Here is a 57,671-nt window from a genome sequence, read left to right on the forward strand (position 1 = left end):
TTATTCTTCTTTTTCAAAAAGATCCTTTGTAGCGCCACAGACTGGGCATACCCAATCATCAGGAAGTTTTTCAAAGGGGGTTCCCGGAGCTATACCTCCGTCGGGATCTCCTACTTTAGGATCATAAACATAACCGCACGGACCACAAACATATCTATCCATTTTATCACTCTCCTCATAAATTTGTCATAATGAGTTAAACATAATAAATAATACCCGCTTATTGCTTATTTTAAACCACTTTTGTTTATACAATATTGTAATGGTTTTGTAACCCATTTATGATATTTTAATTATATAATATTTTTAAGAAATTTGATATGGAAGGAGAGATATAGTTTTATAAATTAAGTAAAAAACATTAGGTTGAAGGACAAAAATATGGGTAACTATTAAATAGTTTAAATAAAATCATAAAACGTAAAATATATATTAGATGGATGTGATTTAGTTGTCCTTTATATTTAATGGTTATGTGTGCAGTGATTTGTATATTATTAAAGATTTTTTACAAAACGTATTGAATGAATTGAGCAGAATAATTTCGGATGAAACGGTAATGTTCGATGTTAAGCTGATATTAAATGAGCTTGTAACTAACGGAGCCATACACGGAAATGATTATGACAGAAATAAATGTGTTAAACTCCATCTGGAGGTGATGGAGAAAGTAATAAAGATTGAAGTATCAGATGAAGGAGAAGGTTTTATTTTTGACTGCAATAAATATAATCCTTTAGATTTAAAATGCAGTGGAAGAGGACTGATAATTGCCAATGGCTTAAGTGATGAGTTTTATGTTAATAAAAATAAGATTATAGCTATTAAATACTTGTAATACAAGGGGGGTTATTTATGAGAAAAAAAATATTAAAAGTAGTGTCTTTTATGCTGATGATTTCTCTGATGTTGCCTTTAGCAGTATTTGGAGAAGAACAATATGATAAAAAACTTCAAGATGCAATATTAAGATCTAAAGAGCTGTTTAATATTACAGATACTTATGATAAATTTGATTATAATGTAAGCTCTTCGGGAGAAAAAGTTACATTCTATCTAAATTGGACTAATTCCAAGGAGGACTCTAAGGGAGTAAATGTGACTATTGATGCTGAAGGAACGGTTCTTAATTACAATAAATATAACTCCGAGAATACATCAGATAACAAACTGCCTAAACTTTCAAAGGAAGACGGATTGAAAATTGCTCAGGAATTTTTGAAAAAAGTCAATCCTAAAGTAGTTGAGTCTGTAAAATATGACAATGAAAATACATCTTTGAATCCTGGATCAAATGAATATGATTATGAATTCATAAGGATTGTAAACGGAATTCCTTATAGTGATGATAATGCAACCATATATGTAGATAAAAATACAGGAGAAGTTACAAATTACAATTTCAATTGGGACAGTAGCTTGAAGTTTCCGGATAGCAAAAATATTATATCTTTAGATGAGGCAAAGAGCACATTTAAAGATAAAAAAGGAATAAATTTGGTGTACAAATATACCTATGAAAAGGATAAGCCAAACTATTATTTAGCATACTCTTATATAGGAGAATCTAAGGGAGTAGATGCACTGACGGGAGAATTGATGCCATACGATTATTACAGACTATATGGAGGAGCAGAGGAAAAAAGTATGGCAGATGCAGGCGGTAACGGAGAGAATTTATCTCCCGACGAGATTAAAGCCGTTGAAAGTATATCTTCAATTATAAATGGTGATGAAGCCGTAGATAAAGCAAGAAAAATGTTAAATATAGGTGAAGAATTTGAAGTTGTTGATAAGTCTTTAAATTCCTATTGGAAAAACGAAGGCGAATATGTATGGATGATTAGTTTTAATAAAAAATCCGAGAATAACAATTATGAAACTTATGAGGTGTCTGTTGATGCTAAAACGGGAGAACTGATAAGTTTTTATTACGGGGATCCAAATGCGAGTACAGGTTCCGTAAAATATTCGGATAAAGAACTGTTAAAGAACGCTCAGGATTTTATCCAAAAATTCAATCCTTCAAAGTATAAAGAAGTGGAATTGATGGAGCAGGGAAATGTACAAAAGAATGATATTTATAGATATTTTAATTTTGTAAGAAAATCAGGTGAAGCTTATGTCGACGGAGATGATATAAGTGTAGGAATTAATGGTGTGAACGGAAAGATAACATCGTATAATATTGATTGGTATAAAGGAGAATTTCCGTCTCAAGATAAGATAATATCTTCAGACAAAGCTTACGACGTTCTGTATAGTAATATAGGGATGGAACTTAGATATGTGACTGTATATGATTATACGACTCCTAAATATACTAAGTCCGTAAAATTATGCTATACGTTAAAGCAGGATAAACCTGTAAATATCAGTGCGACTACGGGACAGCTTTTGGATAGTAACGGGAACGTTTATAAAGAAAAGGTAGCCCCTGTTTATAAGGATATTGATGATAGCAATGCAAAGGTTCAGATTCAGACTTTAGCTGATTATGGCATATATTTTTCATCGGATGAGTTTAAACCGAAAGAAAATATTATCCAGAAGGATTTCCTATATTTAATTTGTAAAGCGGCTTATCCTTATTTTGAGCCGGACTCTAAGGATTTTGATAATTCTCTTTATAAATATTTAACGGTTCAAGGAATAGTAAAAGAAGGGGAAAGAGATCCGGAGAGAGTCGTTACAAAGGAAGAAGGAGTCAAATTTATTATAAGAGCTCTGGGATATAGCAAAGTCGCAGATCTGGAAGGAATATACAAAGAAATATTTAAGGATACAAAGGATATAGATCCAAAATTATTAGGATATGTAAATATTGCATATGGATTAAAAATCATTCAAGGTTCTGATGGTAAATTCAATCCTAAGAGCAATTTGACCAGAGAAAGTGCGGCCATAATGATTTACAATTATCTATTTAAATAGAATTTAAAATAAAAAGGATAAATTATGAACCTACCGATTATGGCAAACTGAATACGGAAAGGAAGCGCCTCATTCACAAGAAATTTTTTGTGGATGAGGCGCTTTCGCCTATTTTTCATATTTAGTCCAATTATTTAGCTTGCTCTAAAGGAAATGTAACCCTCCAATTTCCCTCCGTTAACATACCAGAAGTAACAAAATCTCCGTAAAGAGAATAGTTCCCAAGCTTTTCCTGCGGGATATCAAAAACACATTCGCAATAATCAATTCTATCCTCTTGATGTTCATATTGGTTTGTAAAGTAAATATTATAATTACACTCTACCTTCTTTTCATTGGTATCTTTTAAATAGAAAGAGCCGTGATTGTCACTTTTCAAACGGTCGTTAAGTGCCATTTGTACATGAAGCTTATCATCAATATAGCCTATCCCAGTTAGATCAATACCATCTACGGGGAAACCGGCCGTTGCTTGCGAGGGCGTGAGGACAATTGCCTTTCCTTCATCAACATACGTTTGGTAGTCTTTTCCGCCACCTCCTGTTGTATATACCTTTTGCGTATCTTTGGCAGTTGTAACCAATGAAAGGTCTAACGGAATTCCGACATCACTATAATTCTTTTTATGACTTAAAAACTCTTTTACAGAGAAAGTGATTTTATCACCCGTTATCTTTTGGTTTCCCCATTCAGTAATTGAAATCAAAAATGTTGCAGTTTTTGTTTTTTCATCATAACCGACACGCTGACAAGAAGCAGAGCTATCAAATGGACGGTTTATGGAGTAGCTATCATATAAATCGGTAGTGCCATCAATGCGGTCTCCTGTTAAATCCTGCATCGTTATATAGATTTCTGCTACATTGCCGTGGATATAAGCTGATACAACTTCCATTTTTATACCCTTGTTTTCATCAGATTTTTGTACAGGCATAAAAAATTGGGCTATACCCGGAGAAACCACATACATAAGTTGATAGATGGGTTCTAGCGTTGCTGCAAGTATCGGAATTGCCAGAAACATGCAAATACAAATTGCTATTATGGCCGTCACTGGCTTGCGAAAGGATGAAATTAAAACATTCTTCTTTTTATTTCTACTATGGGCTGATTTCAAAACATCGCATACCAATTCATCGCTTGGATGAACTTGATCGATCATATGTTTATATTTTTCCTTAAACATCATAATCCTCCTTTAACATATTTTTGAGCAATGCTCTTGCACGGGTGAGTTGTGTCCTAACTGTAGAATTTTTCCGGTTTAATGCTTGACTGATTTCATCAAGCGACATATCTTCGTAGTAAAACAAGTGAATAACCTCACGGTATTTTTTTGGCAATTGCTGCAATTCATTATTAAGGTCTATATCGTCTTTTGTTTCAAAGGGTATTGTTTCCGCCAAAGGTTCAATTTTTCTTTTCCATGGAGAATTCCATAACTTATTAGAACAGTTTATTGTAACTCTGATCAGCCATGCTTTACGATGCTCTTCATTTTCAAATACAGGATGCTTTTTTATATATCGCATGAATACTTCTTGAAATACTTCATCAGCATCACATTTTGTTCCTGTTCGAGCGAAAGCAAGGCGATACACCATATCGGAATAAAACTTTATAACATTTTCTGTGCAATCATCCACACGTAATGATTGTGGTTTCAACATTCAAATCCTCCTTTCACTACAAACACCCCTGAAGTAAGGAAAATGCTACATAAATATTTAAATAATCTAACGTGTTTTAAAGTATGCTAATCAATAATAATTAACATTTCTATAAATAATCAATTTTTTATGAAAACCGTCATCTGTGCTTCCCTATATATTCCAAATTCTGTCTGTACAATAATGATAACATAAGGGATTGATTGTTACAATTTCTGATTCATTACCATGCAGGTGATGAGTGAAATACATGGTATAAATAGTTTCCTTATTTTATGTTAAGGATAATTAAAGCAGAAAAACAATATGGACAAGAAGATATAAATTTAGTATTATAGATAAAAAGGAAAACAATTTCATAATAGCTTATGATAAGGTGAAAAAAATGAAAAAGTTTAAACATACGATTTTTATTGCAGTATGTATAGCGATAGGTGCTCTGTTTCATATAAACTATTATTCTCAAGGGTTCATTATAACTCTTTCGATTATAATACTTCCTGTCCTTTTATATTATTATGAGGATGTCAATCCTATAGGGGTAGGTTTTGCATCGGGGATAGTTTCTCCCGTTTTTAGAAGCATAGTTCTTTATATAACAATTAAGGATATACATCAAATATATATAATGGTAATGCCTGATGTATTTTTTTATTTTTCATATGGTATATTTTTTTATTTATTTTATTATAGAAAAACAGAAAAAAATCTTACAAGTTTTATAGCAGCTTCTTTTTCCTGTGACTTTCTTTCAAACGTGGTAGAAATGAGTATAAGGACCGGAATAGTTGATATGGATATAGAGATTATCAAGGGTCTTATATTAATAGCATTGTTAAGGTCCGCTGCTGTTCTGGGAATAGTAATAGGAATAAAGAGATACCAGTCATTTCTTATAAAAGATGAACATGAATTCAGATACAGAAGATTGATGATGCTTACTGCCAGTTTTAAAAGTGAAATTTACTTTATGAATAAAAATATGGCAGAGATTGAGGAGGTAATGAAAAAATCATATTTTGCTTATAAGACAATTTCGGAGAACAATTATCCTGAAGAACTTAAAAATTTATCTTTAGACATTGCTAAAAATGTCCACGAAATAAAAAAGGATTATATAAGAGTTATAAAAGGATTGGAAGAAATGTCTGAAGATAAATCAGATGTATCTTGTATGAACATTAAAGATATAATAAAAATTTTAGAGATCGATATGAAAGAATATATAGCAAGAAATAAATTGGATATAATTTTAAATTTTAATGTCAAAGTAAATTTTGATGTTAAGGATCATTTTTATCTTATGTCCGTATTCATGAATTTAATAAATAACGGAATCGAAGCCATGGAAAATAAAAAACGAGGCATATTGAAAGTGTTAATAGATGAATATACGAATGATTATGTATTTTATATTTCAGATAACGGTATGGGAATAAAGAAAGATAATTTGGATTATATATATAATCCGGGATTTTCCACGAAGTTTGATAAGGATACAGGCAATATAGAAAGAGGAATAGGTCTTGCATTGGTAAAAGATCTTGTGGAAAATAAATTTAAAGGAAAGATTTCTGTAAAATCTGAACTGAATAAGGGGACTGTTTTTACCATAAATATACCCAAAGAAGTTTTCGGGAGGGATTTGTTTTGAAATATTATATTGTAGATGATGATATAAATATTGTAAAAATACTTGCCAACATTATAGAAGAAAACAATTTGGGAGAGGTAGTCGGTTCTTCCAATGACGGAGATACGGCTTTAAAGGAAATTATCATTATAAATCCTGATATTGTTTTGGTCGATTTGCTTATGCCTAAATTAGATGGAAATAGTTTAGTAAAAGAAATAAAAAAAATTAAACCGGAAATAAATTTTATAATGATATCTCAAGTTTCAGATACGGACCTTATAACAGAAGCCTATAATTTAGGAATAGAATTCTTTATAAACAAACCTATAAATATAATTGAGGTTGAAAAAGTTGCAAATAAAGTAGCCCAAAAAATTGAGTTGGAAAGGATGTTGAAAAGAATAAAGAGGGTATTTAAGGATTCGGATTCTCATGAAGAAACTGAAAGAGAAAACAAAATCAACAAGATAAAAAATGCTCTTAGTATGGTCGGAATGCTGGGAGAAAAAGGGACAAGCGATATTATTAAAATTTGTATGTATATTATAGAGTCCGAAAAATCCTATGAAGATTTTAATTTAGATAATCTATGCTCATATATAAGCAAGGACAAACCCAAAACAGTAAAACAAAGGATAAGAAGAGCAATTAAAATAGGGTTGTCCAATATTGCCAGCGAAGGATTAGAAGATTATTCTAATGAAATTTTTCAAACATATTTCAATACGTTGTTTGATTTTGAAAATGTAAAGGCAGAAATGGATTTTTTACGAGGGAAAAGAAATATAGGGGGAAAGGTCAACATTGACAAATTTTTTGAAGGGTTACTTTTCTTATGTGAAAAGCCCTATTAGAAGTTCAGATAAATAATACAATAATGTTAAAATAGGAGGAATTTTTATTCCTTCTATTTTTTTATAACTTTCTTATAATTCAGCCGGATACAGCAAATGCAAGTAAAACTCTGTAGGGGTAAAGACAAAGGATTAATTATAAAATAGTATATGAAATTAAATTTTAAAAATATATATTGAAAATAAATTAAATTTCTGATATATTAATAATAAAGAATTATTTCACGATATTTAATTTTAAAAATTAAATGATCAAAATTTAAGGAGGGAGATAAGTTATGCCTATAGTTTTTAGCAGAGTGGAAGAAAGGTTGATACACGGACAAGTTAGCACCGCCTGGGCACAGGCTATAAATTTTGATACTTTTGTTGTAGTGGATAACGATTCGGCAAAAAATGAAATGCTTAAAGACTTATTGGAGATGGCTTGCCCGAGAGGTAAGAAACTATGCGTTTTTGATGAAAACGATGCCATCGAACAGATAAATAACATCTCGAGGAAAATGTTTATAATAGCTAAAAGTCCTATAACTTTTTTAAACCTAATAAAAAACGGAGTGAAAATTACCAATCTCAATATTGGAAGCATTCATTTCAAACCCGGCAAAAAAGAAATCTTTAAGACAGTGTATGTTTCTGACGAAGAGTTAGATGCTTTACGTGAAATAACTGATATGGGAATTGTATGTGAAATACAAAAACTGCCGACAGAGTCAAAAAAGAATATTTTAGATTTAATTTAAACAGTGTCAGAAGATATAAAAAACAAAAATTTAATTTTAAAGGGGGTTTTTTTATGTCATTAGCAACTTCAATCGTAATTGCATTAATTATGGCGCTTCTCTTAACGGAAAATTTGGGATATGGACATATCCAAATTAGCCGTCCGGTATTTGCGGGTCCAATAATTGGTCTTTTAATGGGTGATTTACGAACAGGATTAATAGTAGGAGGAACGGTAGAGCTAATGTTTATGGGTGTATTCCCGGTAGGTGGAAGTGTTCCTCCCAATGCACAATTTGCAGGAATGATGTCAACTGTTTTGGCCATAGCAAGCGGCGGAAATGCAGAGGTAGGTGTAACATTGGCGTTTCCCATAGGCGTATTTGCACAATTTATATTATTACTGGATTATAATATAAATCTGTTTATTGCACATAGAGCAGACAAAAAAATAATGGATGGCAATGTTGATGCTGTTAAAACACATCAAATGCTTTGCCTAATTTGTATGTTTGGTTGTTGGGCGCTTTCGTCTTTCTTAGGTATATATTTAGGAAGTGCATGGGTTGAAAGGCTATATAATATTTTACCGGAATTTATAAGAACAGGTCTCAGTGTAGCGGGAGGTATAATGCCGGCAATGGGTATGGCAATGCTTCTAAAAATGATGAATTTGAAGAGGTATTGGTGTTTTTTAGCAATAGGATATGTGATGACGGCTTATTTAGAGATGAACGTCATATCCATAGCTATATTCAGTATTGGTGTTGCAGTGGCCATCTATACTCTTGGCAAAGAAGAGGAATCCCAGGAAATCGGTGGAGAGATTAAAGAAGACAGTTCACAAAGGATTCTGACAAAGCAGGATTTAAAATCCATATACCGTCGTTCGTACTTTACCGGTGCATGTTTAAATTATGAAAGATATTTGGGATTAGGATATTGTTATGCAATTTTACCTGCTTTAAAGAAATTATATAAAGGTGAAGACCTTAAAGAGGCAACTATACGTAATACTGAATTTTATAATTCACATCCTTTTATGCATAATGTAATCATGGGCGTAACTATCGCATTAGAAGAGCAAAGAGCTTTGGGGGCACCTATCGAAGCACAGTCCATTTCAGCTACTAAAGCAGCCCTAATGGGACCTACAGCAGGGTTTGGCGATTCTTTCTTTAAGGGGGTTGTAGTCACTATCACCGGTGCTTTTGCCGCAGCTTTAGCAATTGAGGGAAATCCGATTGCTCCTTTAGTATTTATTATTCCCAATTTAATAGTTTGCATTTTAGTAAGATACTATGGTACCATGATGGGCTATAAATTTGGAACTAAATTCATACTTAAAATGAAAAATAGTAATATTATACAAAAATTTGTTGAGGGTTCTACTATTGTTGGTATGATGGTTACAGCCGGTTTAATTACAAACTATGTAAAGGTTAATCTATCACCGGTGTTTAAATTTGCAGAGAAAGAAATTGTGTTAAATGATGTAATTAACTCTGTAATACCAAAATTATTACCTTATTGTACAGTATTTCTATTTTATTATATTATAAAAAAATATCCCAAGAATGGTTTGTATATAACATTGGCTTTATCATTTGCCATGGGAATATTTGGAGTATTATTTAATATATTATAGTTCCAATTGACGGATATCCCAGAGCAAATTTTAATTGTAGATTTTATAAATCAGTGTTTATAGAAGATAACTGTAAATGCTAAAATTGGAGGTACAGAATATGAGTTTTATGTTTAAACCGCTAGCGTATGATGATATGAGTGCTGTAAATAAAATAGATTTACCGAGAGAAGTAAAAGAGTCTTTGGTAGTTGGTAATGATAAGGTTGGAATATCCATTGCAAAACATTGTATTGAAAATATGAAAAACAATGGATATTCTTTAGCCATCGATGGATATGTAAGTGCAGAATTTGATGTAGTATTAGAAGGAATTAGAGAATACTGCAAAAAGAGAAATATTAAATTAATCACTATTAATATAAAAGATTATTATAAATCAGAAACGGAAATTGACGAGTTAACAAAGGAAAGTTTACCACTAAATTATGATGATGATCCGGTTCTGTTATTTGGTAAACTTTTTAAAGGAAGCATGGATGATATAATGGATCAAGATAAATTAAATCCATTATATGGGGTATTAAAGAAAAAGAATGAAGGTATAACAGTAGTATACGGACTGGGAAGCGCTATAAAAAATATCCGCAATCTTTGTGATGCGGTAGCCTACATTGATGTCACGCCAAAAGTTGCAGCTATCCGTGCCAGAGAAAAGAGATTTGCCAATATAGGTGATAAAAACCCTCGTGAATTCAATTTACTTATGAGAAGGAATTATTTCGTAGATTTTGAAATTGTATTTAAATTGCGTGAAGAATTACTTAATGAATACGGTATTGATTTTTATATTCTTGGAAATGACGATAATAATTATATGTTAATGGATGGTTCAAGTTTAGAAACTGTTTTGGAAACTTTAGTGCATTATCCTTTCAGGGCAAAACCGGTTTATTTAGAGGGAATTTGGGGAGGTGAATATATACGTAAGATTAGGAATATTCCACAGAATATTTCTTCTAATATAGCTTGGATTTTTGAATTTATACCAATGGAAACAAGTATAGTTGTGGATATAGATGGTAATTATGTTGACATTCCTTTCTATACATTTGTACAGAAAAAGGGGCTGTCAATGATGGGACAAAAATGTTTTGATGAATTTGACGGATATTTTCCGATCAGATTTAATTATGACGATACGTGGCATAGCGATGGAAATATGTCTATTCAAGTTCACCCGGATGAAGATTTTGTTATGGATAATTATAATGAGTTGGGACGTCAAGATGAAGCGTATTATGTTATTGCTACGGGACATGGAGCTAAAACATATTCTGGATTTAAGGGAGACGGGAAGGAACTTTTAGAGCTTGCTAAAAAATCAGAAAGAGATCACCAAGACATAAACTATCAGAAATATGTAAATTCAGTTGAATCCGTTCCGGGAAAGCAAATTATGATACCGGCCGGTACCATTCATGCTTCCGGTAGGAATCAGTTTATTTTAGAATTAGGCAGCTTAACACTTGGATCATATACTTATAAAATTTATGATTATAATCGTAAGGACAAAGAAGGAAAATTTCGTCCTATTCATACCAAGAACGCAGAAAGGGTATTACATTTTGAACGGGATTCAGAATGGGTAAGGCAAAACATAGTTATAGAACCCATATTAATTTCAGAATCCCAAGACTATAAAGAATATATCGTCGGAAGAACAGATTTGATGTACTATCAGACTAATCGTATAGAGTTGAATACACATGGAAAGTATGAAGGTAATAATAACGGACAGTTTACTGTCATAACATTAGTGGATGGAGAAGAAATTGAGGTTTATTCAAAAAGTAATCCTAAATTCCGTTTTACACAAAAATATCTGGAAATTGTCACGATACCTGCGACAATTGATGATTATGTTATTGAAGCAAAAGGATACCAGCCTGTAGTTATCCACAAAACATTTTTACGTGATAACTATACTCGTTACAAAGATGAAAAATATAAAAACCGTTAGGAGAAGCAAAAATGAAACCATTAAAATTGAAACCCGTTTATATGAAGTGTATATGGGCGGGCAATAGATTGCAAAAAATAAGGAATTTGAATGAACATGGTTTTGGTATTTCCAGAGAAGTATGTGCATATAAGAATTCGGAAAATTCAATTGCCGAAGGCGAATTTGCAGGGAAGAATATTAAAGAGATTATTGAAAATCGTCATGAAGAAATAATGGGAGATGATCCAAATACACAATTAATACGCGTAGCGTATATTGACGCAGCGGAAGACCTTTCAATACAGGTGCATCCTAATGAAGAGTATGCTCAAAAAATAAATGATTATGAGAAGTCCGAATCATGGTACGTCTTGGAAGCAGATGAAGGAGCATACATTACAGCCGGCGTTAATATAGAAGATAAAGCCATATTGCGTAAAGCGGTTGAAGATGGAACTTTAGAGAATTATGTCAACCGAGTACCTGTAAAACAGGGAGATTTTGTATTAATTCCTGCCGGTCTTTTGCACGCTTGCGGTAAAAATATGTTAGTGGTTGAAATAGGAAGTTTTGGTGGCATTACTTACCGTATATACGATTATGGCCGCCCTCGCCCGTTAGATTTAGAGAAAGGTTTTGAATCATTAGATATTAATGCTAAATATGATATTAAGCATTTTCCTTTAACTCAAATTCAAAGTAATAATTGCTATGTAGGAGTTGAACATAAATTATTTCACGCAGATGTGATTGACATAGAAAATGAAATGGATATTTTGAGTAATGGACAATATTACATTCTTACATGTGTTAAAGGGAACTGCGTATTACAATGTGAAGACGAACTATATAATTTATCATATACAGAAACAATATTTGTGCCGGCTTCTTCAGGTAATATAAAAATAAAAGGAAGATGCCGTATTCTTAAAATTTACTATCCACAACGATGAATCCGTAACACATTATAATAAGCAATTACATTTGGAGGGGTATAAATGATAGGATTATTAGTGACTTCCCATGGAGATTTATGCCAAGGGATGATGAATAGTTTGGCAATGATTGCAGGAGAAAATCATAATGTTTTTGTTTTAAAATTTGATGACTATAACAATTATAAAGAGGAACTGACAAAGAAGCTGAATGAATTGACTTCTCACTATAATGGGGTATTAATATTTACCGATATTATGGGAGGAACACCTTTTAATGAAAGTTATAAATATATTCGGGAAAATAATAAAAGCAATATCAAGATTATAACCGGTGTAAATCTTCCCATGATTATAGAGGCAACATTAGCTTTAAGCCGTGAGGAGAATCTGAATAATCTTGTTAATATAGCAATAGAAGCAGGTAGGGACTCAATTAATTGTGTATGTTAGTATTATGGTATAATGAATATGGTAACCCTGTAAAATTTATCATAAAGCCAGACAATAAAATTAAGTGTGTGGATAATGATAGAATACTAATTAATTAGTAAAATGGAAGGAGATATACCGTTGCAAAGCCTAAGATTAATAGAAAGAAATTATGATATGATGACGGATACCGAAAAAGTTATCGCAAATTATATCTTGAAGGATACAGATAAATTTGTAAAGGCAAATATACATGCAATGGCAAAAACTTTAAATGTTTCATCGGCATCTATATCAAGATTTGTTCGTAAGTATTGTAAATTATCTTTTGGTGAATTAAAAATTGAGGTTGCTTCTGGTAATGACAACGATGCTTATGATAATGCTAATAAAATTTTTAATTGGGCGGATTCATTTAACGAAATGCCTAATAATATAATAAGCAGCATATCAAAAACATGTAAGGATGTCATAGGTGTTAACGGTATCAGGCCATTTAAACAGGCTATAGAGTGGATAAATGCTGCCAATACTGTATTCTTCTTTGGGGTAGGATCATCCGGTATCGTAGTAATGGATTTTATGCAAAAGTTGATACGCTTAGAAAAACGTTGTGTATATAGTATTGATAGTAATTTTGGAGTACTGAATTCAAGAATTGCAACTAAAGAAGATGTAATAATAGCAATATCTTTTAGCGGCAAAACTAAGGCGGTAAATTTAGCTGTCGAAGAAGCCAAGAAAAACGGGGCAAAATGTATAGCGATAACGAGAAATTTCAAGAGTGAGCTTGAAACTTTAGCAGATTTAAAGCTTTTAGTTCCAAGCACAGAACTTAATGCAACGAGATTAGCTCCGATTTTTTCCAGATATGGGCAACTGTTTATAGTAGATATTTTGTTTTTAGGATTAGCTAAGCAAAAGACCGATTCCGTAGATGAATTTATGGATCAGTATTATGATTTATTATCAAAGTTAAAGTAATGTTGAGTAAGTAATAACTGCCCCTATACAAGGACAATGTTCTTGTATAGGGGCAGTTATTATGAGAAATATAAAATTCATTTAAAAATTTCGAATATTCTTGAAGCATTATGAAGTTTTTTGAATATTGAATATTATAATAAAAAAAATTCCATTTTATTTTAATATTTAAGGAGGAATGAGTAAAATGAAAAAGAGAGCCTTATCATTATTGTTATTATTTGTAATGATTTTTTCTGTAATTACTACGGGATGTTCTAAGAACGAAAAAGAGAAGACGGAGAATGAAAACGTTATAAAAGTAGGCTGGATGGGATCCCTGACGGGAGATCAAGCAGTATGGGGACAATGTGAATTGAACGCGGTAAAGATGATATTTGATGATATTAATAAAAAGGGAGGAGTTCTGGGTAAGAAATTGGAAGTTATAGGATATGACACAAAAGGTGATGCTCAGGAAGCTGTAAACGTTGCCAAAAGGCTTACGGGACAGGACAAGGTGGTTGCAATATTAGGGCCTAATACAAGCGGTACTGCTATACCCATTTCTCCCGTACTTGAACAGGCAAAAGTTGCGGATATTGCTACAGTTGCAACGAATCCAAAGGTCACCGTTGTTGATGGAAAAGTTAAGCCCTATAATTTCAGAGTTTGTTTCATAGATCCATATCAGGGAGCGGTAGCGGCAGGGTTTGCAGCAGACGAGCTGAAAGCAAAAAATGCGGCTATACTTTATGACGTGTCCGATGACTATTCTCAAGGATTAAGTGAATTTTTTGAGGAAACCTTTGTTAAAAAGGGAGGAAAAATTGTTGCCAAGGAAGCCTTTAAAACCGGAGATGTTGATTTTAGACCTCAATTGAGCAAGATAAAATCTGCAAATCCTGACGTAATATTTATGCCATTTGTTTATAAAGAAGTTGCTCTATCTTCAAATCAGGCCAGAGAATTGGGAATAACAGCCACTCTTATGGGCGGAGACACTTGGCCTTCGGAACAACTTATAACTATGGCCAAGGATGCGGTAGAAGGTTCATATATAGTTAATCAGGTAAATTATGATGACCCTGACGTGCAGGATTTAAAAAATGAGTACAAGGAAAAATACAACAAAAATATGGAGATCAACGGATATTTGGTTCACGATGCTATAATGATGCTTGTTGACGCTATGGAAAGGGCAGGAGAAGCAGATTCCGAAAAAATTGCCAAAGCTCTTGAAACTACGGATATAGTCGGAATAACCGGTAAAATAAAGGTTGGTAAAGATACGCATAATCCGGAGGGAAAAGAAGCAGCAATAGTTAAGTTAGTCAATGGAGAATACGTATTCCAGAAAAAATATTCCGCTGCGCAATAAAAACTTAAATTTATTGGGAGAGAAGATAATTTTTAAAGGAGAGAAGATTTATGACTCAATTTTTGCAACAACTTATTAACGGATTATCCATCGGAAGTGTATATGCATTAATGGCTGTCGGATATTCTTTAGTCTATAGTATTATGAAATTCAGCAATTTTGCTCATGGCGGAGTTATAATGTTCGGAGCTTATTTTGGGTACTTTTTTTTAACAAAATACAATCTTCCTTTTGCTTTGGCATTTTTATTTGCAGCTCTGTGTACCGCAATAGTTGCGGTAATAATCGAAAGAACCGCATATAAACCGTTGAGAGACAGAAAAGCCCCGTTTCTGTATTTTATTATTTGTGCCATGGGGGCATCCATATTCATGGAAAATATTATAATAGCAATACCGTCCATAGGTCCTACTTTTAGGACCTATCCTCCTGTACTTGATAAAACGCCTTTTACTTTGGGAAGTATTTCTATCGGAAGGTTAGATGCTCTTATGTTTGTCATATCTGCCATATGCCTGCTACTTCTCGTTTACCTTATAGATCATACGAAGATCGGGAAAGCGATTCAAGCTACATCTTACAATATAAAAGCAAGTGCCCTTATGGGAATAAATACGGATTTCATCATAATTGCCATATTTGCATTAGGCGGTTTTTTCGCAGGGATAGCAGGAGTATTGTTTGGTATGAAATACACGGTTTATCCTCAGATAGGGGTTATTACAAACAAATCCTTTATAGCGGCAGTTTTCGGGGGACTGGGAAGCCTTCCCGGGGCCGTTATAGGTTCCGTTTTACTTGGAATAATCGAAACCTTTACATCCGGGTATATATCATCTCAATACAGAGATTTAATAGCATTTGTACTATTAATAGGGGTTTTGGTTGTAAAACCTTCTGGGCTTATGGGTAAAACTACTGAGGATAAAGCATAGAAAGGAGATTTTCTAATGGATATGTATTATATAGAAGGAATTTTGATATTATCGGGAATAAATCTGATGACTGTATTGGGATTATCTCTTTTGACAGGATTTACGGGGATGTTCTCCTTTGGACATGCTGGGTTTATGGCAATAGGAGGATATGCGACAGCCATGATGACCGTAAAATACGGCTGGCCTTTTATACCTGCCTTGCTGATTGGGGGATTGTCGGCCGCTGTAGTTAGTATTTTCATAGGGAGATTGACTCTTAATCTTAAAGGAGATTATTTTTGTATAGCGACATTGGGATTTGGAGAAGCCGTAAGACTGATTCTTGATAATGTTCAATATTTCGGCGGTGCAAGAGGCTGGCCCGGAATTCCTAATTATACGAACTTGACCAATGTTCTTGTTATAAATATAATCGGAATATTTCTACTTGCAAATTTAATTCGGTCAAAATACGGAAGAAATATGATTGCTATAAGGGAAGAGGAGCTGGCGTCCCAAACAGTCGGCATAAATGTTTTTAAATATAAACTCATTTCATTGATGATAAGCGCTGCTTATGCAGGTATTGCAGGAGGACTTATGGGTCATTATATGACGTTTTTGCAACCTAAAATGTTCAGCCTTGTAAAGTCCACTGAACTCACAATAATAGTTATATTCGGAGGCCTCGGAAGTATATCCGGAAGTGTACTTGGAACACTCATATTAACTGCCTTACCTGAAATTTTGAGGGCATTTTCAAGTTGGAGGCTTGTTTTTTACGGATTAGCCGTAATCGTTATTATGATAACAAGGCCCGAGGGCCTTATGGGCGGATATGAATTTACTCCTTCAAGTATGAAAAAACTGTTTTCGCGGATAGGCAAACATAAAAAGAACCCTGCTGAAGATACCGAAGGAGGGAAATAATAAAATGGCTATGTTGGAATTTAAGGATGTCACAAAGCGTTTCGGCGGACTTACGGCGGTAGGAAATGTGGATTTTACCGTAGACGATGACAATATCGTAGGGCTTATAGGTCCTAACGGTGCCGGCAAGACAACCATATTTAATCTTATAACGGGAGTCTACAAGGTTACCGAGGGAAATATAATATTTCAGGGAAATGAAATTACAAATAAAGAGCCTTATTTAATAGCCCAATGCGGTATTACCAGGACTTTTCAAAACATCAGGCTTTTTAAAAAGCTTACTGTTTATGAAAATGTTCTTACGGCTTGTCATTATAACGGAAATTATAATATTGCCGAAACTTTTTTGAGACTTCCTAAATGCAGAAAAGAGGAAAGAAAGTTAAAAGGCCAAACAGAAGAACTTCTTGAAATAATGGGGCTTATGGACAGAAAAGAAATGATAGCCGATAATCTTCCTTATGGGCTTCAGAGAAGGTTGGAGATAGCAAGAGCACTGGCATTAAATCCTCAGCTTTTATTGTTGGATGAACCGGCTGCCGGCATGAACCCTGACGAAACGGAACAATTGATGAGCCTGATATCATATATACGGGAAAAATTCGGAGTATCTGTTTTGATTATAGATCATCATATGGATCTTGTTATGGGTATATGCGAAAAAATAGTGGTTCTAAACTTCGGCTGTAAATTAGCCGAAGGAACTCCTTCGGAAATACAGGGAAATTCTAAAGTAGTCGAAGCCTATTTGGGAGTGGAGGGATAGAAATGCTGAAAGTAGACAATTTACATGTATATTATGGAGGGATACACGCCTTGAAAGGAGTGTCCATAGATATAAATTCCGGTGAGATTGTAACTATAATCGGAGCCAATGGAGCCGGAAAATCGACTTTGCTTAATGCCGTATCCGGATTTTTAAAGTATAAAGAAGGGAAGATAACATATAAAGGTGAAAATCTTACGTCTAATCCGAGCAAAGTGGTAAAAGACGGCATATGTCAGGTACCGGAAGGAAGACTTGTGTTTGCCAATTTGTCCGTGAAAGATAATCTGTATTTAGGAGCCTATTTGAGAAATGATAATAAAAAAATAAAAGAGGATTTGGAGAAGGTATATACTCTTTTTCCAAGATTAAAGGAAAGAGAAAACCAGATTGCGGGTACCTTGAGCGGCGGAGAACAGCAGATGCTTGCCATGGGAAGAGGACTTATGAGCAATCCTGATCTTATGCTTCTTGATGAACCTTCTTTGGGATTAGCGCCTCTTTTGGTTCAGACAGTATTTGATATAATAGTGGATATAAGAAAGATGGGCAAGACCATACTATTGGTGGAACAAAATGCATACAAAGCCCTTTCCGTTGCCGACAGGGCTTATGTCCTGGAGCAAGGGAAGATAACGATGAAGGGTTCAGCGAAAGAAATTGCCGAAAATCCAAATATTAAATCGGCTTATCTGGGAACGGCAAAACAGAAAATATAAAAAATACTTTTAGAGCCCCTGCAATTTTAATTAAAATTGCAGGGGCTTTTCCTGATATATTTCATATTTTTCCATAAATTCTACATAATTTTTACATAAAATATATTTACTTATATATATAATAATGATATAATTTAAATCAAATAGAAATATATGCTTTTATTATGATAAAAAGGTAAATATTGATATTAAAAAAGCAATACATAAATAATCCGGCAAACCCTTTAGAACAAATCCTACAGAAAGTTGTCAGGATAATAGCAAGTCATCTCTTAAGATCAGACATAAGAATTCCAATACTCAATCCAAAATTTATTCCATAATGTATCCTGCGTTTATTAAATAAAAAATTTTAAATAGATATTTATTATCAATTATAGTCATTTTATTTATTTACTTTTTAAAAAGGCGGTGGTGATTATGTTTGTTTTTCATGCAATTCAGAAGAATATTTCAAGGCACAGAAAAAAGAGTTTTCTGTCTGTTCTGATTTCATGCATGATTGTTTTATTTCTGCTGTTGTACATGGGAAATATAGAAAAAAATCAAGCCCAGCTTTTAAGGCTCGGAAGGACCATTCCCGTTACGGGGAGCATATGCAATATCGATGGCAGTCAGGATGTGGGGCTTCAGATTGATTTCGGGATGCTAAAAAAGATGCGCAACACGGGACTTGTAAAAGACGAAGTGACTGCAACGGAAATATGGGCTGGTATACCCGGTACAGTTAGCAAATCGGCTATGGGAATTTTATTCAGGTTTGAAGGTACCAATTCTTTTTCTATATTTTCATCATTTGCACCTGAGGATGTTTCATATATTGATAACTACGATGAAAGTTTTTTAAAGGGAAGTGAAGCCGTATGTATTGTAAGGGACAGGTTTATGAGGGAGCAGAATATCAAATTGGGAGACGAATTGGAAGTTGAGGCCTATGCACCGAAATATGATGATGAAGGACAAACCATAGACGATTTTGAAAAAATAGGCCTTGTGAAGATGAAGGTGATCGGAAGCTATAAGTCCAAAACTCAGAGACGCAATGAAGCGCCTTATATTATAAGTTCGGACAAATTTGTGGAAAGCATCTATGAAGGAACAAATGTTAAGAGCTATGCAAGCGCCGCCAGGTTTGCCCTCAGGGATTCTCTCAAAATCAACGAATTTAAAGATGAAATGGAGAAAATCGGATTTTTACCTACCAATATGCGTTCCGGTTTTTCAAGGGTTGGAAAAGCCCTGACCATAAACGACGAAACATTTATCATGTCAGCAACTCAGCTTACGGAAAGCCTGAACATGCTAAAAAGTTTTGCGCCGCTGATTTTTATAATCGTTGCCGCAATTGGCTTTATATCGTCTTACCTATTGATGCAGAGCAGGCAGCATGAATTTGCCATTATGCGTTCCTTAGGGACAGGCAAGGGAAAATGTTTTCGGATAATTTTTTTGGAAAGCATGATATTGGCACTTTTAGGCAGTATCATAGGAGCTTTTGTATCGGGTTTTATTGTAAACCTTATGTTTAAAACTACTGTAACTGTTTTAGCAGTATTCCTGATTTTTTACATGATGGGGACAGCAATTGCACTGCTTTTACTGAACAGATTCAGCGTAATGGCGGTATTATCCAAAACGGACTAAAGGGAGGTATGGTGAAATTGAGTATATTAAAAGCAAAGGAAGTAAGCTATGTATATAAAAGCAAATATCAGACGGTTAAAGCGGTTTCCGATGTTTCATGCACCTTTGATACGGGGAAAGTCTATGCCATAGTCGGTCATTCCGGGAGTGGAAAGACCACATTTCTTTCCCTTTTGGCAGGCCTTGATCTGCCTACGAAGGGAGAAATCTATTTGGAGGATAAGCCCATGAGCACATTGGACAGGGATAAATACAGGAGAAATACGGCGTCCGTTGTATATCAGTCATTTAATCTGTTTCCCCTTTTGACGGCTCTCGAAAATGTGGCTTATCCCATGGAGCTTAAAGGAGTTTCCACAAAAGAAGCCAAAGAAAAAGCAAAAGAGCTGATTTCAAAAGTAGGGCTCGAAGAAAGAATATACAATCAGCTGCCCCTTATGATGAGCGGAGGAGAGCAGCAGAGGGTTGCAATAGCGAGAGCCCTTGCAGTGGGAGGGAAAATCCTCCTTGCCGACGAACCCACGGGAAACCTTGACACCGCCAACGGAAACATAGTCGTGGAACTGCTGGGGAAATTGGCTCACGACGAAGGATACGCAGTGATTATCATAACCCACGATATGAGTATTGCCGACAGGGCAGACGTTGTTTATACCATGAAAGACGGGAAGCTGGCAGAGAAAGGCATCATTAATGAAAACGGAAGGTGAGAAATATGCTGTTAAGAAACAGTCTGAAACAAATGGGAAGGACAAAGGCAAGAACAATTGTTTTTCTTTTGCTTACGGTACTAACGGTTACGTTTTTGTCTCTGGGCATCAACCTTTGGCGGACATGTAATGATAATATGGAAAAGTACGAAAAGGTTTTTACCACTGTGGGGGTAGTCAATCAAAAGGAAAATTCCGTGGAGTTAAAGCAGAGCTGGAATTCCGCAAGAAAGGAATATACTTATTGGGATGAACCTATATATGATTATATTTTGCCCATTTCACTCCTTGATTTCAAAGGGGCTGGTTACATAATTAAACCTGAGCAGAGGCCTTACTACGGCGCTTATTCTCCTGGTATAAAAATCATGTCTTCAAAGGAAGAAGAATATGTTGAAGGTAAACTTGATTCTATTGTGGAAATAGTAGCCTATGGAGACTGTATTCCTTCAGATCCTGTGAAAGTGAAAGTTAAAAGAGTACTTCATGGGACGTTTGATCTGGAGGGGACTGACATTTGGCTTTGCGACGAATTTAACGATAACCCGGGATTGTTGGAGAAAGGAAAAACATATATAACATTTATTGAACAAATTCCTAATGAACATAAGGATTCTTATATGGAAAGATCTTATGAATTTATTCCGGAAAATCTTACTATTTCAACCCAAAGGAATAAGAAGGGAGAAACGGTTGCGGGGGAAGATATGCTTTCTGAAAAGTGGGAAGAAGTTACTGATAATTTTTATGAAACTGAGAAAGTAAAGAAATGGGAAAACTTAGGAAAGGCAGAAGACAGATTTTTCGAAGATACCTTTCCCGTTGTTCCTACAAACAAGACGGAGTTTCTGATGGAGTTTAACCAAGGAAGTGCATCTATTTGTGACGGACGTGATATCACAAAGGAAGAGTACGAAGAAGGTGATAAGGTATGTATTATACATTGGAAATTTGCTCAAATAAACAATTTAAAAGTAGGAGATAATTTAAATCTTAAACTGTATTATGCAGATTATGAAAAATCGGCAAGTCAGATATTTAGGGCAAATGGTACTGTGTCGGATTTCGGGCTTCTCAATGCCCAAGGAGAAGAATATCCGGTCTTTGAGGACAGCAATTATAAAATTGTAGGATTTTACAGCAATACCGTCAATCCGGAAGCAGAACCCACAGGGTATGAACTGGGAAGGAATGCGGTGGTTATTCCATCCAAATCCGTGAAAAACAGCGACGAAAACAACATTGTAGGCTACGGCCCCATGAAGGGATACAACACATCTTTTCAGATACCAAACGGGACGACAAAGGAATACATGGAGAAATTCAAAGCTTTGGGCATCAGCAATTTGGAGGTGGAGTTTTACGACGGAGGGTATGAAAAGCTGTCTTCAGGGATGCAGAATTTGAAAACGGTAGCCGTAGTTTTGGTAGCCGTAAGCGGGGCGACGACGCTGGCAATACTGTTTTTCTTCGTATTCCTGTTTATTTCAAAGCAGAAAAAGCGCACGGCAATAGAACGTTCTCTCGGTATGAACAGAAAAGAATGTACACTGTCCATGCTCTACGGTATTCTTATAATTATATCCATAGGGGCAGTTATAGGGAGTTTTGCCGGATTTAAGACAGCGGATTTTATTATGTCGAAGTCGACAAACATGGAAACGGAACTGTACAGCACGGCTTTCAGCAACTGGGTAAACAATTCGGATAAGATAGCGAATTTAAGTGAAATCAACGTATCGGCGAATCCACTGACACCGGTTGTCGTATGCCTTGTGGTGATTCTTGTATCTTTTGTTATTTCATTAATATTCATTAAAAATAACTTAAAAGCGGAACCCCTTGAACTTTTAAGTAAAAGTGAAGAATAAAAATGTCATTGACCATAGCACCTGAGATTTATTTTTAAATTAAAATCTCAGGTGCTTTATTTACGGCCAATAAAATAATCATAAATGAGCAGTAATAAGATTGAATATGATTATTTTTAAATGAATTTAAAAGAATTTTATTGACATAGATAAAATTATCGTGTATTATTAAATTAATCAATCATAAACAATCATCAAACGATTAATTATAAGAAGGTGAACTGATAATTATGTTTGCGCAGGAGAGACAAAAGATTATATCGGAAATATTGGAGAAAAAAAGCAGTGTAAAGGTAAATGAAATCGTTTCCATGTTAAATGTCTCTGAATCCACTGTAAGAAGAGATCTGCAGGAGATGGAAGAAAGAAATTTACTCGAAAGAACCCATGGAGGAGCCGTAGGGGTAGATATCAAAACTAATTATGAGCCTTCCTTCAAGGATAAACAAGATGAGAGAATCGAACAAAAGATAAAGATTGCGGAAGCAGCAAGTAAAATTATTGAGGACGATGATACAATAATACTTGATTCGGGGACGACAACTTTGGAAATCGCAAAGATGATTGAAGGCAAACATGTAACGGTAATAACAAACTCAATCGATATTGCATCGCAACTTTCCCAGAATGAACAGGTGGAAGTAATTGTGACAGGAGGAACTCTAAGGGCCAGTACCAGAGCGATGGTTGGAAGTATAGCGGAAATGACGTTGAGAAATTTCAGGGTTGATAAAGCTTTTATCGGAGCCAACGGTATATCGGTGGAAGAAGGGATTACCACTCCCAATTTTATAGAAGCCCAGACTAAAAAGATGATGATGAGTTATGCCAAAAAAGTGATTGTTGTGGCGGACAGCAGCAAATTTGAAAATGTGTGTTTTTCAGTAGTTTGTCCGGTGAAATCGGTAGATATGATAATAACAAGTGAAGACATATCCGAAGATATACTGAAGGAATATGAGCAAATAGGAGTAGATGTGATAACAGCATAATATGGGGGAATGGTAGCATGGTGATAACCGTAACACTCAATCCTGCCCTGGATAAAACGCTAATTATAGATAATTTTAAATTAGGAGATGTAAACAGGGTTATTGGAGTGAGATACGATATTGGCGGAAAAGGGATAAATGTATCAAAAGTTTTAAAAAATTTAGATATTGATTCTTTGGCAACAGGATTCTTGGGAGGCATATTTAAAGATACTTTCGAAAGAGAACTGGATAAGAGAAAAATTTCTCACCATTTTATAACGATAAACGGAGATGTAAGAACTAATGTGAAAATAATTGATAATAAAAATAAATTATATACGGATATAAATGAGGCAGGACCAAATATAACTTCAGAAGAATTAAATAGTTTTATATCATTTTATAGTAATCAATGCCAAAAGGGAGATTTAGTGGTTTTATCCGGAGGAATACCCATTGGAATTCCAAAGGATATATACGGAACTTTAACAAGAATTGCAAAGGAAAAAGGAGCCTTAGTTATATTAGATGCGGAAGGTAGTTTTTTAGATGAAGGAATAAAAGAAAAACCCTTTGCAATAAAGCCCAATATTTATGAACTGTCTCTTCTGTGCGGAATGAAGCCGGAAGAAGTTGATGAAAAGAAAATAATAAAAGGGGCTATAAGCATAAAGAAAAAAGGAGTAAATAGTATTCTCATATCTATGGGTTCCTTGGGAGCCGTATATGTAACGGATAATGGTATTTATACATCAAAAGCGCTGAAAGTTCCTGTAAAGAATACGGTAGGGGCTGGTGATTCTATGGTTGCGGCTTTGGTATATTCTCTGATCAATAATTTGGACGATATGGATACCTTAAGTTTTGCTCAGGCCTGCGGTGGAGCTACAGTTTCCCTGGAAGGGACAAAAGCATGTACTAAAGAACAGGTAGAAGAATTGCTGCCTCAATCAAAAAAAAATGTACGGAGGGTTTGATTATGAATATAAGAGAAATATTTTCTGAAAAAAGAACTTGTTTTGCCATGACAGCTAAAAACAAGAATGGAGCCATAGATGAATTGATAAATTTATTAGTTGAGGATGGAAAAGTTAATGACAAGGAGGTGTTTAAAAATGCGGTATTAAACAGAGAAAAACAAATTTCTACGGGAATAGGTATGGGAATAGCTATACCTCATGGGAAAAGCAGTTCCGTAAATGAAGTTTCACTGGCCTTTGGTAAAAGCAAAAGGGGAATAGACTATGATTCCTTTGACGGAAAACCCGTTCATCTGTTTTTTCTGATTGCGGTTCCTGAAAAGAGTGATGACGTACATTTAAAAATATTAAGCCAGATTTCAAGAAAGCTTATGCATGAAGATATAAGAAAAGGGATAATGAGTGCAGATGATTTTGATGCTTTGATGGAAGTTTTAGACAAAGAATAGAGTTAAAATTTTATAAGGGGGAATTATTATGAAGTTAGTAGCGATAACATCTTGTCCTACTGGGATAGCACATACTTATATGGCTGCAGAGGCATTGCAGATGGCAGCTAAGGAAATGGGGTATGAGATTAAAATAGAAACTCAAGGTTCTGTAGGAGCGGAAAACGTTATAAATGATAAAGATTTAAGAGAAGCAATTGCTGTAATAATAGCTGCCGATAATAGTGTGGATAAAAGCAGATTTAAAGGGAAACCCGTTATTGAAGTATCTACAATGGATGCAATTAAAAATTCTAAAGGATTAATAAAAAGGGCACTGAAAACTAAAGAAGTTTTTGTTGACGATGAAGAATATTCTAAAGTTGATATGCCTAATAAAGAGCAAAAAAAAGGCGTATATAAGCACTTAATGAACGGGGTATCTTTTATGATTCCTTTTGTAGTAGCAGGAGGTATATTAATTGCGATATCATTTGCCTTTGGGATAAATGCCTATGAAAATGAAGGTTCCCTGGCAGCGGCTTTCCGAAAAATTGGAGCTGACGGAGCATTTAGTTTTTTGATACCTATATTGTCGGGATATATAGCATATTCCATTGCAGACAGACCTGGATTGGTACCAGGCATGGTAGGCGGATATTTAGCTAATAATATAGGAGCAGGATTTCTGGGTGGACTTCTTGCAGGATTTTTAGCCGGATATACTGTTTATTATTTAAAGAAGATTATAAAACTTCCGAAAAATTTTGAAGGATTAATGCCTGTTTTGATACTCCCTGTACTTTCTACTGCGATAGTCGGACTTATAATGATTTATATACTTGGGAATCCCGTTAAGGCCATAAATGACGGATTAACAGGATGGTTGAGCAGGTTGACGGGAATCAATGCTATATTATTAGGGACTATAATAGGATTAATGATGGCTTTTGATATGGGTGGTCCATTGAACAAGGCTGCATACACTTTTGGGGTTGCCACTTTATCTTCAGGAGAACCTTCCGCGGTAATGGCCGCAGTGATGGCTGCGGGTATGGTTCCGCCTTTGGCGGTGGCTTTTTCAACAGTTTTGGCTAAAAACAAATATACGGTTCAGGAGAAAGAAGCCGGTAAAGCCGCATGGGCTTTAGGAGCATCATTTATAACGGAGGGAGCCATTCCTTTTGCTGCAGGAGACCCCTTTAGGGTAATACCGTCTATAATGATAGGTTCTGCTATATCTGGAGCATTGTCCATGGCATTTGGCTGTACCTTAACAGTGCCTCATGGGGGAATATTTGTATTCTTTATTCCTAATGCTGTTGGCAAACTATTCCTTTATATTTTGTCAATATTAATAGGGACGATAGTAGGAGGAATAATATTATCCTTAATAAAAAAGGATGTTGTTTATACACAAAAAGCAGAAGCATAACTCACAAAAAACATAAAATCCAATAGTTATTTTAAATATACCTAAGATTTTAATCGAAAAAGGAATAAATCTTAGGTATATTTGTGTTTGTTTTATTGTTTTGTTGATTTTTTTGTGATTTGTGGTAAAATTAATTCTGTTGATAAATTCTTAAAATATTAGGAAGTGGTAAAAAGTATGAAGGAAACGAGAAACGATGTAAGAAATGTCGCCATAGTTGCCCATGTGGATCATGGAAAAACTACATTAGTCGATGCTCTACTCAAACAAAGCGGAATATTCAGAGCAAACCAAGTGGTAAGAGAGAGGGTAATGGATTCTAATGACATTGAAAGAGAAAGAGGAATAACTATACTGTCCAAAAATACAGCCATTTATTATAAGGACATTAAAATAAATATTGTGGATACTCCCGGACATGCGGATTTTGGCGGAGAAGTGGAAAGAATATTAAAGATGGTAAATGGAATAGTACTTCTTGTAGATGCTTTTGAAGGACCAATGCCTCAAACCAAGTTTGTGTTAAAAAAAGCTTTAGACCTTAAATTGCCGGTAATAGTATGTATCAATAAAATTGACAGACCCGATGCAAGGCCTAAGGAAGTAGTAGATGAAGTTTTGGATTTGTTTATTGATCTGGGAGCAGATGAAAATCAGTGTGATTATCCTGTTGTATTTGCTTCGGCTAAAACAGGCTCTTCGACTCTTGACCTTAATGAAGAAAAAAAGGATATGACGGATTTGTTTGAAACCATAATCAGGTATATTCCCGCACCGGTCGGAGACTATGATGGACCTCTTCAGGTATTAATATCCACTATAGATTATAATGATTATGTAGGGAGAATAGGGATAGGCAAAATTGACAGAGGTAACATCAGAGTAAATCAAGATGCAGTTATAGTAAATTATGAAGATAAGGATAAGAGAAGAAAAGTCAGGATAACTAAAATATATGAATTTGAAGGACTGGAAAGGGTAGAAGTAGAGGAAGCAAAGATGGGCAGTATTGTTGCCGTAACGGGAGTCGAAGGAATACACATAGGTGATACCATATGTGATGTGGATAATCCGGAACCTCTTCCCTTTGTAAAAATTTCCGAGCCCACCATATCAATGACTTTTTCCGTAAATGACAGTCCCTTCGCAGGGCAGGAAGGAAAATTTGTTACCTCGAGACATTTGAGAAACAGGCTTTTTAAAGAAATACAGACGGATATGAGTTTAAGAGTCGAAGAAACGGATTCTACAGATGCCTTTAAGGTTTCGGGAAGAGGAGAACTTCATTTATCGGTGCTGATTGAGACCATGAGAAGAGAGGGATACGAGTTTCAAGTATCCAAACCGGAAGTTTTGTTTAAAACCATAAACGGAAAGAAGAATGAACCTATAGAAAATGTAACAATTGATGTTCCTGAGGATTTTATAGGAATAGTCATAGAGAAGCTGGGAAGAAGAAAGGGAGAACTTGTTAATATGAAGGAATCCAACGGAGGATATGCGAGGTTGGAGTTTTTCATTCCGGCAAGAGGGCTTATAGGTTATAGACAGGAGTTTATGACCGATACCAAAGGCAATGGAATAATGAATTCCGTGTTTAAGGGATATGAACCATATAAGGGAGATATTCCCAGAAGAAGTCAGGGATCCCTTATTGCATGTGAAACCGGAGAAGCTACGGGATACGGTTTATATTCTGCTCAGGAAAGGGGAGTTTTGTTTTTACAGCCGGCTGAGAAAGTTTATGAAGGAATGGTCGTAGGCGCGAATCCTAAGGGAAACGATATAGAAGTTAATGTTTGCAGAAAAAAACAACAAACCAATATAAGATCGTCTAATTCAGATGATGCATTAAAATTGTCTCCTCCGGATATTATGTCTTTGGAAGAAGCTTTGGAATTTATAGAAGATGATGAACTCATAGAAATAACTCCGAAAAGTTTAAGAATAAGAAAAAGAATATTAAACAGTTCATTAAGGTATAAATCTCAAAAAAATAAAAAATAAGGAACATTTTTTAATGTTCCTTATTTTTTATAACCCATAGGTAAATCATAATATACCTTAATGTAAGCTTTCCATAAATGGGTTTAAAAAAAGGCTTCCTCAATATATTATTTTTTTAACAAAAGCCTTTTTTTATATTTTGGTTGGGTATATACTAAATATTGCCATGAATAAAAGCGAGAGGGAGGGGATGATGTGGAAAACTTTATATCTACAGTAATATCTATAATAATATGGATATTAAAAAATATATTATGGATTAATATTTTGCTGGCTATATTGGTAGTTTTTTTTGAAAGAAGAGATCCAAAGTCAACTTGGTTATGGTTGATGATATTTTTCTTTCTTCCTGGTATTGGATTTATATTTTATTTGCTTGCTGGGCAGGATTTAAAAAAGAGAAATATGTTTAAGTTAAAGGAAGAGGAGGATAAATATATCAGAGATCTTGTGAGAAATCAGGAAAGGAATATTCAAAGGAATCAGCTAAATTTTGATGATCCTGAAATTAAGGAGCATCAGGATTTAATTCAATATCATCTTGCTGCCAGCGAATCTATTTATTTTCAGAATAATAAAGTGGAAGTATATTTTAGCGGGCAAGATAAATTTAAGGCACTGATAGATAGTTTGGAAAAGGCAGAAGAATTTATTCATATGGAATATTATATTATAAGAAATGATAATATCGGTAAAAAGATAATGAAGATTCTTACCGATAAGGCGAAAGCCGGAGTTGAAGTGAAACTTCTGTACGACGGAATGGGAGGAAGACATCTTCCTAAGGATTTCGGGAAAGAATTAGTTGATGGGGGAGGAAAAATAGCAGTATTTTTTCCGTCTTTTGGTTTGCTTAATCTGAGAATTAATTATAGAAATCACAGAAAAATTTGTATTATCGACGGAAAAGAAGCTTTTATAGGAGGATTTAATATCGGAGATGAATATCTGGGGCTTTCAAAGAGATTTGGATTTTGGAGGGATACTCATTTAAAAATAGAGGGAGAAGCTATTACAGGACTTGAATGGAGATTCTTACTTGATTGGAGATTTGCTTCTAAAGAAGAATTCCAGTTTGACAGGAAATATTTTCCTGAATTAGAACCAAAGGGGAAAACCAGTATTCAAATAGTATCAAGCGGTCCTGATTCTAAATGGAGCAGTATTAAAGACGGATATTTTAAAATGATTAGTAATGCAAGACAAAAAGTTTATATTCAGACTCCCTATTTTATTCCCGATGATAGTATATTGGAATCTTTAAAAATTGCTGCATTGTCTGGGATAGATGTAAGAATTATAATTCCGTCGAAACCAGACCATCCCTTTGTGTATTGGGCAAGTTTATCATATATGGGGGAGCTTTTAAAAGCAGGAGTGAGATTTTATATATACAATAACGGTTTTATTCATAGTAAAGTAGTTATTTCGGATGATGTACTCTCCTCTGTAGGTAGTGCAAATTTAGACATAAGAAGTTTCGAGCTGAATTTTGAAGTAAATGCATTTATGTACGATGAAGAAATAAATAAAAAAATAACAGATAAATTTATTGATGATTTGAATTTTTGCAAGGAAATAACCATGGAAGAATACGAGAAAAGATCCTTTATCATAAAATTTAAAGAATCCATATCGAGATTACTTTCACCTATTTTGTAACATAAAATAACCGCCTTTGGAAATAATAAATAATGAGGTGGTGACTATGAAAAAAGGTTTTATTGTTTTAATTTTAATGATTATAATTGTTAGTTCTACTTCTTGTCAAGTTAGGCAAAATCAAAAACCTACAACTTATAAAAAAAGCGATAAAGCTTCTGAAGGTTTATATAGAATTGTTGAGAATATTAATGATATAATAATAGATGTAGAAAAAGCAGGAAAACTTTCAGCAACTTTTAATGAAAGTACAAGTTTGATTGAAGCAGATATACTTAAGGAGAAGGAAAAAAAGAAAGAAGAGATAAAAAAAGCCTGGGAAGAGATAAATTCCAAAATAAAGGATAGCCATGAATCTTGGAACAAGTATGAAAAAGAAATAATGGAACGTGGAGCTACGAGTGAATATATTTTAAAATTTAAAAATAGTCTCAATGGCCTTACCGTTGCTGTAGAAAACAGAGAAAATAAAGATATAATTAATTATGGGAGTAAGGCGCTGTTTGATTTTTCTCCTTTTTTAGAGCTTTATAAAGATGAATTCAGAGGAGAAACATCAAGAATAAAGTATTATGTGTATCAAAGCTATCTTGCGGGAGAAAATAATGAATTGGAAAAGGCAAAGGATCTTCTGGATATGACTGAAGAATATACTGCGGGTTTAAGACAAAAAATTGAGGATGATCAAAAAAAAATGAAGATATTTGAAAAATTAGTACTGTCTCTTCAGGATATGAAAGAGGCAATAAATGTTGGAAATAATAATTTGCTTAAGATTAAAAGAGATATAATATTACAAAATATCAAGGATATAGAAGAATAAAAATTAGAAATTGTAAGGGGGATTTTAAACTATGAACAAGGAAGCAATAAAGAATTACTTTATTATTAATGGAGAAATAATATCTACCGATGATATGAGAGTATTTGATACTATAAAAATTTCTCCCATATATGAAGTTATCAGAATAATGGACGGAATACCCCTTTTTTTTGAGGAGCATGTGAAAAGAATGAGAAGATCTGCGGAAATAGTGGGTAAAACTATATTCAGAAAAGATCAGGAAATAATAGGGGACATTAAGAAGTTAATAGAAGCGAATAATGTAAAGAATTTAAATGTAAAACTTCTTTCGGCCTATGAAGAAGGAAAGAAGGAGACATTTTTAGCGTATTTTATTGAAAGTTACTACCCTGATGAAAAGGTATATAGAGAAGGAATACATACAATACTTTATCATTATGAAAGAAAAAATCCTAATGCTAAGGTGTTGAATGTTTCATTCAAAGATGAAGTTAATAAAAAGATAAAAGAAATGAATGCATTTGAAGCTCTTCTGGTAAATAAAGAAGGATATATTACCGAAGGAAGCAGGTCTAATATGTTCTTTGTAAGAGGGGAAAAAGTGTTTACAGCTCCTAAAGGAGAGGTCCTTTTAGGAGTCACGAGAAAACATATAATAAATGTTTGTAAAGAATTAAATATTGATGTCGTGGAAGAAAATATCAATATAAAGGATTTAGATAAAATAGACGGAGGCTTTATGTCCGGTACTTCAGTAAATGTACTGCCTATATCTTCTATAGATGATAAGAAATATAGTTCCGTAGACAATAATTTAATAAAGGCCATACAAGATGGATATTTAAATTTAGTTAAGAATTACATTGAAGAGAAGAAATCCCTTTGTAAATAATATAAAACAGTGTTATAATATAACATAACATATAAATTCTATTAAATTAAAGGATGAAATGCCATGAATAAGAATAGAAGGAATAATGTATCTTTAGTATTGGTTATAGCTTTTTTTTTAATATTTATATTTATTAATAAAGATTTAAAAGACTTTCCTGAAGTAATAATTGCTGCTAATACTAAATATTTGATTGTGGCCGTATTGCTGATGTTTGGAAACTGGGCTTTAGACGGAATTATATTAAATGTTTTAACTAACAAGATTTATGGCAAGGTAAAATTTTTAAAATCTTTTAGATTTTCGTTAGTTGGGCAGTATTATAGTGCTATTACTCCCTTTTCTGCGGGAGGACAACCAGCGCAGATATATTTGATGTCTAAGGATTCCATACCGGTATCAAAAAGTTCTCTTATATTATTTAATAAATTCGTAATATACCAAGCAGCAGTAACGCTTTACTATTTAATAATGTTTATTTTCAAATTTAATTTTGTATCCGTTAATGCAAAATCAGTGTTGCCTTTTGCAATATTTGGATTATTCTTATATGTAGTAGTACTGATAGGTATAACTTTATTATTTTATAAGCCAAGTTGGATAAAACCCATAGTTTTAACTTTATATAAATTTTTAAGTAAGATCAAAATTATGAAAAATTTAGAGAAATATAAATACAAGATAGAAAAGTTCGTGGAAGAATATGAAATTAGTGCGGAAAAAATTAAAAGAAACAGAAATAATAATTTGGGGCTTTTCTTACTTTCAACAATTCAGATAACTTTTGATTTAAGTGTAACTTATTTTGTTTATTTATCCATGCACCTTAGAAAAGCAGCATATCTGGATGTTATAGCCGTTCAGTCTATTGTATATTTGGTGGCGGTTTTTATGCCGACTCCGGGGAGTATAGGTGCTTCGGAAGGAGGGTATTACCTCTTGTTTAAGCCAATATTTACCAAGAACTTAATATTACATTCCTTAATTCTATGGAGAGCTATAAACTATTATTTGAAAATTTTAATTACAGGATTTGTTACTTTTATAGATCATTTAATTAGGAGAAGAAAAAAAATTGTAATATAAAAATATCCTCAGCTTAGGCTAAGGATATTTCTTTGGTTAAATCTGCTATTTTAATTATTGTTTCAACAGCCTTATTCATGGCAAATACAGGTACATATTCAAATTTTCCATGAAAATTATGTCCGCCGGTAAAGATGTTAGGACAAGGCAATCCCTTAAAGGACAACATTGCTCCGTCTGTACCACCCCTAATAGGAATAATGGAGGGAGTTACAGATACTTCTTTCATGGCATTTTTTGCTATGTCAACAACATACATCACAGGTTCTATTTTTTCTTTCATATTATAGTATTGATCTTTATATTCCATAACAATAATATTACCATATTTTTCATTCATAAAATCAACTATTTTTTTAAATAAATTCTTCTTCTGTTCGAATTTTTCCCTATTATGGTCTCTGATGATATAATTAATGACCGTTTGTTCCACATTTCCATTTATTTTGGTAATATGGTAAAACCCTTCATATTTTTCGGTATACTCCGGTCTTTCGCTTACAGGCAGAAGGGAATTCAATTCCATGGCTATAATCATTGAATTAACCATTTTATTTTTAGCAGAACCGGGATGAACATTTCTGCCATTTATAATTATTTTTACTTCTGCCCCGTTAAAGTTTTCATACTCCAATTCTCCTATTTTTCCTCCATCAACGGTATAGGCAAAATCAGCCCCGAATTTTTTTACATCGAAATAATCTGCACCTCTTCCTATTTCTTCATCGGGAGTGAACCCTATTTTAATTTCGCCATGAGGAATTTTGGGATTTTCAATTAAAAATTCCATTGCTGTTACGATTTCAGCAATTCCTGCTTTATCGTCAGCACCTAATAAAGTAGTTCCGTCAGTTGTGATGATATCCTTTCCTATGTAATCTTTTATTTCAGGGAAATCTTCAGGAGAAAGGATAATATTTAAATCCTTATTTAGCAGGATATTATTGCCGTCATAATTTTTTATTATTTTTGGTTTTACATTTTTCCCCGACATGTCCGGGCTGGTATCCATATGAGCAATAAATCCTATGGTTGGAACAGTTTTATCAATATTTGATGGCAGAGTTGCATATAGATATCCTTTGTCATCGAACACAACAGAAGAAAGGCCTAAATCCTTCAATTCTTGTTCTAAATATTTTCCAAACTCTAATTGTTCTTTAGAACTTGGAACTGTTTTAGATTCTTCATTAGAAGTAGTTTCATAACTTACATATTTTAAAAATCTATTTAATATTTTCGACATTTTTCCACCTCCGCTCCTTTTGACATTATTATACTACATTTTTATAAAAAATAAAAAATAACATTTATAATTAACTAAAATTAGATATTATAATAATTCTTAAACATTATTGTAGATAAAAGGAAAAAAATTAATATGGAATATTATTATTAAACTGATATAATTAAAAAAGGAATAAGATTAGAAGGAGGGTAGATAGATGAAAAAAAGTAAAAATATTGTCACTTTGATAATGTTTTTAGCTTTAATTCTTAATTTTTTCGTATTGAGCTTGACAAGTGCAGAAAATATTAAACAGAAGGATATTTTAAAGAGTAAATTGGTAGTAGAGGGCAATGAAGAAGGGGAACGACTTTCTATAGTAAATTCTAAGGGAATATTTATTCCTGTTGAGATACTGAAGAAGTATTTTGATAACGATATTTCAATAAAGGAAGAAGAGAACAGGTTACATATAGTTATACAAAAACCTGCTTTTACTTTGGAAAATTTTACGCTTTCTAATAGAATAAAGGACGGAGTATCATTAAATTTTCCAATCCAAAATATAGATGGTGTAAATTACATAAATATTAAGGGTATAGAAAAAATATTGGGAATAAGCTCTTCTTATATAAAGGATTCAAATATTCTGATTTTAGACAAAATAAAGGACAAGCAAATGATAGGGAAAACTGTTAATAAGACAAAATTAAAGTCCCCTTACAATAAATTTTTCTTTTATATTCCAACTATAAGATATATAAATAAAGGAGAAAAGGTATTTATTTTTGATGAAAAGGGAAATGATTACAAAGTTAGGACAAAGCAAGGAGAAGTTGGCTTTATAAAAAAAGATGAACTTCAATTAGGATGGGAAGTTTACAATAATGATTTAAAACTTAATACTCTAAGAGAAAACTATTCTCCCAAAGGGAAAATAAATATTGTATGGGATCAGATAACAGATATGACTCCAGATACTGGTGATGAAGATAAAATAGACGGACTGGATGTTATAGTCCCTACTTGGTTTTCCGTGATAAATGACAAAGGATATATTTTGAATAAAGGAGATTATAAATATGTGGAAAATGCTCATAACAAGGGCTATAAAGTTTGGGCATTAATAGACAATAATTTTGATAAGGAGTTAACCAGCAAAATATTAAAAAGTTCTGATGCTAAGAAAAATATTATAAATCAGTTATTGATATATTCGAGCATATACAATTTGGATGGCATAAATATTGATTTTGAAAATGTGTATTATGAAGATAAGGATAGGTTCACAAATTTTATTTCTGAACTTACGCAAACTTTAAAACAGCAAAATATTTCAGTTTCCATAGATATAACTGTTCCATCTGCAAGTCCTACATGGTCTAAATTTTATGACAGGCAAAAATTGGGCAAAATTGTAGACTATTGCATGTTAATGGCTTACGATGAAACTCCCGGAGATAGTAAATTAAGCGGTCCGGTAGCATCTATTAATTGGGTAACCAAAGGCATAACAGATACTATTAAGTCCGGAATTCCAGGAGAAAAGCTTATATTGGGAATTCCATTTTATACAAGGCAATGGGAGGAAGCAAAAGATACAAAAGGCAATATAAGTGTAAAATCAAAAACACTTTCTATGAAGGCTGTAAATAAAATAATTATGGAGAATGACTGCAAACCTGTTTGGTTAAGTAATTATGGTCAGAATTATATAGAATATGCAAAGGCTGGGAAGAGATATAGGATTTGGATAGAGGATAAAAAATCTGTAAAGCTAAAATCTGACCTTGTAGCAAAATATAATTTAAAAGGAATTTCTTCTTGGAGAAAAGGCTTTGAAGAGCCAGACATTTGGGAGGTAATTAATTATACTGTTAAAGGAGAAAAAATTGCAAGTAGCAATTAATATTCTGGAAGGGAATGGAGATTTATGAATAATATAATTACTTTAGAAAATTTGAAAGTGGAAATAGAGAAAAAGAGAGAGGAACTTAACAATTTGATGGTATGTGAAATAGATAAATATAAGATTCTTGATTTTAGTCAAAAATTAGACAAGTTAATATTTCAGTATTATAAATTTAGAGAAAATGAAAAGAGTAATTGAGCAGAGTTTGGAGCTCTGCTTCAATTCTAAATGTAAGATTTTGTTATGTTATAATTATAATAATAAGGAAAATATTATAATCAATATAATTATTCCTGCAATTGTTCCTATTACATAACGAAGTGTTTTTTTCTTTATAAAGAAAAATTTCATATTACCCACCCCTTATTTTTCTTGTAGTATAATTTATTTATTAAAAATCATTTATATGCCATGTTTTCTTTTTTTATATTTTAAATGTATCTTTTTAGTGGTATTATATACTTAAGATAACTTTAAAAAGGGGGATGTTTAATGACAATAAAAATATTGAGTGATAGTGCATGTGATCTGCCAGAGGAAATATTAGATGAATATAACATAGAGATATTACCTATTGTGGTAAATAAAGGAGAAAAAGAATTTTTAGACAGAGCAACGTTAATGCCTAAAGAAATGTATGATGATATGCGTAATGGAGCGGTTTATAAGACTGCCCAAATTCCGCCTCATATGTTTGAAGAAAAGTTTGAAGAAATTGCAAAGAAAAAAGAAAGCGCAATATATATAGCATTTTCTTCTGGCCTTTCCGGAACATATCAAACTGCTGTAATAGTAAGAGATACAATGAAAGGAAAGTATCCTGAGCTGGACCTTGACATAGTGGATTCTAAGTCGGCCTCCTTAGGATTTGGACTTATTGTACATAAGGCGGCTCAGATGGCGAAAGAAGGCAAGGTCAAGGCAGAAATACTCAAAACTATAGAGTTTTATGTGAAGCATATCGAACACATATTTACTGTTGATGACATAGAGTATCTTTTTAGAGGAGGAAGAGTCAGGAGATCTCAGGCATTCATAGGAGGATTACTAAATATTAAACCTATATTGGTCTTTAATGATGGGAAAATTGTTCCATTTGAAAAAATTAGGGGAAGAAACAAAGTAATGAAAAGAATGTTGGAGATAATGGAGGAAAGAGGAAAAAGTGCGGATCTTAAAAATCAGGTTATAGGGATTAACCATGGTGATGATATTAATGGAGCAATGCAGCTAAAGAAAATGATTGAAGAAGAGTTTGGCTGCAAAGAGTTTATAATTAATATGTTGTGCTGTTCTATAGGTGCACATTCGGGACCAGGGACATTGTCTGTGTTCTTTTTAAATGAAAAACCGGATAAAGTGATTGAGTTATAAGAATATTTGATAGAGAAGATTATATAATTATAATAATAGAAAAATAATTCAATATCAGTTTTTATGATTTTGCCATTAAACTTCCGCAAAACCTCATACCGTTGTGGCTGAGAATGTAAGGATTTTCAATGAGGAGAGTTATATGTTTTCCTAATTGAACTTTTATACGAAGTTTTTATTCTTGGGGTATGGGAGATTCACATAAGTGATAATTTGGAGGAAGGGTTAATGGTTTTATTTTGTGGTAAAATATATTCATAAAGAATGAGGATTTTTCTGTTTGATGAAATTGTGTTTAGACGGGAGGAGATATTATTATTTCTTTAATTAAATATGGAAGGATGTATTATAATCATAATAAATGGGATAGAAATGAAATTATGGATTATAGTGATAAATGTTTTAGAAATATACTTAAATATGCCTATAGGAACAGCACTTTTTATAGAAGGTATTATGCGAGTTATGGTATAAAGTTTGAACATTTAAACACTATTGATCCAAAGGATATTCCTTATATGGATAAGGAAAAAGTCAGAAATAATTTTTTTGATATTCCAACTCTTAAGATAAAAAAGAGATATTTAAATGATGCATTAAAAAGGAATGAACTCTTGCTCAAGGTGGGTAACTATTATTTGGTTCATACTTCCGGAAGTACGGGAAGGCCATGTAGTTTTTTATATGGGAAAAGAGCTTTAAACAAAATTGAATCCAATTTTGTTAGATTGAGTATAGGGGGAAAGAACTCCATAAGAATGACTGATTTTCCCATAAGAACTCTTTATATAGCAAGTGTAGGTAGCGGATATGCATGTACTGCTTTAGCTCTGGAAGGTATAAAGAAATATAAATCAAGGAGTGTAGTAGTTAGTGCTCTTGAACCTTTAGAAAAATGGCAAAGAATTGTCGGCGATTTTAAACCGAATTATATTGGCGGTTACCCTTCTTGTATAAAAATTGCAGCTCATCTTCAAGAAGAAGGGAAAATAAAATTAAGGCCCAAGAAAATTATTACCGGCGGAGAGCCTTTGACGAAAGAAACTTCAAAATATTTCTCAGAATTGTTTAATGCGGATATAATAGATTATTACGGATGTACGGAATCCATTATTATTGGAGCAGGAGCAAGCTATTATGACGGAATGTATTTATTTGACGATATGAACTATATAGAGGTCGATAAAGATAATAAACTTGTTATTACTCCATTTTATAATAATACCTTTCCTCTAATTAGATATAGATTAAATGATATAGTTGAGGATTTTAACTATGATGGAGAAGGGGTTCTTCCTTACACTCATATAAATAGAATTATAGGAAGAGAAGAGGAAGTAATGTGGTTTAAAAACAGCAGTGGGAATTTTGATTTTCTTCACCCGCTATTTTTAGATGATATAGATGTGAAAGGCATAAAGTATTATCAATTTATACAGAAGAGCGATACGTTTTTTAGCTTAAAATGTGTAAAGTTCTCAAATTCAGATGAGGAAGAATTAATAAAAAATTTAAAAGGCTTATTAGATAATTTTCTTAAGAAGAAGAATATGGAAAATGTAAAATATGATATTTCTTTTGAGAAAAGCTTAGACATAAATCCTCATACTGGGAAAACAAATATGGTAATTAAGAAATTAAAATAAATTTTTATATTTATTATGATTCTTATCATATAAAATATGTGAATTATTCTAACTTATATAAGATGGGAGAATTCTTGCTAAGAAAATTAAATAAAATATGGAGATGAGTTATTGTTATGTATTGTGGAGAAAAAGTGCGCTTAAGAGAATACCATGATGAAATTATCATGGGCATATTAAGAGAGGATTATGGAAAAATAATTAACAAAAAATAAATTAAAATGCTGGACAAATATAATAAATGAGTGTATAATAAGTAATGTTATTTGGTTTTGCACCTTTAGCTCAGTTGGTAGAGCAACTGACTCTTAATCAGTGGGCCCAGGGTTCGAGTCCCTGAAGGTGCACCATGATGAATACCTTACAACCAATGGGGTTGTGAGGCTTTTTTATTTTCATTTAATAACCCTCAAATATGGTACATTCGTGCCACTTTGCGTGCCAGTCTGATTTCCTAACAGAGATTATTATATATTACACGCTCCAATAGAAATCCCTTTATATTATTATTTCAGGATGTATCTCTCCAATTATCATAAGAATTAGTTTGTAAATATTATGAATTAAAATCATCATAGGACATTCTAATAACAACATAAATATAAGGTGAGATGATTGATCGAAGGATAATAGCAATTCAGATATTTTTGGAAAGCGAAGAAAGGGAGGCTAACCATGAATGACAAAGAGAAAATCAGAATATTAGAGGATGAAATAAAAAGGCTTAGAGATGAGGTTATAACGTGGAAAACACGATATGAAGAATTGAAAAATTGTGTAGAAATAATCAATGCCGAAAGGCTGGAAGAAGCCAAAAGGCAGAGAGAATTCCTATATTCTCTTTTAAGTAAGAAAGAGGAGGAATAGAAGGCATGGAAAATAGTTGCATTATATTGATAAGCACTTACTGAATAAAATAGTAAGTGCTTTTATATTGCCGTTTGCCATTATATGGGTTATGAATATTTAAAGAAAAATTCTTCACACTATATAAAGAAATCATTATTTTGAATAATGTGAAGGATGAAGAAAATGAAACGACTGAATAAATATTTAATCTTATTCGTAATCGGAGGGATATCCTATTTTTTTATTGAAATTTTATGGAGAGGGCACTCCCATATTACAATGTTTATTTTAGGCGGCTTATGTTTTGTATCAGTAGGTTTAATAAACGAATACTATTTCAAACTTAAAAAATCTTTATTAATACAGCAGAGTGTATCTTGTTTGGTTATAACAACATTAGAATTAATATTTGGATTAATTTTGAATGTAAGGTTGAGATTAAATGTTTGGGATTATAGTAATTTAAAATTTAATTTGATGGGTCAAATATGTTTAGAATATAGTGTTTTATGGTTTTTTCTTTCTTTACCAGCTATAATTTTTTACGATTATTTAAGGCATTGGTTGTTTGGAGAGGAAAAACCACATTATAAATTTATTTAGATTTTAATACAGATAAAAAAGAATCGGGGACAAACCCCGCTAAATGGTATATAAGTTTAATATCTTCTAAACATATCGCAATTACAGAAAATGATTACTAATATGAGGAAGAAGAATAACAAAGAACTATCTATGCCACAACGTCTTTCATCTCTACTTAGTATATCATCCATATAATAAGCACCTCCTATTATAAGAGTAAAGCCTCTTAGAATAGAGTATGAAAAATATCGGCATAGTGTTAATAAATATTTTTCTAAAATAAGAATATTTTAGAAAAATATTTATGATAATCGCTAATACTTAAAACTATTTGTGCATTTACACATAAAATAAACTTTCTAATATTTCTATTGATAATTCATTGAAGTTTTTTATTATTAAATCTGCCTTAGACAGATCTTGATTCCCCGAATTAGGATTTTTATATCCTATACATTTCATGTTTGCAGCCTTTGCAGCTTCTACTCCCGCATTGGAATCTTCTATTACTATGCAATCGGTATAAGATGCATTCATCTCATTTGCGGCTTTGAGAAAAATTTCAGGGGCGGGTTTTCCGTTTTTTACTTCTTCGCCGTTTATAAATATTTTAAAATATTTTTCCAATTGAAATTTTGTTATTATTGCATCGACGCTTCTTCGATTATTAGATGAAGCCAATCCTAAGGAATAATCTTTATATACATTTTTAATAAAACTTTCAACATTATCTACCATTTGAATATCATTTATATTTTCTATGAAATTCTCTTTATACATTTCTATTAGCTTTTCTACAGAAACGGGGATGTTAAGCTTATATTTTAATTCACTCCAGCAGTCATAATCAGTTACTCCAATGTATTTAGAATGTTCTTCCACGCTAACTTTTTTGCCGAATTTTCCTAAGAGATTATTAAATACTTCGAAATGCAAAGGTTCGCTGTCTACAATGACTCCATCCATATCGAATATTATAGTTTTCAAAATTATCATCTCCTTTATTTTAACAAATATCCCACCTTAACTATTATATCTTATTGGAGGATTTATTTCATTGGAAAATTATAATATTAAAAATATAAAGTCTATTTTTTGATATAAAATAAGTTGGAAAGATTTAAGATTATAAATGCTAATATAATATATGAATAAAAAATCGATAAATGTATGAATATGCCAATGCGCTTTTGCTTAGGAGCAATTTATGATATAATCATGAAGGGTACATATTGAAAATTGAAAGGACAGATAAAATGGCAAAAAATAAAGGAATATTTTTTATAGTGATTGCATCATTTTTATTAGGCTCTATACCGTTATTTGCTAAAGTTGCTTTTAAAGGAGGACTTAATTCATTTACTACTCTGACGTTGAGATTTTTGGGGGCAGCAGTTATTTTATTTATCTATATAAAAAAGCATGGGTATAGTTTAAAGATAAACAGAAAACAGTTTTTATTTATCATGCTTATGGGATCGGCAGGATATTTTTTAACTTCAGCCTTTTTATTTAATTCTTATAAGTATATTTCTACGGGACTTGCTACGATACTTAGCTTTGTATACCCAATTGTAGTCAATCTGTTCTCCATAGTTATTTATAAAGAAAAGGTGAATTTCAGGAAAGGATTAGCTTTAGTATTATCTATAATAGGGATATATTTATTAGTGGAAAACAAAAGTGGAGTAATGAATATAAAAGGCGTTTTATTAGCATTGAGTGGAGGGTTTGCCTATGCTTTTTATGTTTTAATGGGCGCTAATAAGGATCTGAAGGATATAAATTCATTTATCCTTATTTTTTATGTAACATTAGTGGCATCTTTATGTGCTTTTACTTTTAGTACAATAACAGGCCAATTTCATTTGTATATAAATTTATACTCAGTAGTAGGCGCTCTGTTTTTATCTTTAGCCTGTACTGCAATACCCCTTATATTATTTTTAATGGCTGTAAGATGTATTGGACCTTCGGAGGCTTCAATTCTTAATACTCTTGAGCCCCTTGTGAGTATTATAATAGGTGCGATAATACTAAAAGAAAAAATAGGGTTGGGAATGGTAATAGGAACTTTTTTGGTGATATTGTCAATAATAATTATTGCTATGATGGATAAAGAGAAGAATTCGGAGAAAATGAATAATGATATATAAATATTGTCAATAATAATTTATATGAAAACAATGTGTAGGAGTGATTTTATGAAAAAAAGAATTATTATTTTATGGACAATGATTTTTATGATTGGTATTACTGCCGGCTGCAGCATTGATAGCAATAAAAATAATTCAAATATAGATGCAGAAAATATTCAAGAAGAAACAATATACATACCGGATTACTATCCTTTCAAGAAGAATACAGTTATGTATTATTCGGGAGAAGGGAATGAATATGCCGAAAAAAAATCTTATTTTGAGTATATTGGTAATAACAGAGCACAGCAGAAAATATTGAATCCGGGAACCAATATGGTAAGTATTCTTGAATATAAGGATGGAGAATTAAAAGAAATATATTCGGAAGAGGAATTTTATAATATAGAAAATTTATTGAATGTAGATGAAGAAAAAAATACAGTTATATTGAAGGAACCGTTAAATGTAGGAGCTTCATGGACTCTTCCGGATGGAACTAAAAGAACCATTACAGGTTCCAATGTAGCAATAGAAACACCTTTAAGGGAATTTAAAGCTTTGGAAGTAACTACTCAAATGGGAGAAGATAAAGTTGAGAAGGATTATTATGCTAAAGGAATAGGCCTTGTTGCAAGCATATATAATGATGGAGAAACAGAGATAAAAACTCTTCTTGAAAAAATTGAAGAGAACGCTCCCTTAGTTCAAAATATGAGATTTTATTATATTCTGAACTCAGGAGAAAAAATTGTATATACTCAAAATGATATTGGATTTAAGACGAATGAAGGGATAGAAAAACTATTTGAAAATGGATTTAAGAATCCTCCTTCAGAGAAATTAATATCTCCTATTTCTCAAAACACAACAATAAATAAAATAAATTTTGATAAAAAGAATAGAACAGTAAAAGTTGATTTTTCCAATGAATTAACTGAAGAAATGAATGCCGGAAGTAATTTTGAAGCTCAAATAATTAAAAGTATAGTAAATACATTCGGAGATTATTATGATGCAGATAAGATATATATTTCAACAGAAGGTGTTCCTTACAGTACAGGTCACTTTCAACTTAGAGAAGGAGAATTCTTTTCGGTTGAGGAAAAGGACGTAGAAGAATTCAAATAAAAGATCCTTAAAGCCTTTTTAAGGCTTTAAGGATCTTTTATAATTAATATTCCTACTTTTCTTCTTTCTTTTCTTTCTTTTCACCTTTTGCTTTTTTATTGTCTCTTTTATCTTTATCTTTTGACATTGATTTCCCTCCTTTCATGAGATTGTATAACCTTCATTAATAGTATTCCTTTTTTTGAAAAATTTAGTATAAAAAATTAAATTTAAGCAAAAAATCATAAATTTTCTAATTCATTTACAAATCGGGAAGGGTATACTTTTTTTTCACTTTTGTTTGAATAGGTTAAAAGCATAAGATTATTTTTTGTTCTGGTCATTCCCACATAAAATAACCTTCTTTCTTCTTCCATTAGCTGAATTTTGCCGTTTTCAAAGGCGTCTATACTATTGGAAGAAGGAAAATCGCCCTCAATTAAATCTATCATGAATACTCTGTCATATTCCAAACCTTTTGCACTGTGGATAGTTGAAAGATTTACTCCTTTGGTATTATATTTTGATTGAAATGTTAAATACTCTAAATATTTCAATCTTCTTAGAAGCTCTTCTAAATTTTCTGTTTTTGCAGAGATTAATTTTAAATAATAAAGTATAGTTTTTAATGAATCAAAGGTGTATCCAAATTTTAGAGCATTTTCTTTCAAATATATTTCATATTCTAAGTTCTTTTCTATAAATGTTATTGCTTCATGAGGTGCCATATTTTTAAGCCTGTTAAAATCGATTTTTATTTCCATTATTTTTTGACGATAATCTCTGCTCAAATCATTTATTTCCAATATTCTATCGAATACTGATTTATCATAATTGAGAGTTTTTATATAATCCACATAATTTTTATATATAAAGCCTTTCATTTTAAAATATATTTTTTCAAAGGAGTTTAAATCTTCAGGATTATTAGCTACATTTAAAAATAAGATGATATCTTTTATTATCCAATGATTAAAAAATTTAACATTTACATCTCTCATATGAAAGGGAATCTTGTTATTCTCTAAATATTCTATAACACCGATAGAAGATATATTATTTCTATACAATATGGCAGCATTTGAATAATCAGCAAATTTTTTCAGTTCTTTTATTATATATTCATACTGTTCTGTTATTGTATTAAGCTTCACTATATTTATAGGAGATACATAATTATTTTTTGTAAATATATTTTTGTTGTATCTTAATTTATTTTGCCTTATAAATTTATTGCATACAGAGACAATATTTCGGGATGATCGATAATTTTCTTCCATGTAGAATATTGAAAGGTCTTTAAATTCCCTTTTAAGATCAAACAGACCTTGAGGGAAAGCGCCTCTGAATCCGTAAATGGATTGGTCATCATCTGCCACTATAAACAGATTATTTTTAGGTTTTGCTATAAGTTTAATTATTTCCAACTGAATTTTAGACGTGTCTTGTCCCTCGTCTACTTGGATGAAATCATATTTATTTCTCCATTTTGAAAGAAGGTAAGAATCCCTCTTAAGAAAATCGAGAGTTAAAACAAGCATATCATCAAAATCTATCATTTTTTTCTCTTTTTTAAAACCTTCGTATGACATATAAATCTCTTTGAAGTGGTTTATTTCAACCTTGTTTTCTTTTAAATAATCATCAACACCAATCATCATATTTTTTATATATCCTATGCCGTTGTTTATTCCTTCTAACTTTTCATCCGCGGCCCATTCACCGTTTATATCATAATATAGATTTCTTAATATAGTAATTTTATTTATAGAATTACTGTTTCCTTCTATAAGAGTATAGGGTATTCCATGTCTATTAGTATATTCCCTTAATATGCTATAGGAAAAACTGTGAATTGTTGAAAAAGTTATGGGAATAGAGGAAGTGTTTTTAAAATTATTGACAAACCTTTTTTTCATTTCTTTGGCAGAAGCCCGGCTAAAAGTGATGGAAAGTATCTTTTCCGGCAGAATTTTATGTTTTGATATTAAATTATATGTTCTATGTAAAAGGACAGTTGTTTTTCCGGAACCCGGAACAGCCAATATAATAGCGGGACCCTTTCCGTGATTTATGGCTTTTGTTTGTTGATCATTAAAATTTATTTTCATTAGTACACCTGCTTACAATCAGATTTTAACGTTGAATTAACATATATATTATATATTAATAATAGCATACAAGATATAGATATCCAATTTTAAGATAAAATTTACTTAAAGGTATAAAAATTGTTTGCAAAAAAGTTAATAATATCTTAAAATAATATAACACAAGGTATTAACAAAATTGAAAGTGGGTGATGGAAATGAAAAAAAAATTTAAATCTTTTGATAAAAGATTACTTCATTGGTTTAATGATACAATAAAATGCAAAGTTTTAGATAGATTTATGTATAGGATAACTAACCTGGGGGGAGGAATATTTACTACAATTATTCTTCTTGCAATGATTGTATTTGGAAAAGAAAAAATAAGGGTTGCAGGGATCGAGGGGCTTACATCTCTTTCTGTCAGCCAAATATTTGTTCAAGTGTTGAAAAAATCTTTGCAAAGGGAAAGACCGTATAATATATTGAAAAACATAAATACCTTTGGAATTAATTTAAGGGACTATTCTTTTCCTTCGGGACATACTACAGCAAGTTTTTCAATTGCTACAACAATGACTCTTAATTTTCCAAGTATTTCTGTTATATTAGTAATTTTAGCACTTACAATTGGAATTTCGAGAATGTACTTGGGAGTCCATTATCCTACAGATGTTATTGCAGGAATTGTAATAGGGATTTCTTCGGCAGTTATAATTCATTTTCAGTTTATTGAATTAGTTGAAAAATTTTCTTATATTATTTATAACTAACCCATGAAAATCCTGTTAATCTTTCAAGTGTGAACACTCTTTGTTAAATTTTCCTTAAATCTGATATATGATGATAAAAAGATAGTATTAAATAAATTAATTGTTTTATTCATATTTAGTTGACAAAACTTAAATTAAGAGTTATATTTATATTAATATATGAACAATTGCTCATATGTCCATATTAACATATAACAGATGGAAGGGATGGCTGCTATGATAGAGAAGGAATTTTTGTTAGAAGGATTGAATTGTACCCATTGTGCAGGAGAAATTGAAGAAGATGCCAATAAGATAAAAGGTGTTAAAAAAGCAAATTTGAATTTTGTTACTAAAAAACTAAAAGTTGAAATAGATGAAATCCCGAGGGCTGAAACTGTTTCGGATGAGGTCAGATCCATTGTGAAGAGAATAGAACCTGATGTAATTATACATGAAATTGGTGGTATGACAACGGATAAAATTAAAGATGATTTAAAGGCAGAAGAGGAAGAGAAAAATGATAATATGAAATTTGTAATAGGAGTAATTGTTTTTTTAACTGCCGCAATTTTTAAATTTGAATACAGGATTGAATTTATATTATTTTTTATAAGTTATATAATAATTGGCGGAGAAGTACTGATTAATGCATTCAAAAATATTCTTAAGGGCAAGGTATTTGATGAAAATTTCTTAATGTCTATTGCTACCATAGGGGCGTTTATAATAGGAGAATATCCTGAAGCAGTATCTGTAATGCTTTTTTACGAAATAGGAGAATATTTTCAAGGAAAAGCTGTTGATCATTCAAGAAAATCCATAAGCACCTTGTTGGATATTAGACCGGATTATGCGAATATAGAGACGAATGAAGGAATAAAAAAGGTTGATCCAAATAAAATTGAAATAGGGCAGTATATAATTGTTAAGCCCGGAGAAAAAGTTCCTTTGGATGGAATAGTAGCGGAAGGAAATTCTTTCGTGGATACATCTAATATTACGGGAGAAAGTGTCCCAAGGAGTATACAACCCGGAGATAATATTTTGAGCGGATTTGTGAATAAGGAAGGGTTATTGAAAGTAAGAACTATTAAAAAATTTGGGGAATCTACTGTATCAAAGATATTGGACCTGGTTGAAAATTCTTCAAAACAGAAAGCTAATATTGAAAAATTTATTACAAGGTTTTCTAAATATTATACTTCTGTAGTAGTTTTTTCGGCCATAGCTTTAACTTTTATTCCTCCTTTGTTTTTTCATCAAGATTTAAGTACTTGGGTATATAGAGCTTTGATATTTCTTGTTGCGTCCTGTCCATGCGCTCTGGTAGTATCCATACCCTTAGGCTTTTTTGGAGGAATAGGAGGAGCTTCTAAATCAGGAATTCTTGTTAAAGGGGGAAATTACTTAGAAGGTTTAAGTATGGCGGATACTATAGTATTTGACAAGACGGGAACTTTGACTAAGGGGATATTTGAGGTTACTGAAGTTGAAGGAGCTGAGGACTATTCTGAAGATGATATATTAAAGTTGGCAGCCTACGGAGAAATATTTTCCAACCATCCTATTGCTAAATCTATCGTTAAACAATATGGGAAGGAAATAGATAAAAGTCAAATTTCCAATTATAGAGAGATACCGGGAAAAGGAATAGAAGTTACCGTGGAGGAAAGTAAAGTTCTTCTCGGAAATGTGAAACTCCTTCAAGAGCATGGATTGAAAGTAGCTGATAAATCGAGTATAGGTACTGTAGTATATGTAAGTAGGGACGAAGAGTATATAGGCAATATAGTAATTTCCGATGAAATAAGAGATGAATCAAAGGAAACTATTAAGGAATTAAAAGCTTTAGGAATACGAAAAACAATAATGCTTTCAGGAGATAAAAAGACTACAGCCGAACAGGTAGGAAAAGAAATAGGAATAGACGAAATTTATGGAGAATTGCTACCTCAGGAAAAAGTTGAGATGATGGATCGAATCTTGAAAAATAAGAAGGGTAAGAAAAAAGTAATATTTGTAGGAGACGGGGTAAATGATGCTCCCGTAATTGCAAGAGCAGATGTGGGAATATCCATGGGAGGAATGGGTTCGGATGCGGCGGTTGAGGCTTCCGATGTGGTTATCATGGATGATGAAATAAGTAAGGTTAAAACGGCAATGAATATTTCCCACAATACGAATAAAATAGTGAGAGAAAATGTAGTTTTTGCACTGGGAGTAAAAATGGTCGTATTGACATTAGGCGCATTGGGGATAGCAAACATGTGGAGTGCGGTATTTGCAGACGTAGGAGTTGCGTTGATTTCAGTGTTTAATTCTATAAGAGCATTAAAAGTGGAAGAATAATTCTTCTGTTTTTTTTAATATACATTAGTGTATGTTTTCCGTAAAATGAGTTTCAAAAAAGCTTTCCTTAATTTATTAATATTTCAATGGAAGCTTTTTTATTATTATGATAGAATTAAAACGAGAGGGGATGAACAGGGTTATAATAATGGAAATATGGATTATAAAATAAAATTTGTAGGAGGGTTTATTATATGGATAGAGAAGATATAAATACTCTGGGATTTGGAACGAAAGCTATTCACGGAGGTCATAAAAAGGATTCTCAGTATGGTTCTTTGGCTACGCCTATATTTCAAACGTCTACATTTATATTTGATTCTGCTGAACAAGGAGGGAAAAGGTTTGCCTTAGAAGAACCGGGCTACATATATACAAGGTTGGGAAATCCAACGGTTGCCGAGGCGGAAGAAAAGATAGCTTTATTGGAAGGAGGAGAGGCCGGGGCAGCGACTTCTTCAGGCATGGGGGCGGTAGCAGCATCTTTATGGACTGCTTTAAAAGCGGGGGATCATGTAGTTGCTTCCGATACTCTCTACGGATGTACTTTTTCGCTTTTAAATCATGGTCTTACCAGATTCGGAGTAGATGTTACATTTGTAGATATAAGTAATCTTGAAGAACTGGAATCTGCCATGAGGCCTAATACTAAAGTTGTTTATTTAGAAACTCCTGCAAATCCCACTTTAAAAATTACCGATATTGAAGCCGTATCTAAAATAGCTCACAAAGTTAAGGGATGTTTGGTATTTGTTGATAATACCTTCAGTACTCCTTATATACAAAAGCCCTTAGAACTCGGAGCAGATGTGGTTATTCATTCGGCTACAAAGTATTTAAATGGACATGGAGATGTAATTGCAGGTTTTGTAGTAGGTGAGAAGAAGTTTATAGAAGAAGTTAAGATGTTTGGAATAAAGGATATGACCGGCTCGGTTATGAGCCCCTTTGATGCATATTTAATAATAAGAGGAATGAAAACATTGGAAATAAGAATGGAAAAGCACTGTGATAATGCTATAAAAGTAGCGAAATTTTTGGAGACTCACCCTGCCGTTAAGAAAGTTTATTATCCAGGTCTTGAGAGCTTCGAATACTATGAATTAGCAAAGAAACAGATGAAATTGCCGGGAGCCATAATTTCCTTTGAATTGAAAGGCGGAATTGAGGAAGGAAAAACGGTCATGAATAATGTAAAACTTGCGAAACTTGCCGTAAGCTTAGGAGATCCTGAAACATTGATTCAGCATCCCGCATCTATGACCCATTCGCCTTACACGCCTGAGGAGAGGGCAGAAGCCGGAATCAGTGACGGACTTGTCAGATTATCGGTTGGGCTTGAAACGGCAGAAGATATAATTGCGGATTTAAAAGAAGCTTTAGATTTAGTGATAAAATAATATAGAGCATTAAAGATCCTTATTGATGAGATTTACAATAAGGATCTTTTTTTATGCTTCATAGAAAAAAATTCTACTTTGTCTTAATGATTTTATTGCAAAAAAATTGTTTAATTTTGTTCAATAAAATGTACAATATGTTAATATAGTTTTTTTAGGCTATGAAATAATGTATATATTAATTTAATAAAGAAAGGAATGATACAAATGTTGGAAACAAAGATTATAGAGAGCAGGGCTCATAAGATGATAGCCGTATATGAATATAAAAATAAAGATGTTAGGGGAGATTATGTTCTTCTTTTTAACCATGGATTTGTCGGCAACAAGATAACACCGCATAGAATGGCTGTAAATTTATCCAGAAAAATTTTAGACATGGGTATAACAACAGTGCGGTTTGATTGTGTAGGAGCAGGTGACAGTGAGGGAGACTATGAATATATGACCATTAATGGAGAAGTTGAAGATACTCTCAATGTAGTTGAAGTTTTAAAAAAGGATTTTAATATGAAAAAATTTTTTATGATGGGTTACAGCATGGGAGGAGCAATAGCGGCATTGTCTGCGGCAGAAGTAAATCCAGATGCGTTGATATTATGGTCCCCCGTTTCGAATCCCTTTTGGAATTTTTATCGTTTGATTGGAAATGAAAAATTTATGAAAGGGATTAATGGGAGTGATGTTGACGTGGACGGAGACATGGTTAGCAGGAAATTTTTTGAAGATATTATTAAAATAGATCCCGTAAAAAAAATAAAAAATTTTGAAAATCCGGTTAGAATAATACACGGAAGTAATGATAACGATATACTGCCTATAAATTCTATAGCATATGAGTCGGTACTTAAAGATGTAAAAGTTAAATTTATAGATGAGGCAGATCACTGCTATTCTTCAGCAAAGTTTCAATCACAACTGATAGAAGAAACATCTAAATTTATCGTAGAACTGTTAAAGTAACTTATAATATTTCTTGCAGAAAATTGTTCAATTTTGTTCAATAAAGCGTCCAATATGTTAATATAGTTTTTTTTAATATTATGAAATAATATTTACGAAAACGTTATAAATATAAACTTTATAAGTACGGCAGGAGGTGAATTTATATATTATTTATCAGGAAAAGGGTTGGACAAGTTGTTATCAGCAAAGTTTTAAAAAATTATATTAACAAAATTAAGTAATCTGGGGAGGCAATAATATGTTGAAAAATACGAAAATATCAGATGCAGAATTGTATGAAATAGTTTGTGAAGAGCTGGAAAGACAAGAGAACAATATTGAAATGATTGCATCTGAAAGTACTGTACCATTAGAAATCATGGAGTTAAGCGGTTCTATATTTACTAATAAAACTTTGGAAGGATATCCGGGCAACCGATTCCAGGCAGGATCCGAAATAGCGGATAAATTAGAGATATTGGCAGATGAAAGGGCAAAAAAATTATTTGATGCAGAGCATGTTAATATTCAGCCATATTCCGGTTCGACGGCAAATTATTGTGTTTATTCATCTATATTAAAACCGGGAGACAAAGTTCTGAGTATGAGACTTGACCAGGGAGGCCATTTAACCCATGGAAGTCCTGCAAATTTTTTGTCTAAAGTTTATGATTATGATTTTTATGGTGTAAATAAAGATACTGAATTAATAGATTTGGATGAGGTCAGGGAGAAAGCATTAAAAGATAGACCAAAGTTAATTATAGCAGGAGGCAGTTCGTATCCAAGACTTATAGATTACAAGGCATTTTCTGAAATTGCTAAAGAAGTTGGAGCATATTTCATGGTGGATATGGCTCATGTTGCAGGATTAGTTGCGGCGAAAGTTATACCCAGTCCGGTACCTTATGCGGATTTTGTAACAACTTCAACTACAAAAACATTTGGCGGTCCAAGGGCAGGCATGGTTTTGTGTAAGAATAAATATGCAAAGTTGTTGGATAAAGGTGTATTTCCAGGGTGCTTGGGTTCTATGCATCTTACTACTATGTCGGCTAAAGCATGGCTATTTAAACATGCTGCAACAGATGAATTTAAAAATATAATGTCAAGCATATTGGTTAACGGAAGAAAATTAGCGGAGGAATTAGAAAAACGAGGTTTTAGGATTGTAACTGGAGGAACGGATAACCATATTGTCATGGTTGATTTAAGAAAGAAAAATATAACCGGAAAATTGTTTCAAAATGCGCTTGATTCAATAGGCATAACCGTTAATAAAAATCAAATTCCGAACGATCCTCAATCACCGTTTGTTACAAGTGGAGTTAGAATAGGAGTTACTTCAATTACTCAAAGAGGATTGAGGGGAAAAGAAATAGAAAAAATTGCAGAGATAATGGAAAGAGTCGCAGATGCCCCTGAAGATACCACAAATTTGGATAAATGCAGAAGAGATGCTCATGAATTAATATCAAGATTTCCTTTATATCCCGAAAATTCTTTTAATGATTAAAAAGTTCAGATCAAATTTCATATAAATGAATATTTATTTTAATTTTATTGAGGATATATAGTATAGTTTCTTAAGTATGAAAAATAGGGAGGATTTATATGAGCGATATATTGAATAGAATAAATGGTGTAGTGTGGAGTATGCCATTAGTTATATTGGTTTTAATAAGCGGGTTATATTATTCTATAAAGTTAGGTTTTCCTCAAATACTTCATATAAAAGATATGGTAAAAGCGGCAGGTAGTGCCAATAAGTCTGAGAAGGGATTAAATTCTGTGCAATCATTTATATTCACGGCGGCCAGAACTGTAGGAGTAGGAAATATTGCCGGTATGGCTACAGGTATATATTTCGGGGGCCCTGGTGCGATATTTTGGTTATGGATACTTGCAATATTCGGATCTTCAATTTCTATGATTGAAGGTATACTTGCCCAAACTTATAAAGTAGAAGTTAACGGCGAATTCAAGGGCGGTCCTGCCTACTATATGGAAAAGGGAATGAAGAATGCCAAATTAGGAAAAACATTTGCAGTAGCTTACGCAGTTATAACCGTAATAGGTGTAACATTTTTGATGCCTTCTGTTCAAACATATAATATAGTACAAGGACTTAACCAAGCATTTGGCTTTAATGTAGTAATAGCAGGGGTTATATTCTCTGCGATTATGGGGATAGTAATTTTTGGCGGTTTGAAAAGAATCGGCAATGTGGCACAGAGATTGTCACCAATTATGGCAATATTGTATTTTTTAATGTCGGTAGTAATTATTATTTTTAACATAGATAAGTTTCCCGGTGTAATTATGTTAATTATAAGATCTGCTTTTGGAATGGATTCGGTATTTGGGGCTATGTTTGGTGCTGCAGTAAGCTGGGGTATTAAAAGAGGTGTATATGCTAATGAAGTAGGAATCGGAACCTCTGCTATTACTTCAGCTTCAGCGGAAGTGGATCATCCCGTTACTCAAGGAATGATAGGAGGCTTATCCGTATTTATGGGTTCATTCTTTGTATGTACTACATCTGCAGTAATGATATTAATAACAAACAGTTATAATACAATCGGAAGTAATGGTAAGTTGGTAGTTGAGCATCTGCCTGGAATAGCATATGGAAACCCATTTGTAACAAATGCAATTAATACTTCTTTACCTGGCTTAGGTGAAAAATTTATTGCGATATCCATATTATGTTTCGCTTTTGTAGCACTTACGGCTTATTATCTGTATACCGAAAGTAATTTGATATATCTCATTGGAGGCAATAAATTAGGTATTTTTATACAGAGAATATTTTTTATAGGCTCCGTTTTTATAGGTTCTGTAATATCGGCTGATACCGTATGGACTATGGGAGATATTGCGAATGCTTTAATGGCTTGGATAAATGTTATAGCTATATTGTTCCTCGGGAATACTGCCGTAAAAATTTACAAAGATTATAATGAACAGAAAAAGATGAAAATAACTCCTGTATTTGACGGCGATAAGTTAGGTCTTAAAAATGTTAGTGATGCATGGTCTCCAAGGTATAATAAAAAATAGTTGTAATTTAACATATACATTATAAATACCCCTAATTTTAAAATAGTCGGCAACCCTGTTTTAATAATATAAAATTAATGGAGCTGCCGGCTATGATTATATTATATGGAATTAAAAGGTATAAGAAACTTAGTAAATTGAACTCACAAGACACTCAACAGACAAATCAAAAATGGTATAATTAAAATAGCAGATTACTTTTAAATATAAGATAGAAAAAAGGAGGAATAAAATCTGTGCAAGGTAATATACAGTCTTTTGAGTGGGGACAAGTAGAATGGATATATGAACCGGATTTTAATAGATCATTAAATACTATGAGTATAGGTATTACAACTATTTTTCCTAATAGGCGTCAAAACAAGCATATGCATTATGGAAATGAGCAGGTAATATATGTATTATCGGGGGAGGGCTTTCAGACAATTGGGGATAAAACGGGAAAAATGAAACCGGGAGATATTTATCATATGGATGCAGGGATTATCCATGAAACCATTAATTTAGGCGATGAACCCATAAGACAATTACTTGTATGTATTCCGGTGCATTATGAGCAAAATGTACAGATTGGGAACAAGGGATTAGCGTTAGCAAAAGAAATGGGCAAAATTGACAGCCAAGTAAAAATCAATAATGAAATAAACTATATATATGAAGCGATTGTTAACCCTCTGAAAATACCGGTAACTATCTTTGACATGAATGGAAACATAATCATTCAGGGAAGGAATTATTCTGAATTTTGTAAGCATAAATGTTTAATAGACCAAGACGTGAATAATTGCCCTATGTATAAAATAAAAGATGAATATGGGCCTCCTCATTATGCGGATTTGTCGGCATTTATTTGTCCTTACGGGCTGACTATATTTGATATTCCTATTATTTTTAACAATAGAGCTATAGGAATAATAAAGGGAGGGCATATAAGAACATCTAAGGATTATAATATTAAGAGAGTAACTTCTTCTCATACATTAGAAGAATTAATTCCGGTTGTTCCGAAAGGTACGCAAAATGCTGTAATGCAGCAATTTAAAAAACTAAGCAAAACTATAGAGAATCATTATATTCTTAAAGATGCGGAAATTGAATTGGGTAAGAAAGAAGATATTATTCAGGATATAGTAAAAAATGAAACTATTCTTGAAGAATCTTTAAAATCCACAGAAGAAAAGGTATTAAATATCCAGATCAGCAATCATTTTCTGTTTAATACCTTAAACTCTTTGGCAGGACTTGCTGTGAAAGGAGACTCATTAAAGGTTTATCAATCAATTATAGATCTTTCAAAGCTGCTTAGGTATACTACCGGAGATCAAAACCATTTTGTTCAATTTGAAATTGAAATGGAGCATTTGAAGAATTATTTGAACATAAAAAAGCTAAGTTATGGTAATAAATTGGAAGTAAATTTTGATATTTCAGAAGATATAAATAATAAAAATATTCCTTTCAATTGTCTGCAACCTATTGTGGAAAATAGCTTTGTTCATGGATTTAAAGATATGAAAAAGGATATGAAAATAGAAATTAGCGGAAGAACGGATAGGGGTAAAATAATAATCAGGATAATTGACAATGGAGCTGGAATAGATGGAGAACATTTAAATGAACTTAAAGACAAAATAAAGGCAAATGATAAATATGGCAAGATAAGCGGTCTTATGATGGTATATTCCAAGCTGAAATTTCTTTATGAAGATAAATTTGAATTCATAATAGAAAGCACACCAAAAAGAGGCACATATGTAAAAATGGTTTTACCAGAGTATATATCATAAATTGTAAATCAAAAAATTTACTTTAGGGGGAATAAAAATGAGAAATGCTGTTATTGCAGATGATGAGGAATTATCTGTTGAATTGGTAGAGTATTTGATCAAACGTTATGAATTACCTCTAAAAGTTATTGGAAGAAGTTCGGCAGGTGATGAATCTTTAGACATGATTACAAAATTAAAGCCGGATATTGTCTTTATAGATATTAATATGCCGGTTTTAAGTGGTTTGGAAGTAATGGAAAAAGTGAGGATGTCTGAAAATAGCAGTGCAGTCGATTTTGTTGTTATTACCGGATACAGTTATTTTCAATATGCACAGCTATCTTTGAGATTAGGAGCAAAGGATATATTGTTAAAACCTGTTGAACCCGAACAATTTGTGGAGACTATGGAAAGAGTCTTAGGCTATAGATATTCAGATAATCAGATATTTAACAAAATAGTTGAATATATAAATTATAATTATCAAGAAAATATTGAGCTAAAGGAATGTGCAGAGAAATATCATACAAGTCCTAATTATATTGCAAGAATGTTTAAAAAATATTATGGTATAAGTTTTATAACATATTTGAATAGCCTCAGAATAAAGAAAGCACAGGAGTTGTTAAGAAATACGGATTTGTCAATCAAGGAAATAGCGTATAAAGTTGGATATAATAACCTCAATTATTTTTATAAAATTTTCAAGAGAAATATGGAAGCTACACCGAAAGACTTTAAAAATGGTATAGCCAAAAGTTAAGATATTTGGTTTTCAAGAGATAGTTATATATGATATATTATATTTGTAATTTAATTTTACAATTTAAGGAGGAACAAAAATGTCATTTAAAACAGATATTGAAATAGCACAAGAAGCAAAGATAAAGGATATCAGAGAGATTGCGGGAAAACTTGGATTAACTGAAGATGATATAGAACTATACGGAAAATATAAAGCAAAAGTAGACTATAAATTGCTTAAAAAAACTCAAGGGAAAAATGCTAAATTAATATTGGTTACGGCAATTAATCCAACTCCGGCGGGAGAAGGGAAAACGACTACATCAATAGGGATTGCGGATGCATTATCAAGATTAGGGAAAAATACGATAGTTGCGTTAAGAGAACCATCCCTTGGCCCTGTATTTGGAATAAAGGGAGGAGCAGCAGGAGGAGGATATGCGCAAGTTGTTCCTATGGAAGATATTAATTTACATTTTACCGGTGATTTCCATGCCATAGGAGCGGCAAATAATTTATTGGCAGCAATGATTGATAATCATATTTATCAAGGAAATGCTTTAGACATTGATCCGAGAAGAATTGTTTGGAGAAGATGTGTTGATATGAACGATAGGCAACTGAGATTTATAGTTGACGGACTTGGCGGGAAAGCAAACGGTATGCCAAGAGAAGATGGATTTGACATAACGGTTGCTTCAGAAGTAATGGCTATATTTTGCCTGTCGAATGATATAAACGATTTGAAGGAAAGACTGTCAAAA

The 57,671-nt window shown here is 32.6% G+C and carries 50 protein-coding genes and 1 tRNA gene (1 of these 51 running past the window's edge); 45 read left to right on the forward strand and 6 right to left on the reverse strand.

Annotation, left to right across the window (positions count from 1 at the left end; genetic code table 11):
* Positions 1–162, reverse strand: coding sequence for a rubredoxin (gene rd / locus PP176A_RS07850; RefSeq protein ID WP_071139923.1), 162 nt, complete (start codon positions 160–162; stop codon positions 1–3).
* A 289-nt stretch (positions 163–451) separates the two neighbouring features.
* Between rd and PP176A_RS07855 the strand changes: the two genes are divergently transcribed.
* Together PP176A_RS07855 and PP176A_RS07860 are read left to right on the forward strand one after the other, a co-directional pair.
* Positions 452–838: an ATP-binding protein gene (locus tag PP176A_RS07855; protein ID WP_083381856.1), complete on the forward strand. Its 387-nt coding sequence runs from the start codon at positions 452–454 to the stop codon at positions 836–838.
* A 17-nt stretch (positions 839–855) separates the two neighbouring features.
* Positions 856–2,934, forward strand: coding sequence for an S-layer homology domain-containing protein (locus PP176A_RS07860; RefSeq protein WP_071139924.1), 2,079 nt, complete (start codon positions 856–858; stop codon positions 2,932–2,934).
* Positions 2,935–3,064: 130 nt separating this feature from the next.
* On the opposite strand, the gene PP176A_RS07865 is transcribed toward PP176A_RS07860, so the two are convergent.
* Both PP176A_RS07865 and PP176A_RS07870 read right to left on the reverse strand, forming a co-directional pair.
* A complete protein-coding gene (locus PP176A_RS07865; protein WP_071139925.1) occupies positions 3,065–4,120 on the reverse strand; it encodes a hypothetical protein in 1,056 nt (351 codons plus the stop codon).
* Positions 4,113–4,604, reverse strand: coding sequence for an RNA polymerase sigma factor (locus tag PP176A_RS07870; RefSeq protein ID WP_200796098.1), 492 nt, complete (start codon positions 4,602–4,604; stop codon positions 4,113–4,115). The genes PP176A_RS07865 and PP176A_RS07870 overlap by 8 nt, the downstream gene beginning before the upstream one ends.
* Before the next feature lie 385 nt (positions 4,605–4,989).
* Here PP176A_RS07870 and PP176A_RS07875 point away from each other — a divergent pair, with 385 nt between their 5' ends.
* The 25 genes from PP176A_RS07875 to PP176A_RS07995 all read left to right on the forward strand — a co-directional run bounded on the left by PP176A_RS07875 (position 4,990) and on the right by PP176A_RS07995 (position 32,950).
* Positions 4,990–6,258 (forward strand): sensor histidine kinase, encoded by a 1,269-nt coding sequence (locus tag PP176A_RS07875; protein ID WP_071139926.1) that lies wholly within the window; start codon positions 4,990–4,992, stop codon positions 6,256–6,258.
* Entirely contained in the window at positions 6,255–7,094 is an 840-nt protein-coding gene (locus tag PP176A_RS07880; protein WP_071139927.1) for a DNA-binding domain-containing protein, read from the forward strand. The genes PP176A_RS07875 and PP176A_RS07880 overlap by 4 nt, the downstream gene beginning before the upstream one ends.
* Positions 7,095–7,372: 278 nt before the next feature.
* Positions 7,373–7,837 (forward strand): PTS system mannose/fructose/N-acetylgalactosamine-transporter subunit IIB, encoded by a 465-nt coding sequence (locus PP176A_RS07885; protein WP_071139928.1) that lies wholly within the window; start codon positions 7,373–7,375, stop codon positions 7,835–7,837.
* Positions 7,838–7,890: 53 nt separating this feature from the next.
* Entirely contained in the window at positions 7,891–9,465 is a 1,575-nt protein-coding gene (locus PP176A_RS07890) for a PTS system mannose/fructose/sorbose family transporter subunit IID (protein WP_071139929.1), read from the forward strand.
* A gap of 100 nt (positions 9,466–9,565) precedes the next feature.
* The gene (locus PP176A_RS07895; RefSeq protein ID WP_071139930.1) at positions 9,566–11,428 is read left to right on the forward strand and encodes a class I mannose-6-phosphate isomerase; all 1,863 of its coding nucleotides are present in this window, start codon (positions 9,566–9,568) and stop codon (positions 11,426–11,428) included.
* Positions 11,429–11,439: 11 nt separating this feature from the next.
* Complete coding sequence (locus PP176A_RS07900; RefSeq protein ID WP_071139931.1) at positions 11,440–12,363, forward strand: class I mannose-6-phosphate isomerase; 924 nt, start codon at positions 11,440–11,442, stop codon at positions 12,361–12,363.
* A 45-nt stretch (positions 12,364–12,408) separates the two neighbouring features.
* Entirely contained in the window at positions 12,409–12,798 is a 390-nt protein-coding gene (locus tag PP176A_RS07905) for a PTS sugar transporter subunit IIA (protein WP_083381857.1), read from the forward strand.
* A gap of 120 nt (positions 12,799–12,918) precedes the next feature.
* Positions 12,919–13,761 carry a MurR/RpiR family transcriptional regulator gene (locus PP176A_RS07910; RefSeq protein WP_159429050.1) on the forward strand — a complete coding sequence of 281 codons (843 nt, stop codon included), beginning with the start codon at positions 12,919–12,921 and terminating at the stop codon, positions 13,759–13,761.
* Positions 13,762–13,948: 187 nt separating this feature from the next.
* A complete protein-coding gene (locus tag PP176A_RS07915; protein WP_071139933.1) occupies positions 13,949–15,121 on the forward strand; it encodes an ABC transporter substrate-binding protein in 1,173 nt (390 codons plus the stop codon).
* Positions 15,122–15,171: 50 nt separating this feature from the next.
* Entirely contained in the window at positions 15,172–16,056 is an 885-nt protein-coding gene (locus PP176A_RS07920; RefSeq protein WP_071139934.1) for a branched-chain amino acid ABC transporter permease, read from the forward strand.
* 15 nt (positions 16,057–16,071) lie between these two features.
* A complete protein-coding gene (locus tag PP176A_RS07925) occupies positions 16,072–16,968 on the forward strand; it encodes a branched-chain amino acid ABC transporter permease (protein WP_071139935.1) in 897 nt (298 codons plus the stop codon).
* Between the two features lie 4 nt (positions 16,969–16,972).
* Positions 16,973–17,737, forward strand: a complete 765-nt coding sequence (locus PP176A_RS07930) for an ABC transporter ATP-binding protein (RefSeq protein WP_071139936.1) — start codon at positions 16,973–16,975, stop codon at positions 17,735–17,737.
* Positions 17,738–17,739: 2 nt separating this feature from the next.
* Positions 17,740–18,456, forward strand: coding sequence for an ABC transporter ATP-binding protein (locus PP176A_RS07935; protein ID WP_071139937.1), 717 nt, complete (start codon positions 17,740–17,742; stop codon positions 18,454–18,456).
* A 420-nt stretch (positions 18,457–18,876) separates the two neighbouring features.
* A complete protein-coding gene (locus PP176A_RS07940) occupies positions 18,877–20,100 on the forward strand; it encodes an FtsX-like permease family protein (protein WP_071139938.1) in 1,224 nt (407 codons plus the stop codon).
* A gap of 17 nt (positions 20,101–20,117) precedes the next feature.
* A complete protein-coding gene (locus PP176A_RS07945; protein WP_071139939.1) occupies positions 20,118–20,810 on the forward strand; it encodes an ABC transporter ATP-binding protein in 693 nt (230 codons plus the stop codon).
* A gap of 5 nt (positions 20,811–20,815) precedes the next feature.
* Entirely contained in the window at positions 20,816–22,681 is a 1,866-nt protein-coding gene (locus tag PP176A_RS07950; RefSeq protein ID WP_071139940.1) for an FtsX-like permease family protein, read from the forward strand.
* Positions 22,682–22,911: 230 nt separating this feature from the next.
* A complete protein-coding gene (locus tag PP176A_RS07955; RefSeq protein WP_071139941.1) occupies positions 22,912–23,673 on the forward strand; it encodes a DeoR/GlpR family DNA-binding transcription regulator in 762 nt (253 codons plus the stop codon).
* Between the two features lie 17 nt (positions 23,674–23,690).
* Positions 23,691–24,632: a 1-phosphofructokinase gene (gene pfkB, locus PP176A_RS07960; RefSeq protein WP_071139942.1), complete on the forward strand. Its 942-nt coding sequence runs from the start codon at positions 23,691–23,693 to the stop codon at positions 24,630–24,632.
* 2 nt (positions 24,633–24,634) lie between these two features.
* On the forward strand, positions 24,635–25,084 hold the full coding sequence (locus PP176A_RS07965; RefSeq protein WP_071139943.1) for a PTS sugar transporter subunit IIA: 450 nt from the start codon (positions 24,635–24,637) through the stop codon (positions 25,082–25,084).
* 28 nt (positions 25,085–25,112) lie between these two features.
* Positions 25,113–26,498, forward strand: a complete 1,386-nt coding sequence (locus PP176A_RS07970; RefSeq protein ID WP_071139944.1) for a PTS fructose transporter subunit IIC — start codon at positions 25,113–25,115, stop codon at positions 26,496–26,498.
* 177 nt (positions 26,499–26,675) lie between these two features.
* Positions 26,676–28,505, forward strand: coding sequence for a translational GTPase TypA (typA, locus tag PP176A_RS07975; protein WP_071139945.1), 1,830 nt, complete (start codon positions 26,676–26,678; stop codon positions 28,503–28,505).
* Positions 28,506–28,700: 195 nt separating this feature from the next.
* Positions 28,701–30,167 carry a cardiolipin synthase gene (gene cls, locus PP176A_RS07980; protein ID WP_234958881.1) on the forward strand — a complete coding sequence of 489 codons (1,467 nt, stop codon included), beginning with the start codon at positions 28,701–28,703 and terminating at the stop codon, positions 30,165–30,167.
* Between the two features lie 46 nt (positions 30,168–30,213).
* Positions 30,214–30,990 (forward strand): hypothetical protein, encoded by a 777-nt coding sequence (locus PP176A_RS07985; RefSeq protein WP_071139946.1) that lies wholly within the window; start codon positions 30,214–30,216, stop codon positions 30,988–30,990.
* 31 nt (positions 30,991–31,021) lie between these two features.
* A complete protein-coding gene (locus PP176A_RS07990) occupies positions 31,022–31,864 on the forward strand; it encodes an aminotransferase class IV (RefSeq protein ID WP_071139947.1) in 843 nt (280 codons plus the stop codon).
* Positions 31,865–31,927: 63 nt separating this feature from the next.
* Positions 31,928–32,950, forward strand: a complete 1,023-nt coding sequence (locus PP176A_RS07995; protein ID WP_071139948.1) for a lysylphosphatidylglycerol synthase transmembrane domain-containing protein — start codon at positions 31,928–31,930, stop codon at positions 32,948–32,950.
* Positions 32,951–32,963: 13 nt separating this feature from the next.
* On the opposite strand, the gene pepT is transcribed toward PP176A_RS07995, so the two are convergent.
* Entirely contained in the window at positions 32,964–34,196 is a 1,233-nt protein-coding gene (gene pepT, locus PP176A_RS08000; RefSeq protein WP_071139949.1) for a peptidase T, read from the reverse strand.
* 199 nt (positions 34,197–34,395) lie between these two features.
* Between pepT and PP176A_RS08005 the strand changes: the two genes are divergently transcribed.
* The 7 genes from PP176A_RS08005 to PP176A_RS16755 all read left to right on the forward strand — a co-directional run bounded on the left by PP176A_RS08005 (position 34,396) and on the right by PP176A_RS16755 (position 40,562).
* Complete coding sequence (locus PP176A_RS08005) at positions 34,396–36,087, forward strand: glycosyl hydrolase family 18 protein (RefSeq protein WP_071139950.1); 1,692 nt, start codon at positions 34,396–34,398, stop codon at positions 36,085–36,087.
* A 24-nt stretch (positions 36,088–36,111) separates the two neighbouring features.
* A complete protein-coding gene (locus PP176A_RS15885; protein ID WP_083381858.1) occupies positions 36,112–36,288 on the forward strand; it encodes an aspartyl-phosphate phosphatase Spo0E family protein in 177 nt (58 codons plus the stop codon).
* 294 nt (positions 36,289–36,582) lie between these two features.
* Positions 36,583–37,464 (forward strand): DegV family protein, encoded by an 882-nt coding sequence (locus PP176A_RS08010; protein ID WP_071139951.1) that lies wholly within the window; start codon positions 36,583–36,585, stop codon positions 37,462–37,464.
* A gap of 341 nt (positions 37,465–37,805) precedes the next feature.
* A complete protein-coding gene (locus PP176A_RS08015; RefSeq protein WP_143037664.1) occupies positions 37,806–39,110 on the forward strand; it encodes a phenylacetate--CoA ligase family protein in 1,305 nt (434 codons plus the stop codon).
* 274 nt (positions 39,111–39,384) lie between these two features.
* A tRNA-Lys gene (locus tag PP176A_RS08020) sits at positions 39,385–39,460 on the forward strand.
* Between the two features lie 325 nt (positions 39,461–39,785).
* Positions 39,786–39,977, forward strand: coding sequence for a hypothetical protein (locus PP176A_RS08025; protein ID WP_071139953.1), 192 nt, complete (start codon positions 39,786–39,788; stop codon positions 39,975–39,977).
* Positions 39,978–40,238: 261 nt separating this feature from the next.
* Positions 40,239–40,562, forward strand: a complete 324-nt coding sequence (locus PP176A_RS16755; protein WP_373419509.1) for a putative ABC transporter permease — start codon at positions 40,239–40,241, stop codon at positions 40,560–40,562.
* A gap of 321 nt (positions 40,563–40,883) precedes the next feature.
* Here the strand turns inward: PP176A_RS16755 and PP176A_RS08035 are convergent, their stop codons facing one another.
* A complete protein-coding gene (locus tag PP176A_RS08035) occupies positions 40,884–41,531 on the reverse strand; it encodes an HAD family hydrolase (protein WP_083381859.1) in 648 nt (215 codons plus the stop codon).
* Between the two features lie 245 nt (positions 41,532–41,776).
* Here PP176A_RS08035 and PP176A_RS08040 point away from each other — a divergent pair, with 245 nt between their 5' ends.
* Together PP176A_RS08040 and PP176A_RS08045 are read left to right on the forward strand one after the other, a co-directional pair.
* Positions 41,777–42,700 (forward strand): DMT family transporter, encoded by a 924-nt coding sequence (locus PP176A_RS08040; RefSeq protein ID WP_083381860.1) that lies wholly within the window; start codon positions 41,777–41,779, stop codon positions 42,698–42,700.
* A gap of 48 nt (positions 42,701–42,748) precedes the next feature.
* On the forward strand, positions 42,749–43,813 hold the full coding sequence (locus PP176A_RS08045; protein WP_071139955.1) for a GerMN domain-containing protein: 1,065 nt from the start codon (positions 42,749–42,751) through the stop codon (positions 43,811–43,813).
* Positions 43,814–44,034: 221 nt separating this feature from the next.
* Here the strand turns inward: PP176A_RS08045 and PP176A_RS08050 are convergent, their stop codons facing one another.
* Positions 44,035–45,903 (reverse strand): ATP-dependent helicase, encoded by a 1,869-nt coding sequence (locus tag PP176A_RS08050; RefSeq protein WP_071139956.1) that lies wholly within the window; start codon positions 45,901–45,903, stop codon positions 44,035–44,037.
* Positions 45,904–46,100: 197 nt separating this feature from the next.
* Here PP176A_RS08050 and PP176A_RS08055 point away from each other — a divergent pair, with 197 nt between their 5' ends.
* From PP176A_RS08055 to PP176A_RS08100, 9 genes are all read left to right on the forward strand, one after another.
* Positions 46,101–46,655, forward strand: coding sequence for a phosphatase PAP2 family protein (locus PP176A_RS08055; RefSeq protein WP_083381862.1), 555 nt, complete (start codon positions 46,101–46,103; stop codon positions 46,653–46,655).
* Between the two features lie 216 nt (positions 46,656–46,871).
* The gene (locus PP176A_RS08060) at positions 46,872–48,986 is read left to right on the forward strand and encodes a heavy metal translocating P-type ATPase (RefSeq protein WP_200796099.1); all 2,115 of its coding nucleotides are present in this window, start codon (positions 46,872–46,874) and stop codon (positions 48,984–48,986) included.
* 194 nt (positions 48,987–49,180) lie between these two features.
* The gene (gene megL, locus PP176A_RS08070; protein WP_071139960.1) at positions 49,181–50,386 is read left to right on the forward strand and encodes a methionine gamma-lyase; all 1,206 of its coding nucleotides are present in this window, start codon (positions 49,181–49,183) and stop codon (positions 50,384–50,386) included.
* A 207-nt stretch (positions 50,387–50,593) separates the two neighbouring features.
* Positions 50,594–51,349, forward strand: coding sequence for an alpha/beta hydrolase family protein (locus tag PP176A_RS08075; RefSeq protein ID WP_071139961.1), 756 nt, complete (start codon positions 50,594–50,596; stop codon positions 51,347–51,349).
* A gap of 241 nt (positions 51,350–51,590) precedes the next feature.
* A complete protein-coding gene (glyA, locus tag PP176A_RS08080; RefSeq protein WP_071139962.1) occupies positions 51,591–52,847 on the forward strand; it encodes a serine hydroxymethyltransferase in 1,257 nt (418 codons plus the stop codon).
* A 98-nt stretch (positions 52,848–52,945) separates the two neighbouring features.
* Positions 52,946–54,394: an alanine/glycine:cation symporter family protein gene (locus tag PP176A_RS08085; protein WP_071139963.1), complete on the forward strand. Its 1,449-nt coding sequence runs from the start codon at positions 52,946–52,948 to the stop codon at positions 54,392–54,394.
* Positions 54,395–54,630: 236 nt separating this feature from the next.
* Positions 54,631–56,181, forward strand: coding sequence for a histidine kinase (locus PP176A_RS08090; protein ID WP_071139964.1), 1,551 nt, complete (start codon positions 54,631–54,633; stop codon positions 56,179–56,181).
* Positions 56,182–56,218: 37 nt separating this feature from the next.
* Positions 56,219–56,926: a response regulator transcription factor gene (locus tag PP176A_RS08095; RefSeq protein ID WP_071139965.1), complete on the forward strand. Its 708-nt coding sequence runs from the start codon at positions 56,219–56,221 to the stop codon at positions 56,924–56,926.
* Between the two features lie 79 nt (positions 56,927–57,005).
* A protein-coding gene (locus PP176A_RS08100; RefSeq protein ID WP_071139966.1) for a formate--tetrahydrofolate ligase crosses the window boundary here: on the forward strand, positions 57,006–57,671 show its beginning. Its footprint extends 1,011 nt past the window's final position; the window shows 666 of its 1,677 coding nt (coding positions 1–666); its start codon is at positions 57,006–57,008; the stop codon falls past the right edge of the window.

The sequence above is a fragment of the Sporanaerobacter sp. PP17-6a genome (genome assembly GCF_900095615.1).
GTDB classification, from domain to species: domain Bacteria; phylum Bacillota; class Clostridia; order Tissierellales; family Acidilutibacteraceae; genus Acidilutibacter; species Acidilutibacter cellobiosedens.

Bases quoted from the DNA above. Each gene is read 5' to 3' on its own strand.
- rd (WP_071139923.1), bottom strand. From the start codon at position 162: ATGGATAGATATGTTTGTGGTCCGTGCGGTTATGTTTATGATCCTAAA.
- PP176A_RS07860 (WP_071139924.1), top strand. From the start codon at position 856: ATGAGAAAAAAAATATTAAAAGTAGTGTCTTTTATGCTGATGATTTCT.
- PP176A_RS07865 (WP_071139925.1), bottom strand. From the start codon at position 4,120: ATGTTTAAGGAAAAATATAAACATATGATCGATCAAGTTCATCCAAGC.
- PP176A_RS07870 (WP_200796098.1), bottom strand. From the start codon at position 4,604: ATGTTGAAACCACAATCATTACGTGTGGATGATTGCACAGAAAATGTT.
- PP176A_RS07875 (WP_071139926.1), top strand. From the start codon at position 4,990: ATGAAAAAGTTTAAACATACGATTTTTATTGCAGTATGTATAGCGATA.
- PP176A_RS07885 (WP_071139928.1), top strand. From the start codon at position 7,373: ATGCCTATAGTTTTTAGCAGAGTGGAAGAAAGGTTGATACACGGACAA.
- PP176A_RS07890 (WP_071139929.1), top strand. From the start codon at position 7,891: ATGTCATTAGCAACTTCAATCGTAATTGCATTAATTATGGCGCTTCTC.
- PP176A_RS07895 (WP_071139930.1), top strand. From the start codon at position 9,566: ATGAGTTTTATGTTTAAACCGCTAGCGTATGATGATATGAGTGCTGTA.
- PP176A_RS07900 (WP_071139931.1), top strand. From the start codon at position 11,440: ATGAAACCATTAAAATTGAAACCCGTTTATATGAAGTGTATATGGGCG.
- PP176A_RS07905 (WP_083381857.1), top strand. From the start codon at position 12,409: ATGATAGGATTATTAGTGACTTCCCATGGAGATTTATGCCAAGGGATG.
- PP176A_RS07915 (WP_071139933.1), top strand. From the start codon at position 13,949: ATGAAAAAGAGAGCCTTATCATTATTGTTATTATTTGTAATGATTTTT.
- PP176A_RS07920 (WP_071139934.1), top strand. From the start codon at position 15,172: ATGACTCAATTTTTGCAACAACTTATTAACGGATTATCCATCGGAAGT.
- PP176A_RS07925 (WP_071139935.1), top strand. From the start codon at position 16,072: ATGGATATGTATTATATAGAAGGAATTTTGATATTATCGGGAATAAAT.
- PP176A_RS07930 (WP_071139936.1), top strand. From the start codon at position 16,973: ATGGCTATGTTGGAATTTAAGGATGTCACAAAGCGTTTCGGCGGACTT.
- PP176A_RS07935 (WP_071139937.1), top strand. From the start codon at position 17,740: ATGCTGAAAGTAGACAATTTACATGTATATTATGGAGGGATACACGCC.
- PP176A_RS07940 (WP_071139938.1), top strand. From the start codon at position 18,877: ATGTTTGTTTTTCATGCAATTCAGAAGAATATTTCAAGGCACAGAAAA.
- PP176A_RS07950 (WP_071139940.1), top strand. From the start codon at position 20,816: ATGCTGTTAAGAAACAGTCTGAAACAAATGGGAAGGACAAAGGCAAGA.
- PP176A_RS07955 (WP_071139941.1), top strand. From the start codon at position 22,912: ATGTTTGCGCAGGAGAGACAAAAGATTATATCGGAAATATTGGAGAAA.
- pfkB (WP_071139942.1), top strand. From the start codon at position 23,691: ATGGTGATAACCGTAACACTCAATCCTGCCCTGGATAAAACGCTAATT.
- PP176A_RS07965 (WP_071139943.1), top strand. From the start codon at position 24,635: ATGAATATAAGAGAAATATTTTCTGAAAAAAGAACTTGTTTTGCCATG.
- PP176A_RS07970 (WP_071139944.1), top strand. From the start codon at position 25,113: ATGAAGTTAGTAGCGATAACATCTTGTCCTACTGGGATAGCACATACT.
- typA (WP_071139945.1), top strand. From the start codon at position 26,676: ATGAAGGAAACGAGAAACGATGTAAGAAATGTCGCCATAGTTGCCCAT.
- PP176A_RS07985 (WP_071139946.1), top strand. From the start codon at position 30,214: ATGAAAAAAGGTTTTATTGTTTTAATTTTAATGATTATAATTGTTAGT.
- PP176A_RS07990 (WP_071139947.1), top strand. From the start codon at position 31,022: ATGAACAAGGAAGCAATAAAGAATTACTTTATTATTAATGGAGAAATA.
- PP176A_RS07995 (WP_071139948.1), top strand. From the start codon at position 31,928: ATGAATAAGAATAGAAGGAATAATGTATCTTTAGTATTGGTTATAGCT.
- pepT (WP_071139949.1), bottom strand. From the start codon at position 34,196: ATGTCGAAAATATTAAATAGATTTTTAAAATATGTAAGTTATGAAACT.
- PP176A_RS08005 (WP_071139950.1), top strand. From the start codon at position 34,396: ATGAAAAAAAGTAAAAATATTGTCACTTTGATAATGTTTTTAGCTTTA.
- PP176A_RS15885 (WP_083381858.1), top strand. From the start codon at position 36,112: ATGAATAATATAATTACTTTAGAAAATTTGAAAGTGGAAATAGAGAAA.
- PP176A_RS08010 (WP_071139951.1), top strand. From the start codon at position 36,583: ATGACAATAAAAATATTGAGTGATAGTGCATGTGATCTGCCAGAGGAA.
- PP176A_RS08015 (WP_143037664.1), top strand. From the start codon at position 37,806: ATGTATTATAATCATAATAAATGGGATAGAAATGAAATTATGGATTAT.
- PP176A_RS08025 (WP_071139953.1), top strand. From the start codon at position 39,786: ATGAATGACAAAGAGAAAATCAGAATATTAGAGGATGAAATAAAAAGG.
- PP176A_RS16755 (WP_373419509.1), top strand. From the start codon at position 40,239: ATGTTTATTTTAGGCGGCTTATGTTTTGTATCAGTAGGTTTAATAAAC.
- PP176A_RS08045 (WP_071139955.1), top strand. From the start codon at position 42,749: ATGAAAAAAAGAATTATTATTTTATGGACAATGATTTTTATGATTGGT.
- PP176A_RS08050 (WP_071139956.1), bottom strand. From the start codon at position 45,903: ATGAAAATAAATTTTAATGATCAACAAACAAAAGCCATAAATCACGGA.
- PP176A_RS08055 (WP_083381862.1), top strand. From the start codon at position 46,101: ATGAAAAAAAAATTTAAATCTTTTGATAAAAGATTACTTCATTGGTTT.
- PP176A_RS08060 (WP_200796099.1), top strand. From the start codon at position 46,872: ATGATAGAGAAGGAATTTTTGTTAGAAGGATTGAATTGTACCCATTGT.
- megL (WP_071139960.1), top strand. From the start codon at position 49,181: ATGGATAGAGAAGATATAAATACTCTGGGATTTGGAACGAAAGCTATT.
- PP176A_RS08075 (WP_071139961.1), top strand. From the start codon at position 50,594: ATGTTGGAAACAAAGATTATAGAGAGCAGGGCTCATAAGATGATAGCC.
- glyA (WP_071139962.1), top strand. From the start codon at position 51,591: ATGTTGAAAAATACGAAAATATCAGATGCAGAATTGTATGAAATAGTT.
- PP176A_RS08085 (WP_071139963.1), top strand. From the start codon at position 52,946: ATGAGCGATATATTGAATAGAATAAATGGTGTAGTGTGGAGTATGCCA.
- PP176A_RS08095 (WP_071139965.1), top strand. From the start codon at position 56,219: ATGAGAAATGCTGTTATTGCAGATGATGAGGAATTATCTGTTGAATTG.